Genomic DNA, 57,671 nt, shown 5'->3' on the forward strand with positions numbered 1-57,671 from the left:
TTGCGCATTTCGAGCGAGAGGGCCGCGCCGTCAATCACCCCCTCATAGGTGATGTTGTCATCGAGATAGGGCGCGATCATCGTGTCGAAATAGGCCTGATCTTCCATATAGCCGAAGAGCTTGAGCCCAATACCAGCCTGACGAGCTGCCTGAACGGCGTGATGCGGCCCCTTATTGGCGGTGATGCGTCCACTCCACAAAGCGTGATCTCCTGCCCCTGAAGAGAAGGGCCAGAGTGTCGGATCGATGCCGTTATGCACCACGGTGCTGTAGGGCGGTACGCCATCGGGCCACCAACAGAGATTCTGCCGGGCTGAGGTCACCGTCGCACGGTGGGTAGTACAAACCGTGTCTCGTACCACGCCATGGATCGCCTCAAAGGGGGGAACATGCAAAGATGTCAGGCAGGGCAGACCGGTCCGGCGCGCTTCCTGCAGGATGAAGCGATGCAGGGAGTTGTTGTGCACCACGTCGAACGCGCCGCTGAAAATGCGGTGACGGGCCGCGCCGAAATGTCGGTCAAGCAGCGGGTAGAGCCGCGGGTCCGGCGTCGCGTTTTCCCATGGATAATCCCGATCGTAGTGTACGGGCAGGATCGGGTCGATGGTGAAGCGTGCGTCACTGTCTCCCGCAGCGAAAAGCGTGACCTGGTGGCCACGTGCCTCCAGCCCCCGGGCCAGATGAAAGCTGTGCGCTTCCATCCCGCCCTTGAAGGGTTCTGCAATGGGATGCCTAGGATGTGCGACAAGCGCGATCCGCAGCCTGCGGCTCATTCTGCGGCCATGGTTATGGGGGCGACAGCAATAGGCTGGGCTTCTCTCTCACGCGCCTCCAGAATTCTGATGACCGAGGTCGTATTGGCATAGGGCTGGTGGCTCTGCTGTCCCGTCAGCGCCAGATCTCCGGCATCCGGTGCGCGCAGAATGCGGATGGGGCGACCCGGCGTATCATCGATCAGCCCCATGAGCCTGAAGGCATGCAGCCAGTGCCCCATCGTGCGGTAACCCCATTTGCGCTCGAAGAGCTCCGCATTGCGCACAACCGTTTCCAGATGATGCACGGGCGGCATGTGGTGGGCGTGATGCTGGTGGTAGACCCGCGCGCCATTGACCCAGGCGAGTTGTCCTCCACCCAGGGTATAACCTTTCGCGTAATCCGTGTCCTCGCCGCCATAGCCGGTAAAGGCTTCATCGAACCCACCGGAAAGATCGAAACGCTCATGTCGTATCGCGAAATTCAACGACCAGAAGCAGCGATAATCAGGGCAGGGCTCGACCCCATGCGCAGGTGGTCCGCGTCGATCGGAATGCCGCTCGCAGACCTGTTCGAATGCTTCGTAGCTCCATCCCGGAGAGGCGGTGTTCGCAGGGAGATACTGCACCTCTCCCATCAACAGCGCATCGTGCGTGTGCAAGGCGTCACGATATTCGCGCAGACACTCTGGTGCCGGGATACAATCGATATCCAGAAAGACCAGAAGCTCACCACACGCGACTTGCGCAGCCTTGTTGCGCGCCTCGGCCAAGCGTAACCGATCCGTCTTGATACGGATCTGCCGTACCGGAAAGGGCATTTCCGGGAGGGCCTCATACAGGTTGTCCTGCATGACGGCGATGATCATTTCATCAGGCAGAACAGTCTGGCGTGACAGGCCGAGCATCATATTGCCCAGATGGGCGGCGCGCCCTTTCGCGAGGGTCAGCACTGAAATTGTGGTCATGGCAGCAATATCTCCCGGGTGATGTCGGTGTGATCATTCCAGAAACGCGCAATCAGCCCCTCGATCCAGAGCGCTGTGCGTTCGGCGGGGCGATCGTCGATGGCGGCTCGTTGCAGGTCTGGGGCGTGGCGCGCGTAGGCTTCGGCCAGAGCCTGTGTCCATGCCATGCCCGAGGCGGGCAGATGGGGGCGTGTGACGGCCATCTGGGCGGCTTCCAGACATTCCGCCTTACGGTGCTGCTCATCGAAATAGCGCCATTCCGGTATGGCGAGCCAGGGCTTGCCCGCCGCCAGAATCTGCTGGCAGGTCGTGTTACCCGTGCTGGCGATGATGCAGTCGGCCGCTGCCACGTAATCGGCGGCATTGCCGACCCAGCCGTGATGCTGGAGGTTACCCGGCTCGGTGGCATGCCAGTCGCGCTGTATGGCTCCGATGGTGAGCCATAGCGCCTCTGGTCGATTACGTGCGCCCACCGTGATAGGAGCCTCGCTCATGCCGGTGCCTCCCCCACCAGACATCACGAGGATGACCTCGCGTTTGTCATCGATACCGAGGCGACGGCGTGCGATTTCCTTCTCAGGCAGGATATCCGCCTTGCCGAGCCCCCCTGCAAAGAAGATGCGGCGGCGCAGTTGGGCATCCCATTCGGGTTGAGCCAGCCGCTCGGAAAAAGGTGCCAGAAGGCCAATGGCGCCGTCATAGGCAGCCTGATGGCCCTCATCGCTGCGATCACCGTGCTGGAGCACCTTGATGTGGGGAACGCTGCAGAGGCGGCTGAGCTGAGCGATCTCGGCTGAGACATCGCAAATCATGAGCGCGGGATCGGCCTCAGCAAACCATGACACGATCTCACCCATGGCCTTGCGTATGCCCGGCCAGCCGAGGGGCGCGCAATGGAGGGTGCGCGGCGTGGGTATGTCAGCCAAAGCCGGGTTTTCCTGGCCTGTCGCTTCGAAAAGCGACGGGATGCGGGTCAGGGAAACATGCGCCGGCAATTCGCCGAAGAGGTCATCACGCGCGCAGAACAGCCTTACAGGGCGGGTTGTGGGCAGGGCATTGACGACGGCCATACAGCGCTCGGCATGACCACGCCCCTGATGATGAACGAAATAGCCGACAGGTCTGTTCACGGGCGGCCTCCAGGTGTTCCCGCGATATCGGCGAGGGCAAAGGGAAGGGGGGCAATGTCAGGCAGAAGATCGACACGCCCGGAGGGAAGAGCCGCATTGCGCGACGGATATGCGCCCTCCGTACGGCTCATGAGATCGCGATAGAAATCGATCGACCCGCGCGCGAACCCTTCCCATCCGAGACGGGCCTCGGCCTGGCGCGCGTTCTGCGCCAGGCTGGACCAAATGGCAGGCCCGTCGATAATGCGGTGCAGGGCACCTGCCAGCGCAGCTTCCGATTCAGGGGAGATCAGGATACCATGCCCCAGACTGCCAATGATATCGACGGGGCCACCCTGATTGGTGGCTATGACCGGCAGGCCGACACAGGCCGCCTCCAGCAGAGTCAGGCCGAAGGGCTCGTGACGTGCAGGATTAACGAAAACACCGTGGCTGCGGGCGGCGAGGCGATAAAGTCCCGCGACATCATCCGCTTCATGACGTCGAGGAAGCGCGAAACAATCAGCCAGGCCATATTCGGATCTGATCTCCCGCAGCGTGTCGATCACACGCGCTTCTTCCGAGCCCGCGATCAAGCCGCATTGCTGTCCGGCCAGGATCACCAGATTGGCTTTTCTCTGCAACTCCCGGTCTTGCGCATAGGTCCGGGCGAGAAAGGCGAGATTCTTCTTCTCAACCGGTCGGGCGATGGCAAGAATAAGCGGCCGCTCCGGAGCCTGAAGATGACCCTCTATGAATTCCATCCCGTGATCGGCGCTGCCGGAAGACAGTCTTGGAACCCCCGGTGCGATCACGCGAAGCTTTGCGCGACTTGCGCCAACGCCGTAGCGCGGGATCTGCCGGTTCGCTTCGTCACGCGTTGATACGATGATCCCGTCCGCTCGACGCATCGCCTCTTCTTCCCGAACGATGCGTGCCTTCAGGGCCGGACATTCGGCGGCACCACTCAAAAGCTTGTCCATGCCAAGCGCATGGGGCGTGTAAAGCAGGGGAATACTCTGGGCGCGCGCCAGAGCGAGCCCCGGTACGGCAGCGTCGGCAAAATGGGCATGAACAATATCGATGCGTCGATCCGCCCGGGTGGCGTGGTCCAGCAAGGCCTGGGTCAGGACGGGCAGTTCTGACAGCAGCCCGTCTTTTTCCAGATAGGGGGCGTTTGCAGAGCCGATGCGCAGGATCGACACGTTCTCGGCGACGCGCTCTATTTCCGTGTCATGGATGAGTCCAAGACGTTCATCTCGAAATCGTCTCGTTACGATAGTGACGTGATCGACTTCCGGGCAGCGCGCCTGCGCTTTTGCGGCTTCCAGCACGTAGGCGATATGCCCGCCTGTATCAGGGGTAAGACCATAGGTGACGGGGGGAGCGCGGAGGCAACCGCCAAGCGCAATATGGAGTATATGCACGCGTCACCTCACCTGTGGGGCGGTGTAACGTCTTCGCGAGAGATCGGGTTGCGGCGTGCAACGCACAGGAAAGGATTACGGGCAATATTGATGCCCAATGATGCCGGAAAAGCCCAAAGGGAGAATATGATCGCCCCGGATATGCGAAGCTGGGGAACTTCGGGAGAATTGCTTTTTCCTGCTTCGGTCAGGCGTGAGTTCCTTACCCCGCCTGACCCCAACCGGATTCAGTCCTGCCTGACCAGGACATCGAGGGGAACACGCCCATCCAGATAAGCGAGGGGCAAATCCCCCCCCTGATGGGTCACGCCCTCATGGAGCAGGCTTCTCCAGGCGCCCCGCGCCGGAATATGGGTTTTCGCCCATCCCTCATGGCGGGTGGAAAGCGCGGGCGCCGGTGAGAGCGCCATGGTCAGGCGGGGCGCTATTACCAGGCAAGCGCCCTCGGGGCTCTCGCGCTCGAAGGCGATAATATGGTCGGACAGGGGACCTGTCGGGGCCAGGGAAAGGTAACGACCGGTCTCGAACAGGTTGGGGTTGCGCAGGCGCAGATCGAGTACGGTCTCGATCAAAGCCTGCTTTACACGACCCGTTTTCCAGTCTGTGGCGCTGGCCGCGAAAGAGACGCCCTTCTGGTTCATGGCCTGATGACGCGTGTAATCGACAGGGCGTCTGTTATCCGGATCGACAAGACTGAAATCCCAGCATTCGCGCCCCTGATAAAGGTCGGGAACACCGGGGCTGGTCATACGCAGCACTGTCTGGGACAGGCTGTTGAGCGCTGCAGATGGGCCGATATGAGCGAGGAGCCTGGTGATCTGCGCACGGAAATCACCCGTGATGCAAAGCTTCGCAAAGGTCAGGCAGGCTTCTTCATACGCCTCTTCCGGGTGGCTCCAGCTTGTCCGCTCACCTGCTTCGCGCAGCGCCTTCGTCAGATAGGCGCTGACGCGCTCCGGGTAGGATTCCTGTTCTTCCTCAGCCAGAGGCCAGGAGGAGATCAGTGTCTGCAGGATGAAATACGCATCGGCGGGAACAGGAGAGAGCCCGTGGGAGGTTTTTTCAAGGAGATCCTGTGTTTGTTCCAGCCAGGAGGCGGCGATATCTGGCCACTTGGCTTCCGGCTCACTCAGCACCATCAGTCGCGTGCGGCCGTCTTCTCCACGTTTGTGATCATGGGTCGCTGTGGTGAGCAGCGCCAGGGGATGGTTCGCCTGTCGCTCACGGTTGGTCATATGGAAGGCGAGCGGTGAGGCGGCGAACCGATCGGGATTACATCCCACATCATTGCGCGAGAGCAGGCGGGCGTAACGATAAAAAGCCGTGTCTTCCCCAGCCTTTGCCGTGAGAGGCGCTGTCAGATGCTCGAAGCGCTCGAGGATATCCTGCCGCTCCGTTGTGTCGATACGCGCATCGGCCAAAAACTGGCAAAGCTGGTCGAGCAGCGCATGCTGGTACGAAGGAAGGAGATGCTGCGCAGCGAGACGTGCCCGGTCGATAGCGCGGAAATCCGCTCCGGAATCGCCTCCGTCAGCGAAGTAGCTGCGATAGACAGGAAAGACGATCAGAAGGGCACGCAGGACGGTCCCAAGGGCGTGGGGCGTGATATCGCGCTCTTGCTCAAACTGTTTCTGCAGAAGACTGACAAGCGTATCGAAATCCGCAACGAACGAGGTATCCAGTTTTTCGATGCGTGCAAGATGCTCGACATCCTCGAAATCAGCCATGCCCAGTTCAGACCAGAGCGCCGTCAGAGGGGCCTCGCCGGCAGGATGATGGAGCAGCAGATCCACCTGCTCAAGGAAGTCATAGCCCGTCGTGCCTGTTACAGGCCATTCGAGCGGCAGAATCTCGTTGTGCTGCAGTATCTTCTCGATGAAGAACGGGGCCTGATCCTGTAGCCCTTCCGGACGCTCGCGCCGCAGCCCGTCGAGCTTGGCACGCAAACGGGAACAATATTCCGCCGGGCGCGCGAGACCATCCACGTGATCGACGCGAAGCCCGTCGATGAGGCCCTCACGATACAGTTCGAATACGAGCTTGTGGGCGTCCTCAAAGACCTCCCGACGGTCCATGCGCAACGCCACGAGCGAGGTGACATCGAAGAATCGGCGCCAGTTAATCAGATCACCCGCAGCGCGCCACCAGGCGAGGCGGTAATGCTGGGCATCGAGCAGCGTACGCAATCTTGCGCGGCCCTTTTTCGTGTGATGGTCAACCAGTTCGTTGAGGCGCCCCAGAAGAGCCTTGCCGTCATCGGGTTTCTGGAAGCTTGCGTCCGCTTTTCTCGCGGCAGGGAGCCCGGCCTCCCCCATTATTTCGGTTGCACTTTCGGGCGACAGAGGAAAACGATGATCGCCATATAGAAGGTCGAGCGTTCCACCGCCTTGGGCATAACCAAGCGTAAGCCCCCCGGCATGGATGATATCAACCAGCGGGTCGCCCAGAAACGGAAGAAGGACCTTGTGATGCAGACTCGGGTCTGGGGGTGTCCAGTCGATATCGAAGTGCTGTGCATAGGCGCTGCGCTGTCCCAGACGCAGGACATCCATCCACCAGCCATTATCCGGCCCGACGCCCATATGGTTGGGTACAATATCCAGCAAAAGCCCCATACCTTCCTGGCGCAGGCGCGCGACCAGCCGCTTCAGACCGTCAATCCCGCCGCGGTCAGGATCGATGCGATGGCAGTCGATCGTGTCATAGCCATGCATCGACCCGGGTGTGGAAGCCAGAAGTGGCGAAGCATAGAGATGGCTGATACCGAGTTTGCGGAAATAGGGGATGAGTGGAATGGCGTGATCGAAAGTGAACTCGCGATGAAACTGCAGGCGCAGCGTGGCAGTCAGGGGAAGGCTTTTCATGATCATGACTCCAGACCGGCGACAAGGCTGCCAGGTGGGACTGTGTCTACTGCCCGTCTGGTGGCAGAGCTATAGAGAAGCTGGTCCGGTTCATTGATCCTGCAGGTTTCGTGATCGGACAGGTTGAGCGCTATCGAGAGAATGGTGCCATCATCGAGCTTCCAGCGCGCGAGTACCGATTTATCGCCGATTACCGTTGCGCCCAGACTATGGACATCGGCAAGCCGGGGCACGAGGTGGCGCTTGCGCAGGCCCAGAAGTGTGTGGGTCCGGTCGAGCCAGATACGCCCATCCAGCGTCGCCCGTTCCTCCCGGTCAGGGCGAGACCGATCGAAGGTTGAGAGCGCATTTGGATCCGGGATGCTTTTGCGCTTTTCCGGGTCTTGGAACGACGAAAATTTGGCGAATTCCTTGCGTCGTCCTTCACGGACAGCATCGGCCAGATCCCCCTGGAAGTCGCAGAAGAACAGGAATGGCGTACGGCATCCCCATTCCTCTCCCATGAAGAGCATGGGCACCATCGGGCTCAGGAGCAAAAGCGCATAAGCCGCATGGACGGCGTCGGGTGAGGCGAGTGAAATGAGGCGCTCCCCGAGCGCCCGGTTACCGGTCTGATCGTGGTTCTGCAGAAACAGGATGAATTTGGAGGCAGGGAGGTCGCCGCTCGGCATGCCACGCTTCTTGCCCGAATAAGGGTTCATCTCGCCCTGATAGGCAAAGCCCTCCTGCAGGACGCGAGCAAGGATTTCAGTCGGGTTATCAGCGAACATCTCATAATAGCCCTCCTTTTCTCCTGTCAGCATGACGTGCAGAACGTTATGGCCGTCATCATTCCACTGGGCCGTGAACCCATCGCGCAACAACCCGGCATCGTTGTTCTCGTTTTCCAGAATGAGATGGACCTGGCGGCCGGGCTCGACCACCTCCCGTACCTTGTCGCGCAGCTTGCCGAACCACGCGTGGTCGGTAATCGCCGAGGCCGCGTCGATGCGGACACCGTCGAAGCGGAACTCCAGCAACCAGTACAGGACGTTATCGATAAAGAAGGTCGCGACCTCTGGCTTGGCGAAGGCAATTCCTGTGCCCCAGCTTGAATTGTTCTCGTGATCGAAAAACGCTTCGGCATATTCATGCAGGAAATTCCCGTCAGGGCCGAAATGGTTGTAGACCACGTCGAGAATGACCATGAGCCCCTTTTCATGGGCTGAATCGATCAAGTGCTTGAGTGAGTCGGGCTCGCCATAGGCCGCCGTCGGGGCATAGGGCAGGACGCCATCATATCCCCAGTTTCGTGTGCCGCCAAAGCTGTTGACCGGCATGATCTCGATAGCAGTGATACCGAGCGCCTTAAGCTCATCCAGTCGGTCGCGGACACCGTCAAATCCGCCCATCAGGCCTGCATGGAGTTCATAAATGACGGCTTCCTGCCAGGGGCGTCCCGCCCAGCGCGTGCTGCGCCAGACATAGCCGCTCGGATCGGTCACGACGCTCGGGCCGTGAACGCCTTCTGGCTGAAACCGGCTTGCCGGGTCGGGAACGGCGAGGTCCCCGCGGATCCTGTAGCGATACCGTGCACCAGCAGGGCAGGAGGCTATGAGGCTGAAAACGCCCTCGGCATCGCGATCCATGGGCTGGGGAGCATCATTCTCGATTTCGAGTGACACGCTCTCGCAGGAAGGAGCCCAGAGCGAGAAACGCGTGGTTCCGTCACTCTGGGGGGTGGCACCGAATTGGGTCTCGTAAAGATATCCTTGCGGCATCGGTGCCTCCTGAAAAGGGAAGTTCAGCCCCGTCTGGGCATGAGATACATGACGGCGAGGGGTGGAAGCGTCAGAACGAGAGAATGTTCCATCCCATGCGCAGATTCTCGCGATGCCGTGATTGGCCCCTCATGAACGATGCCTGAACCACCGAAGAGATCCTGATCGGTATTGAGCCTTTCAACCCAGTCTCCACCCATCGGAACGCCGATGCGATAATCATGATGCACCACCGGCGTCATGTTGCAGACAACAAGGACAGGATCGGCATCAGGGGCCTGGCGCAGCCAGGCAAACACGGTGTTCTCGGTGTCGTCAGCGATGACCCAGCGAAAGCCGTCATGCTGAAAATCACGCGACGAGAGAGCGCGCTCGCTCTGATACAGGCCATTGAGCGCCCGCATCGTCTCGAAGACGCCGCGTCCGAGCTTGTCGTTCATCCGGTGCCAGGCAAGCTCGCGGTCATTGTGCCACTCTTCCCATTGGGCAAATTCGCCCCCCATGAAGAGGAGTTTCTTGCCGGGATAGGCCCACATGAGTGCGTAATAGGCGCGCAGATTGGCGTGTCTGCGCCAGTCATCGCCCGGCATGCGCGACAGGAGTGAGCCTTTGCCGTGCACCACCTCGTCATGCGAAAGGGGCAGGATGAAATGCTCGGTATACGCATAGATCATCCCGAAGGTGACGTCGGAACCGTGATACCGGCGCCAGAGTGGGTCCTGCTGCATATAGCGTAGCGTGTCATGCATCCATCCCATGTTCCACTTGTAGCGAAAGCCCAGCCCGCCAATCTCGGGCGGTGCCGTGACGCCTGGCCATGCAGTGGATTCCTCGGCGATGAGCATCGCATCATGACAGTAATCCCGCACAATCCCTGACAACTCACGCATGAAGTTGACGGCCTCGAGATTTTCACGCCCCCCATAGATGTTCGGGCACCACTCCCCATCCTTGCGGCTGTAATCGCGGTAGAGCATCGAAGCAACGGCATCCACGCGCAGTCCGTCCACGTGGAAATTGCGCAGCCAGTAGAGTGCGCTTCCAGTCAGGAAATTGCGTATTTCTGTCCTGCCGAAATTATAGATCAGGGTGTGCCAGTCCTGATGATAGCCTTCCTTCGGATCGGAATGCTCATAGAGATGTGTCCCATCGAACAGGGCGAGCCCATGCGCATCCGTTGGAAAATGCGCCGGTACCCAGTCAATGATGACCCCGATAGAGGCCTGATGGCATCGATCCACAAAGCGGGCGAATTCCGCAGGGGTACCGTGACGCGATGTCGGCGCGTACATGCTGAGGGGTTGATACCCCCAGGACCCGGAAAACGGATATTCGGTGATCGGCATGAGCTCAATATGGGTGAAGCCCAGATCCTTGATATAGGGAATCAGCCGATCGCCCAGATCGTTCCAGCTGATGTAGCCGGTCGGGGAATTGATCCGCTGCCACGAAGGCACATGCAATTCATAGATCGAGATCGGCGCTTCAAGTCCCTGACGGCTGGCGCGTTCGGCCATCCAGTCCTGATCTTCCCAGTGATGCTCCAGCGGGGGTGCAACGATGGAAGCGGTTGCAGGCGGTAACTCGGCGTAGCGCGCATAAGGATCGGCCTTGGCAGGCAGAACGGTGCCGTTCTGCGCCATGATCTCGAATTTGTAGCGCTCGCCCGAGCCGATACCGGGTACGAAAAGCTCCCAGATACCCGCGCTGTGGCGCAGGCGCATCGGATGACGGCGGCCGTCCCAGATGTTGAAATCTCCGATGACGGAAACCCGCAGGGCGTTGGGTGCCCAGACGCTGAAGCGCACACCTGCGACACCGTCGACTTCCGCAATATGCGCGCCCATGATCTGGTCGATATCGCGGTGATTACCCTCGGAAAACAGGTAGAGATCCAGATCGCCGATCAGCGTACCGAAGCTGTAAGGATCACGGGTTTCCTGCCACCCGTCAGCCCAGAGAATGCGCAGGCTATAGCGCGGGGCCTGAAGGCTGATCGTTGCCGCATAGATGCCGCGCTCGTCGATGCGCTCCATCTTCTTTTCAAGCGGTGGCTTGCCCTTTCGTTCGGCGACCAGGCGCACCTCGACCGCGTCAGGATAGAAAACGCGGACGATATTGCCCCGGCCTTCCCGGTGGCGGCCCAGATAGGAGAAAGGGTCGTGGCAGCGCCCCTCGACGATCGCGTCGATCAAGCCCTGCTCCTGAGGCTTGGGGGATTTCTCAGTCACCTGTGTCAGTGTGGTGTCGGTCATGGAATGGAGCGTCTCGCCTCGAAAAAGTCTACGTCAGAAAACGGAGCGTCAGGCATTGGTGCCGAAGCGGGGCAGGTCCGTCCGGCCAAGCCCTGGGTTGCGGGGACGGCTTTGCGGCATTCTGGCCGTACGGGTGAACGAGGTATTCGGGCTCAGAGGCATGCCCATGTCGCTCAGGCGCGGGGCGATATCGCTGTCCCCTACGATGCGTACGGGCGCGCGGCCCGTCATCTCGAGCAGCAGCCGGGCGTAATGCGCGGCTTTGCCATGCCAGGATACGTCATGCAGAGACCCGTTTCGCTGCAGGCGTGCCCAGACAGATTTCTGTCTGAACAGCTTCTTGCCGTGCTTGATGGCGCGATACAGTGCATCTGCCTGCGTCGGGGAGAACAGGATGCCATTGGCCACGCCCTCCTCGATGGCTGCGGCATTTGCATCGACAATCGTGTCGGTCAGACCGCCCACGCGGGCGGCGATCGGCACGGACCCATAGCGCAGAGCATGAAGCTGGGTCAGGCCACAAGGCTCGAAGCGCGACGGAATAAGGGAGGCGTCCACTGCGGAATGCAGGCGGTGACCCAGTGTCTCATCATAGCGAAGATGACAGACAAGATTTCGAGGATAGGCAAGTTGCAGGGCGCGGAAGGACTGCATGATGTCGGCATCGCCCACGCCAACAACGGCGAGCTGGATATTGGCCTGGAAAAGGCGTGGGGCGATCTCGGCAAGGATATCGACGCCCTTCTGCCGGGTCAGACGGCTGACAATCCCGAGAAGCATGGCATTGGGGTCCTGGGGTAAGCCGAACTCTGCCTGAAAGACGCGTTTGTTGGCGCGACGACCGGCGATATCACCAATGGCATAAGGGAAGATCACGGCGGGGTCGGTCAGCGAATTCCAGTCATGCAGATCGATGCCGTTCAAGATGCCATGCAGGGCGCCGGCTCGGGCGCTCAGCAGGCCCTCGAGCCCCATGCCGTTCTCTGCGGTCTGAATCTCTTCGGCATAGGTGGGTGACACGGTGATCAGGCGATCGGCGATCTGCAGCGCCGCTTTCATGTACCCGACCTTGCCATAGAACTCGACACCGTCGACGGCGAAAGCCCGCTCGGGCAGGCCGATGCGCGGCAGAAGTTCGCGCGGGAAAAGCCCCTGGAACGCCATGTTGTGAATCACATGAGCCACGGGCGGCGCGGGCAGTTCGTCATAGCGCAGATAGGCAGGAACGAGCCCGGCCTGCCAGTCATGGGTCATGACGGCATCAGGGCGCCAATTGGGCAGGCAGCCCTGAGCAATACAGGCTGCTACGCGCGAGAGCACGGCAAAACGGATGTCATTGTCCGGCCAGTCGCGGCCGTCCGGGCCGAGATAGGGGCCGCCGGGCCGATCGAAAAGCTCCGGCACATCGACAGCATAAAGATGATGGCCATGCGCCGTCCCCTCCCATACCGTGGCGCGATACCCCAACATGTCATGAAACACATAGGCCTCGGTCTTCTGGACCAAGGCGCTCATGACCGAGCGATAGCCGGGCAGAATCGTTCGGGTCCGTACGCCATGATGACGCAACGCGACGGGCAGCGAGGCTGCCACGTCCCCGAGTCCTCCGGTCTTCACGAAGGGGAACATCTCTGCCGAAACGGAAAGGAGCTGCAGATCTGTCGGAATCGCAACGATCTGGTCTGTCGGCATGGCGAGCCTCATCTTTAGGCATTTGCGGAAGAATTCGCAGGAAAAACGTATGTTAATACTTGTGGAACGCGGGGGAGCTAAAATCGTTATCCGCTCGCGTTTATGTTATCAACTCTAATCCATCCCGGAGCGTTAGGCCTCACGTTGTCCCGGCTCGATCTGTGAAAAGCCTGGCGCAACGGGTCAGGATGGAAAGAAAATCATGAGTGATTCCTTTGCAAAACGCCTGAAGGAAGGGAGCCCCGCCGAACGCGGTGCCGTTTATGACGGCAAGGGCGTGAACTTCGCCGTGTTCTCGGCCAATGCCGAGGCGGTGGATGTCTGTCTGTTCGACCAGAATGGCGAGCGCGAGACGGACCGGATCAGGCTCCCGGAATATACGGACCAGGTTTTTCACGGCTGGATCCCGGATCTGCGTCCCGGCCAGCTTTACGGGCTGCGCGTCCATGGACCTTACGAGCCCGATGAAGGACATCGCTTCAATCCCAACAAGCTGCTTCTCGATCCCTATGCTCGCGAGCATTTCGGAGAGATCGAATGGAATCCGGCCCTGTTCGGCTACCAGCTCGGTCATGCCGACAAGGATCTGAGCTTTGATGAGCGCGACAGTGCACGGTACATCCCCAAATGCGTGATCACTGATCCGGCGGCCCAGCATCTGCGCCCGCTCGGAACGCGTTGGTCCGACACGGTGGTGTACGAGACCCATGTCCGAGGCTACACGCTCAACCATCCTCGTGTTCCGCGTCGCCTGCGCGGGACCTATGCCGGTCTGGCCAATCGCCATGTGATCGAGCATCTGAAATCGGTCGGGGTCACGGCCATCGAGTTGCTGCCGATTCAGAGCTTCGTAGCGGACGAATATCTGGTCGATAAGGGGCTTACGAACTACTGGGGCTACAACACCATCGGCTTCTTTGCGCCTGACACCCGCTATGCCGCCGATCAGGACGATGCGATCTCGGAGGTCCGACGCATGATCGCGGCCTATCATGAGGCCGGGATCGAAGTAATCATGGACGTTGTCTATAATCACACGGCAGAAGGCAACGAACTCGGCCCGACCCTGTCATTCAAGGGGTTGGACAACGCATCCTATTATCGCCTGATGCCGGACAACAAGAGATTCTACATAAACGATACGGGAACAGGTAATACCTTCAATCTCACCAAGCTTGCTCCAATACAATTCGTTGTCGATAGTTTGCGTTACTGGGCAAATGAGATCGGCGTTGACGGATTCCGCTTCGATCTCGGAACAATTCTGGCCCGTGAACTTGATGGCTTCGACAGTGAGTCCGGGTTCCTGCGCATCTGCCGTCAGGATCCAACGCTGACCCATCTGAAGATGATCGCCGAGCCCTGGGATGTCGGTCCGGGCGGGTATCAGGTGGGGCATTTCCCACCGGGCTGGGCGGAATGGAATGACAAGTTCCGCGATACAGTGCGTGATTTCTGGCGCGGCGAGGCCAAGGCCGACGTTTTGGCACCGCGTCTGCTCGGCAGTCCGGACATGTTCAACCATTCCGGTCGTCAGGCCTGGGCAAGCGTGAACTTCATCACGGCCCATGACGGATTCACCCTGCTCGATTGTGTGTCCTATAATGAGAAACACAATGAGGCGAATGGCGAAGACGGCAAGGATGGGACCTCGGATAACCGCTCCTATAATTATGGCGCGGAAGGGCCCACCGAAGACGCCGAGATCAATGCCATACGCTGGCGGCAGTGCCGTAACATGCTGGCGACCCTGATCTTTTCCCAAGGCACACCCATGATCCTTGCGGGGGATGAGTTCGGGCGCACGCAAGGGGGCAACAACAACGCCTATTGTCAGAATAACGACATCTCCTGGGTCAACTGGAGCATTTCCGAGGAGGGCGCGCGCCTTTCCAAATTTACCTCACGCCTGCTCGAATTGCGTCGTCGCTTTCCCATCCTGCGTCGTTCACGCTTCCTGACCGAGGCGTATAACCCCGATCTCGATGTGAAGGAGCTTACCTGGGTCAGCGCATCGGGAAGCGAGATGCACCAGGATGAGTGGTCACTGGCGCAATGTTTCGGGCTGATGCTCGATGGCCGTGCGCAGATGAGTGGCATCATGCGGCGCGGTGGCGATGCAACGCTTCTGATCATCCTCAATAGCTGGCACGATGTCGTCGAGTTCGCCCTGCCCAAGGCGGAAGGCGAGGACTGGAAGCTCCTGCTCGATACGAACCGCCCGGATGACGGTGCCGCTCTGGAGGATGAGCATTTTGCCCAGGAGCAGATCTATACGGTCACGGGTCGATCTGTGCTCTTGTTCGAGCTGATCACGAAGCCTGAGGGCGACTGAACCTGACGAAGGCAGGCGGTGCCCCGATAGTCGCCTGCCTCTTCATCAGACGGGCATGTCCCGGTTATTGGCGATGGCCTCCATCGAGAGATAGGAGGTCACCGTATCCAGTTCGACCTTGCTGATCAGGGTCTGGTAGATGCCATCAAAGGCATTCATGTCCTTGGCCACAATCTTGAGCATGTAATCGTAATCCCCGGCCAAGCGGTGGAAATCGACGATATGGGGGATGGAGAGTACGGCCTCCCGAAACTGGCTGAGCCAGTCATGGGAATGGAAACGCGTACGCACCATCACGAATACGGTGACCCCGAGCCCGACAGCCTCTTGCGAGAGGCGTATCGTCTCGCCCTCGATCACCCCGGCCGCGCGCAGGGCATGGAGCCGACGCCAGCAGGCATTTTGCGAAAGCCCGACCTTCTCGGCCAGATCACGTTGCGAGAGCGCGGCATTCTGTTGGAGGGCGCGCAGGAGTGCCTTATCAATATGATCCATGAAAACCACAAAAACAGATCATTTGATAGAAAGATAGCACTAATCGCGGTGTAGATAGGGAAGGTTTTCCCGGTTTGATCGCTCTATCGTGGCTTATCCCCTTTAGGAGCTGCCCCGATGTTCGACCCCGATACCTGTCTCGATGAATTTGCCCGCTCGCTCGGTGGCGCCGGCGGTATCGAGGCGCTGCGCAAAGGGGTGATTGGTGAGGGGGTGGCGGTCCCGGGACCCTTTGGTGATCATCCATTGGTTTATGCCGATTATGTGGCGTCCGGACGCGCTCTGCTCCAGGTCGAGAACTTCATGCTGACCCAGGTGCTGCCCTATTACGCCAACAGCCACACCCAGGCATCCTATTGCGGGCGTATGATGACGCGCCTGCGCGCCTCGGCCCGCGCCCAGATCGCCCGGCTGTGCAAGGCTCCCGCAGGATATAGCGTTGTCTTCACCGGATCGGGCGCTACGGCGGGGATCAATCGTCTCGTCAGCCTCATGGGCGTCGCCCAGAGCGTGGCGGAGGGACGCACCCCGCTCGTGATCATCGGCCCTTACGAGCATCATTCCAATATTCTGCCCTGGCGCGAAAGCGGCGCCGAGATCATCGAGATCGCGGAAGGTCCGCTGGGCGGTCCCGATCTGGCGATGCTGGAAGCCGTGCTTTCCGAGGCAGGTGCAGACAGGCTGGTCGTCGGGGCTTTTTCAGCCGCCTCGAATGTCACGGGAATCCTCACTGATGTGGATGCGGTCACGCGCCTTCTGAATGCCCACGGCGCGCGCTCGGTGTGGGACTATGCCGGGGGTGGCCCGTATCTGGCGATCGACATGGCAGCGGGCACACCTGCCCAGAAGGATGCGGTCGTGATCTCGTCCCACAAGTTCATCGGCGGGCCTGGTGCTTCTGGGGTTATGATCGTGCGTGATGAGGCCGTGGCGATCGCGCGACCCAGCCTGCCAGGCGGTGGTACGGTCCGCTTCGTCTCGCCCTGGGGGCATGATTACTCCGACCGCGTGAGCGACCGTGAGGAGGCGGGGACGCCCAATGTCGTGGGCGATATCCGTGCCGCACTCGCGTTCCTCGTGAAGGAGGCGATCGGGCAGGATGTCATGGATGCACGTCATGCGGCTCTGCGCGAGCGCGCCTATGCGGCCTGGAGCAACGTGCCGGAAATCGACCTGATCGGCGCATCCCCCGCGATACCCGCTCTCCCCATTTTCTCCATGCGTATCAAGGATTCCCAGCGCGGCGGGCACATCCACCAGCAGCTTTTCACCAGGCTTTTGTCGGACTGCTACGGCATCCAGGCGCGTGGCGGCTGTGCTTGCGCCGGACCTTATGCCCATCGATTGCTTTCCATCGACGCCCCGGCTTCGGATATTTTGCGGCGCGCAATCCTCTCCGGGCATGAAATCGACAAGCCGGGCTGGACCCGGCTTAATTTCAGCGTGTTGATGAATGATGAGAAGGTTGATCGCGTGATCGATGCGGTTGCCACTCTGGCACGTCAGCCCTACCCGATGGCGGATTTCTATCGCTGCGATGAGCAGACGGCGCGCTTCGAGGCGCTTTCCGCCTGAGCCCTTGTGCCAAAGGGAGGGCGCAGGCCTGCAGGCCAGGCTTGCGCCTCAGGCGTCTTCTTCGGTCTCGTTCTGCGCGATCTGAAAGGCACCAGCATTGAGCTTGGATGCGGCGAGATGTCCAAGCGATACGGCGCCAACGCAGAGCACGGCTGAAAGCAGGATATTGGCCAGTGCACGTCCCAGCGCGTCGGCGCGCAGCAGGTCTAGGGTCTGAAGGCTGAAGGACGAGAAAGTCGTATACCCGCCACAGATACCAACCATCACGAACAGGCGCATGTTTTCCGAAACCGGAAAGCGGCCATGGGCGAGCGTCAGCGTGCCGAAAAAGCCGATCACGAAGGACCCTAGCGTGTTGATGGCGAGGATCGTCCCCCAAGGCATGGCGCGGCTATAAGGGGCTGTCGCAACCGACATCAGGTAGCGGCCAAGCGTGCCGATAGCGCCGCCGAGCATGACGAGTAGACAGGTGGTGAAAGACATCGGGTCAAGATACTCCGGTCAGGGGCGTCTGTAGGGCCTTACCACAGGCCGTAGGCTCTGTTCAGGCCTGCAACAGGCTCAAAGTGCGGTCTGACGCGGCATCACTTTCTTCAGGCGGTAGAGCCCCAGCGTCTCGATGCTTGCTCCGGTCCCCGTCGCCTCCAGCTTCAGGAAAGTCAGAGGATTGGCCGGAAAGAGAAGGGCGGTCCCGACAGAGAGGCCGCCATTGGCGAAAACCTCGAGCGTACAGGCATCGAGTACGAGCCTGATATCGAAATGCCGGTCGTCGGGATTGAGAGGGGTCGAGAATTGTCCGGTGAAGAAAGGCTGCTTGAAGCCATTCAGATCAGCCCGGTCAATCCAGAGTTGACCGCTGAACGCATCGAAGCCGATGGTCAGGCTCTCCCCCATGTCATTGCCGAATACGATCACGAAGCGCCCGGTGCGTCCTTTGTCACCCAGGGGGAGATTGGGGGGCATCTGATCGACCGTCGCGCTCAGGGTCAACTCGAGCGCGACACCCAGCGGCAGTTGGACAGATGCGCTCGCCCCGGCGGCCAGTCTCCTGCAGGTAAAGGAAACCGGGGCCTCGCGCAGGGTTTCGAGCCCGCGCGGCGCTTGGGCGAGGCGCAGCCACCCTGAGGAGTCATGTCGGAGCGTCATGAGGCGCGGCAGGGTCATGCAGCCGCGCCAGCTCTGTGTCGGGAGTTCCTGGCAATATTGCCAATTGCCCAACCAAGCGACGGAGACAGCCTGAGTGCCCGGCATGTTCTCATAGACCTGCAGGGCATAGGCGTCCTTTGCAAAATCGGTCAGGCCAATCACCGTATCGTCCGGGGTGAAATGGCTGCCATCGAAGCTGCCCACGAAATATTGGGTGATGCTGCCGCCGGTTGGACCGCCCGGATTGACCGAGATGAACAGCACCCAGCGCGACCCACCACCCTCGACCGGGATCTCGATCAGGTTCGGGCATTCGTAATCGACCCCGAACAGACCCGATGGGCCGAAATCGCTCAGATGCACCCAGTGCTGCAAGTCGATCGAGGCGTAGAACGCGATCTGGTGCAGCCGTGCCTTGGCTACCACCATGACCCATTGCCCCGTGGGGATATGGAAGAAAACCTTGGGGTCACGAAAGGAATTGCTCCCGATATCCAGCACCGGGTTATGCGGAATATCCCTGAAGCTCTGGCCGTCATCCTCACTGATGGCGAGAAACTGCGTCTGTTTTTTCGGGGTCGCTCGCGTATAGAGCGCGACGAGTCCGCTCTTGCCCTCGGGGAACAGGCCCGAACTGTTGCGCACATCCAGTACGGCGCATCCCGTGAACGCCTCTCCGTCCTTCGTCTCGTTCAGCGCGATTGGCTGATCCTGCCACACGAGCAGATCCGGGCTTGTGGCATGGCCCCAATGCACATGGCCAGCATAGGGAGAAAACGGATCGAACTGATAATAGAGGTGGAAAACGCCGTTATCGAAAATGAGCCCGTTCGGGTCGTTCATGAAGCCGCTCTCGGGCGAGAAATGAACGGTGGGGCGATAAAAAGCATCGCTTTGCGTGCGGATGACCGGATGGGCCGTAGCTCCCGGCTGGTCGGCCGGTGAGGGATGAGATGCGTTGGGCTCGGCCTTGCGTTCTCCTTCAGGTGCTTTGGGGGGCGCTACAGGGCCGGGGGCGCCCTGCGCCAGCGTGGCTCCCATCAACCCACCTCCGGTTGCAGCGAGAGAGAGAAGCGCCTTGCGACGGCTCAGTCCTGACAGGACGGTGCATTCGGTCATGGGAGTCCTCTGGTCGGATACGGCAGGCGGTCGGCGTAGAGCCTTGAGCATAGGCTAGAGCGACCGTGACACCAAACCCTGTAGGGGCTGTCGGGCAATACGGGAGCCAGCCCTGACCTGACCGATAACGATATGTAACGAATCTTGCGTCAATAGTTTGATACACATATCGTTATCGAAATGACAAGGCCGCCGGCTTGGATCGTTTGACCTCATCTGCGGAAGGAACCTCATCATGCTTCGTGCAAACAGGGAGGGGCGTTGCGCGGTGTCACTCTTCGGGCTGGTCCGTGTCACTTTCCGGCCGAGAACGACCATGACCGGATTAGGGTTGGCTGGTCTGACAGTGACGGGCCTAACGGTTATCGGGCTGGCACCCAACGGGGTGGAGGTAAGCGGACTGGCGTTTGCGTCCGAGGCCCCCGCCCCAGTCCCACACATAACGGTGACACGGCGACATCGGGCCGGGCGCCCAGGGCCGATGCGTCAACAGGGTCCTCTTGGCGTGAGGCGGCATTCGGGCACGACCACACGAAGCGGCCGTTCCCAAATCGTGGATTCACCTGAGTCAATGGTGATTTCGGCGCATCGTATTGCCTCGCACGGGGCGACAGAAATGGTGACGCGACAGACCATGGATCATTTCACAGCCGGGACAAGCCCGATGCAGATTCTGGCCCTGACGACACCGGGGGCCAATTTCGCCTCTGACGATGCGTTCGGGCTCGATACGCTGGCAAACACGCTTTATATCCGCGGCTTCAACCAGTCTCAGCTCGGCGTCTCCATGGACGGTATCCCAATGGGTGGGCAGGGCTTCCATAACTGGAACGGGCTGGGCGTAGACCAGATGGCGATCCAGGAAAACATCAGTTCCATGACGCTCACACAGGGGGCCGGAGCGGTGGAAATGCCCTCAGCCCAGACGCTGGGCGGCGCGATTACCTTCACGACCGACGACCCGCAGGACAAGGCAGGAGGCCGTATCAGCCAGACATTCGGCAGCTTCGACCTGTTTCGAACCTTCGCTCGTGCCGATAGCGGTATTCTCAATTCGACGGGAACGAAGTTCTACGCTTCCTATGCCCGCACGGCACAGGATCTGTGGAAAGGCTTTGGCGACCAGCAGGAGCACCAGGCCAATTTCAAGCTGGTACAGCCCGTGGGCAGCCATGGAAAGATCACCGCGATCTTCGATTATTCGAATTTCGACCAGTATAATTTTATGAGCCTCACCAAGAATATGTGGCGATTGCTTGGGCGTAACACAACTTATCTCAAGCCCGATTACGCCAAGGCGAAGGAATACGCCTATTATGCGCAAAATGGTGGCATCCCACCGGGCCTACCTGCCGGGATCACCAATGACGAGGTCGGCGATTTCGCCTATGACGGAACGCAGGAGCAGCGGAATTATCTCTCGGCCCTGCGTGGAGATTTCGACCTTGCCTCGAATGTCACCTCCCATAGCGTGGCTTACGGTCATATCTCCAATGGCGTCTATCAGGGGACCAATCCGTTCCTGATCTCGCCTTCCTCGGGCACATTGATGGCCGATGAGGCAGGGCATCCCGATGTGCGCCGTCTCGGCCTGACGCAGAGTTTCGATATCAAGTTGCGTCGTCATACGATCCAGACCGGGCTGTGGTACGAAAATGACCGCTTCAATTACCCGATGCGCCTTTACGAGGATGGCGCAGATGCAGCCCATAATTCGAAAAGCGACTACTATGCCTATCAGGCAACGACCTGGTTTGCCGATTCCTTTAATACCAACACGTTCCAGTTCTATATTCAGGATGTCTGGCACCTGATGCGGGACATGACCCTCACAGGCGGGTTCAAATCGCTCACGCAAACCACCCATGGCGGGACGAGCTTCGATCAGACTGCTGCGCTGGCGGAAAGCTGGGGCACATATTACAGTCATCCGGCCTCAGGTAGTCTGACGGCCTCCAACGCCTTCCTGCCGCATTTCAACTGGGACTGGCATTTCGGCGGCCATCACGAACTGTACTGGGACATCGCCGAGAACATGCGCGCCTATGATTTCGGCACGCAATCGGGATCGGGCAATCCCTGGGGCGGGCTCGGTTCGTCGAGCAATTCGGCGCAGTCTGTTTTCGATGCCAGCAAGGCCACGCTCAAGCCCGAGCGAACTTGGAATTATGTGGTGGGGTATCGCTTCAATTCCGAATTTTTCAGCGGAAGTGCCGATTTCTATCACACTGATTATATCAATCGTCTTGCCGCAATTACCAGCGGGCCAACCAACAACATCTATGCGGCCTTTCTGAATGTCGGGCACGAAACCATGAATGGCGCAGACGTTCTGGGAGCCATCAGGCCAGTCAAAGGTCTAGAAATCACCAATAGTTTCAGCTGGAATAACGCGACCTACGAGGATTCCGCGTTTCCCTATAACGGTACGACCATCAGCATCAAGGGGAAGCATCAGGTCTATTACCCGAAGTTCATGTACAAGGCCAATCTAACCTATACATGGCATCATGCGAGTTTCAATTTCAATACGACCTACACGAGCCGCCGGGCCATGACCTATACCAATGACGAATACATCCCGTCATATTGGACTTCCAACCTGAATGCGAGTTATGATTTCGGCAGGATCCTGTTCGCCCATGAAATGAAACTGTCTCTCGGCGTCACCAATCTGTTCAACAGTGATTATATCGGTGGTGTCTATGGGGCGGCCTCGGTTTCGGGAGATGATAACGCCAATCTTTTCGTCGCTGCGCCCCGGGAGTTTTTCGGAACCATCGCCGCTCAATTCTGAGGCGTCGAGCCTCGACCAGGCCCGGAACATCCGCCCTCACCCTTCGGGGCCTGGGCGGAAGCCAGAATGGTACGAGCGTGGAGGGGAAGCATCGCTGATCGGGGAGAGCGCTCATACAGCATGCCCCGATCACGGAGTGGTGTTCTCAACACGCAAGAAATCATCAGTTTTTGTTAAGAACCGATCTATTTGATGAGATAGCCTCGTTATATCTAACAGATCTGTCACGTTCCCGCATTCTGGGATTGTGGCGGCCTTGGGAGGAATGACGAGATGGCGCAGGCACTGGTTCTGGAAGAGCGTGGCAAACTGTCCTTGCGGGAGATCGCGCTGGATGACACGCTCGGACCTGATGATGTGCGTATCGCTATCCATACCGTCGGCATCTGCGGCAGCGATGTGCATTACTATATCCATGGCGCGATCGGCCCCTTTGTGGTGCGCGAGCCCATGGTGCTGGGGCATGAGGCGTCAGGGGTGATCACGGCCATTGGCGATCGCGTGACGACGCTGAAAATCGGCGATCGCGTCTGTATGGAGCCCGGCATCCCAGACACGCTCTCTCGCGCTGCGCGTCTCGGGTGCTACAATATCGATCCTGCCGTACGCTTCTGGGCGACGCCACCCGTGCATGGCTGCCTGACGCCATCTGTGGTGCATCCTGCCGCCTATACGTTCAGATTGCCCGAGAATGTGAGCTTCGCCGAAGGGGCCATGGTCGAGCCTCTGGCTGTGGGCGTCCATGCCTGCGTCAAGGCGAAGATCCAGCCGGGGGATATCTGTCTCGTCACCGGGGCTGGTCCTATCGGCATCATGACAGCGCTCTCCGCCCTAGCTTCCGGCGCGAGCCAGGTCTTTATCAGCGATTTTTCTGCCCCCAAACTCGCGATAGCCGGGCGCTATGCCAATATCGTGCCGATCAATCTGGCCGAGACGAAGCCTGCGGAGCGTATCGCCGCCCAATGCGGTGAGGGCTGGGGCGTGGATGTCACCTTCGAGGCAAGCGGGTTCGAAAGCGCCTATCGTGACGCGCTGGACTGCACACGCCCCGGGGGGCGTCTGGTTCTGGTCGGTATGCCGCCCGGGAAGATCGCCTTGGATATCGTCGCGGCGCAGGCCAAGGAACTGAGCATCGAGACGATCTTTCGCTATGCCCATGTCTATGATCGCGCCATCGCGCTCATTGCCTCGGGGAGCATCGACCTCAAGCCCCTGATCTCGGGCAGCTTCCCGCTGAGCGAGGGTATCGCGGCCTTCGAGCGCGCCGCGGAAGGGCGGCCGGAAGACGTCAAACTCCAGATCACGCTCTGACTCCCTGCACAGACGAGGCACGTCTCATGTCGTTTCTCAATGGCATCCCTACCGCTCACACCCCCTCGGGTCAGAATGGCCGAGGCGCGCAGAGCCCGGCTATTCTCGAGCTGATACCAGAGCAGAAGACTGGCAGCTTCCGCTGGCACCAGCATGATTATCCGGCAGCTATTGCCTGCTGGAATTACCATCCGGAATATGAGCTGCATCTGATCACGCAGGGTGCAGGCCGGGCGATGATTGGCGACCATATCGGCCCGTTTGCGGTGGGTCAGCTTGTACTCGTCGGGCCGGACCTGCCCCATGCGTGGTTCAGCCCCCTTTCCGAGGGGGAGGTTCTCCGGGGGCGTGATGTGGTGCTCCAGTTCAGTCAGGGCTGGATCGAGGGATTGATCGCGCTTTGCCCGGAGTTGTCCGGGCTGACGCGCATGCTGGCTGAGTCGGTCCACGGACTCGAATTTACAGGGGGGCAGGCTCTGGCCCATGCCGAGGCGCTTGTCGCGCTCGGAGCGCAAAGCCCCGGGCAGAAACTCGCCTCCTGCGTCTCCCTGCTGTCCGCGCTGTCGCAATCGCCCTGGCGGCGTCTTTCCACCGGGCGCGATCGCAGTTTGCCGGGGGGAGCCGGGGTTTCCGGCGCGGCGCGCATCAACCGTCTGGTGCGTCAGCTCCTGACGACCGATCCCGCCACGATCCGGCATGAGACAATCGCCTCCTCCATCGGCATGACGCCCTCGGGATTCTCGCGCCAGTTCCGCGCGGTGACAGGGGAGACGTTCATGAGCTTCGTGCAGAAGCTGCGTATCGGCCATGCCTGCCATCTGCTCGCCACGACCCCCATGGCGGTGACCGATATCTGTCGTGAAGCAGGGTTCAGCAATCTCTCGAATTTCAATCGCGTGTTCCTGAGTTTGCGTGGCTGCACGCCGCGTCAGTTCCGCCAGCAATCGCACCAGATCACCGCGCCTCACTTCATGGTGCGTCCCCGTACCCTCGGCGCTTCAGAGCGTCGCCTGCAGGAGGCATGAGCCTGTCATGACCGATCTCTCCACCCGTTTCTCGCTTCAAGGCAAGATTGCCGTCGTCACCGGGGCCTCGCGCGGGCTTGGCGTCACTATCTGCGAGACGCTGAGCGCCGCAGGGGCCGATATCGTCGCCATCGCGCGCGATGAGGCGCTTCTCGACGAGACGCGCGCCCTCGTCACCGCGCAGGGCCGGACCTGCCTCGCCATTGCCGCCGATCTGCTCGATGCCCGAGCCGCAGAGCAGGCTGCCGCACGCATACGCAGCGCAATCGGCACGCCGACGATCCTCGTCAATAATGCGGGGATGAGCATACCGAAATCGCTCACCGAGCAGAGCGTTGAGGAATGGGATTCCATCCTCAATCTCAACCTGCGGGCGCCCTGGCTCATGGCGCGGGCGCTGGTGCCGGGCATGATCGATGCCGGGGGCGGCAAGATCATCAATATCAGCTCCATGGCCAGCAGCGTGGCGCTGACCGATCACGGCCCCTATGTGGCCTCCAAGGCTGGGTTGAACGGCCTGACCAAGGTGATGACCGCCGAATGGGCGCCGCATAACATCCAGTCCAATGCCGTCTGCCCCACTGTGGTCTGGACGCCCATGGGCGAGCGCGTCTGGGGTGTGGGTGACAAGCTTCAGCGCTTTCTCGAGAAAATTCCCGCAGGTCGCGTCGCCACGCCTCAGGAAGTGGCCGACCTGGTGCTCTATCTCGCTACCCCTGCCTCGGGGATGATCAACGGGCAGGAGATCTTTGTCGATGGCGGCTATACCGCCATCTGACCCGACAGGACCGGGCGCTCCGACCGGTTGAGCCGGGTCGGGACGTCGCATCACCAGAGCCCATGCCCCGCATGACAGGGCATGGAAAACTGCACCGGGCAGGGAATGCCCTATTTCGATGCGAGTTCAAAATGAACAAGTTTCTCAAGACGCTTCTCGCCACAACCCTCATCACCGGGTCTGCGCTCTCTCTGGCCTCCGGCAAGGCTTGCGCCGCCGAGCCGCTCAAGATCGGCGTGTCCTTTCAGGAGATGAACAACCCCTATTTCGTGACCATGAAGGACGCGCTGCAGGATGCGGCCAAATCCATCGGGGCCACGCTGATCATCAGCGATGCCCATCACGATGTGTCCAAACAGGTCAGCGATATCGAGGATATGGTGCAGCAGGGCGTGCAGATTGTCCTCATCAATCCGACCGATTCAGCGGGTGTCGCCTCCATCGTGAAAACCGTGCATGACAAGAATATCCCCATCGTCTCGGTCGATGCCCAGGCCAATGGTCCTATCGACGCCTTTGTGGGATCGAAAAATTACGATGCCGGGTTCAAGGCCTGCACCTATCTGGGCCAGACCATCACCAAGGGCGATGTCGGCATCATAGACGGTATTCCCGTGGTGCCGATCCTGGAGCGCGTGAAAGGATGCAAGGCCGCTCTGGCGAAGTTCCCGGGCATCAAGATTGTGAGCACGCAAAACGGCAAGCAGGAGCGCGATCAGGCCCTGACGGTGGCCGAGAACATGCTGCAGGCCAATCCTGACATGAAGGGCATTTTCAGCGTCAACGATAACGGCTCGCTGGGCGTGTTGTCCGCCATCGATTCAAGCGGGCATGACGTCAAGCTCGTGAGCGTGGATGGTGCGCCCGAGGCGATCAAGGCCATTGCCAAGTCGGGCTCGCATTTCATCGGCACGGCCGCGCAATTCCCGCGCCAGCAAATCCGCCTCGCCCTGGCCATGGCGCTGGCGAAATACTGGGGGGCGGTACCGCCTGCCACGGTGCCGGTGGATGTGGAGCTGGTCGACGCCAAGGGAGCCAAGACCTTCAGCTGGTAAGAGCGGCGCTGTGTCGCGCCACTTCCTATCCCCGATCCTGAACACCTATTCCTGAACACGTATTCCGGGGCGGCAAGGCATCATGACGGAAATCCAGTCTTCTTCTGCCCTGCCGCTCCTGAAGCTGCAGGGCATCACCAAGAGCTTTCCCGGCGTCAAAGCGCTCAAGGGCGTGTCGCTCGAACTCATGCGCGGTGAGATCCATGCGCTTCTGGGTGAAAACGGCGCCGGGAAATCGACCATCATCAAGATCATCGGCGGTATCCTGCGCCAGGATGAGGGCGAGATGCGGCTCAATGGCGAAACATGCCATTTCACGAGCTATCGCGACGCCATCGCACGGGGCATCGGCATCGTGTTTCAGGAATTCAGCCTGGTGCCCGATCTCGACGCGGTCGATAATATCTTTCTGGGGCGCGAAAGGCGCAATGCCCTCGGGCTGAGCCGCCGCACGGCCATGGCGCGTCAGGCGGCGGGGCTGTTCGAGCGCATCGGCGTGCAGATCGACGTGACCGTCCCGGTTGGGCGGCTGAGCGTTGCCGAGCAGCAATTCGTGGAAATTGCCAAGGCGCTCTCGCTCGATGTGCGTATTCTGATTCTGGACGAGCCGACAGCGCCTCTGACGCCCAATGAGGCAGCGCTGCTCTTTCGTGTCATGCGGCAGCTGCGCGATGAGGGTATCGGGATCATTTTCGTCTCGCATCATCTCGAGGAGATCTTCGAGATCTGCGACCGCATCACCATTCTGCGGGATGGGGCGAATGTCGGCCTGACCCCGGTTGCGTCCTGCACCATGGATCATCTGGTCGAGATGATGGTGGGGCGACGTATCGAAAACAGTTTCCCGCCCAAGGCCGATACGGCCGAGCGCAGTGTGTTGCTGACGGCACGTCATCTGCGCAGCCGAAGTGATGCCGCCACGAGCGATTTCGACCTCCACGCAGGCGAAATTCTCGGTTTTGCAGGGCTGGTGGGCTCGGGCCGTACAGAGACTGCTCTTGCCCTGATCGGGGCGCTGCCCTGTCCGGGCAAGAACGTCACCATGCACGGGCGTGATGTCGCCTTGTCCGATCCGGCAGCGGCGCTTAAGGCGGGGATCGGCCTTCTGCCCGAAAATCGCAAGACGGAAGGGCTGATCCTGCCATTCAGCATCCGCGACAATATCTCGATCAATAATCTTGCCCAGTATACGCGGCGCACAGGGCTGATCGACCGGCGCAAGGAGCATGAGAAAACCGCCTCTCTCATGCGCGCCCTGCAGGTCAAGGCTCCGGATGACGAGACGGCAACCGTCACGCTCAGCGGCGGCAACCAGCAGAAGGTGGTCATTGCGCGCTGGCTCAATCGCCGTTGCCCGATCCTGATCTTCGATGAACCGACGCGTGGGATCGATGTCGGGGCCAAAGCGGAAATCTATCGTCTGATGCGGGACCTGACCGGGGAGGGCTATGCGATCATCATGATCTCGTCAGAGCTGCCCGAAATCGTCGGGATGTGTGACCGCGTCGCTGTTTTTTATCGTGGCGCCATCTCGACCATTCTCGAAGGAGACGCGCTGAACGCCGAGGAGATCATGCGTCATGCCACATCAAGCGGTACGAAACCCGTCGGACCGGGATATGCCTCTCATCAGCCCACCGGAGCAGGAGCGTCGCTCCATGCGTGACTCCGTCATGGCGCTGTCACGGCGCTCGACCGCGTTTCTGCCGGCCATGGGGCTTATCGTGGTCGTCATCGGCATGATGTTTCTCAACAGCCGGTTCCTGTCGCTGGGCAATCTGGAGAATATCGGCCGCCAGGTCTCGATCAACGCCATTATCTCGGTTGGCATGACATTCGCGATCCTGACCGGCGGCATCGATCTCTCAGTCGGCGCCACCATGGCGCTTACCGGTACGCTCACCGCCGGGCTGCTTGCCAGCGGAGTTTCTGGCGTTGTGGCCATCGTGGCGGGGATCGGGGCGGGCATGGTGTTCGGGCTCGGCAACGGGCTGTGCATTGCCGGTCTGCGTATGCCCCCCATTATTGTGACGCTCGCCTCGATGAGCATCGCGCGCGGGCTGGGGCTGATCTACACTAATGGCTATCCGGTGACCGGCCTGCCCGACTGGTTCGGCTTTCTGGGGCGTGGCACCATTCTGGGGGTGCAGACTCCCATCGTGATTATGGCGCTCACTTTCGCAGTGGCCTATGTGATGCTCGAGAAAATGCCGATCGGGCGGTATATCTTCGCCATTGGCGGCAATGAAGACGCCGTGCGCCTCTCGGGTATCGATGCGCGTCGCTACAAGGTCATCGTGTATCTCGTCAGCGGCGTGACAGCAGCGATTGCCGGCATCCTGCTCAGCTCGCGCCTGATGAGCGGCCAGCCCAATGCCGGTATGGGGTTCGAGCTCGATGCCATCGCCGCCGTGGTGCTGGGCGGGACGGCGATTTCAGGTGGGCGCGGATCGATCATCGGCACGCTTATCGGTGCGCTGCTTCTGGGCGTGCTCAATAACGGGCTCAATCTGATGAATATCTCGCCCTATGTGCAGAATGTCATCAAGGGCGCGATTATCCTGCTCGCCATTTTCATAAGCCGCCAGACTCGCCCCGGTGCACGCTAGACGCGGCGAGAATGGTTTGCGTCTATCCCCATGCGGGGAAAGGATCGGGCAGACCGGTATGGGCGCTGGGATCGAACACGCTATCCGTGCCCGGTGCCACCAGGCAGCTATCGAGGCGCAGACGTAGGGCCGCCTCGTTCAGCCCCGCGCCGATAAAGACGAGTTCCTGTCTACGATCGCCATAGGTCTCGTCCCAATAGCCGTTGAGCGTGTCGCGCCACGCGGCATCCTCGGGCCAATCCTCCCACGGGATGCTCGCCCACCAACGCCCCGCCGCCTGATTGCGGGCCAGCGCGCCCGCGATACTCAGTTCTCCTACCCAGTCCGGCCGTGACGCCAGCCAGAAATACCCCTTGGCACGCACAAGGCCGGGCCATGATTCCTCGATGAAACGGGCGAAGGCGAGGGGTTCGAACGGGCGTCGCGCCCTGTAGACAAAGCTTCTGACGCCATACTCCTCGGTCTCTGGCGCATGGCTCTCAGGGTGGTAGAGTTCCTGCGCCCAGCGGGCATGACGATGGGCGCGATCAAAGTCGAAGAGGCCGGTATTGAGCAATCGCGCCGGATCGACGCGGCTCTCCGTCGTCGCGATCAGCACAGCGTCAGCGTTCAGGGCGCGGATGATGCGTCTTGCCGTCTGTTTCTGGCTCTCGGTCGCCGCATCGATCTTGTTGAGCAGGATCACGTCTGCAAACTCGATCTGATCGGTCAGTAGATCGACAAGGGCACGGCCATCATCCTCCCCGGCTGTTTCCCCCCGGTCACGCAGAAAATCGGTGGAGGAAAAATCAGCCAGCAAATTGGCGGCATCGACCAGAGTCACCATGGTATCCAGACGCGCGACATCGCTCAGACTGCGCCCGTCCTCGTCGCGAAATTCGAAGGTCGCAGCGATGGGGAGCGGCTCCGCGATACCCGTGGACTCGATCAGCAGGTAATCGAAACTTTGCATCGCAGCAAGGCGACCGATCTCGGTGAGCAGATCGTCGCGCAAGGTGCAGCAGATACAGCCATTGGTCATCTCGACCAGCGTTTCCTGCGTCTGGCTCAACGCCCCGCCCCCGGACCGGATCAGGGCGGCATCGATATTCACCTCGCTCATGTCATTCACGATCACCGCAATACGCAACCCGTCGCGGTTGTTCAGCAGGTGATTCATAAGCGTGGTTTTGCCCGCCCCCAGAAACCCGGACAGGATGGTCACGGGAAGGCGGGGATCACCTCGACCTGTGTTGTTCGGCAGCACTGCAGGAGCGGACCCATCGACTATGGGGGGCAGGGAAGAGGACATCTTGATCTCGGCTCTGAACATGTTATGTTATAACATAACGTAATGAGAGTTCCGACCGTGATCAAGTCCTGCCCGACCCGTCGCATTCTGGCCTTTCGCAGGCAGCCCCTCGATATCACCCTGCCTGTTGGCGATATGACAATCCTGCCGCTCGGGTTGACGCCAGTCGTCCGCAGCGAGGCGCAGCACTACCTTTCACAACGCCCAAGCCTGCTCGTCCTGAGGGGGGATCTCGCCGCTCTCGCTGCGGGGATACATGCCTGTCTGGGCGCGCAAACCCCGGCTCTGGCTGAGGATGTCCTGTCTCTCGCGCGGCTTTATGCCGATACCATCCGTCGTGATGTGCTGCGTATCCGGCTCGAGCAGGTGGTGACGGATAGCTGCCGCAAGTTCCACGTGGATCATCTCGCGCTTCGGCTGTTGCGCAGCTATGTCGGCCCCGGACTCCAATGGACACGCGATGGTGGTGAGGAGGTGCATGACACGCCCCCCGAGGCGCTGGTCATTCTGGCGGGCACCGCACATCCGGAATGGTCTGAGCTTTGTACAGTACGTCACCGCTCGCCGCCCTTGAGCGCGGCGCAAAGACGCGCAGGCGGTCGACTCCTGCTGACCATAGACGAAACTGATCTCGGACCTGACGATCTTGGTACGGAGGACGGCACAGGAAACCCGCTTTCGCCCGAGCAGAGAGCCCTTTGGGATCTGGCCAATTGGGGGGATGGGCGTGTTCGCCATTGAAAGCTGGCCGGATCATGAGGGCATCGGGCTCGATGGTTACGCCGCTGGGCTGACGCCCATGGGGGCGACGCTTACCGCCGAGAGAGCGCACGGCCGCGATGCCGAACCGGGCCGTTTCTTTAGCGAGCGCGCGAACGGCCCCCATGTGCGTGCCGGCGGGCTGGAAGATACGCTCGCCCATCTGCCAAGGCAGGATCTGGATATGGTCATCTGGGCGCGTACCCCGCCCGGAAGCTGGGCCGACGCCATGCGGTGTTTCTCGTCCCCCGGACCAACGCTGCGGCTGAAGGGCACGATAGAGACCGTGTCGCAGGCCATACGGGACCTGCCTCAGGCGCGCGCCTATCCGGATTTTCTGCTGGAAGATGTCGTGCAATCCGCATCTCTGGCCGCCGCACTCTCAGGGTCCAACCGCCTCAGCCTGAGCCTCGCTTGTGGCGCCGAGGTCGATGTACCGGAATCCGGAGGGCGCATGTCCTTGCTCTGCGCCTATGGCCATGACGCTGTCGGCTGGGAGTCCGGCCCGGCGTTGAGCGGGGGGCAGAGCACAGGCTTTGCGCCCTTCAGCCTCGCTTTCATTCCCGGGAGGGAGGAAACGCGCCTGCGTCTGTCGGTGGACCATCCGCGATGCGGCCCCGTGCTCTTTCTGCGTGTCGAGTAGAGGCACTGGGCATAGGGTCAGAGGGTGATCTTGCCCTGGCGATGGAGCGTCTGGATACGATCCGCCGTGCGGAGCGCGATAGCGGTAATGGTCAGGGAGGGGTTCACCCCGCCCGTTGTGGGGAAGATCGAGCCGTCGCAGATCCAGAGATTGGGCACGTCCCAGCTTCGGCAATCGGCATTGACGACCGAGTTCTCCGCCGAGAACCCCATGCGTGCCGTCCCGGCCAGATGGTTGGTGTCGTTTTCCTGACGCCAGATATCCTGCGCCCCCACGAGCTCCAGCGACCGCTGCATCTCGCCCAGCGCATGCTGGATCATCGTCTTGTCATTGTCCTGCCAGCCATAGGTAATACGCGTGATGGGCAGGCCGTACTGGTCTTTTTCCTCGGCCAGGGTGACGCGGTTCTCCATGCTGGGCAGCATTTCCCCGACCATCTTGAGGCCGACCTGATGGTTGTAATCCATCATCTTCTGACGCAGTGCCTCGCCCCACAGCCCGCGCGAGGAGGAAACCGCAGCGGACCATTCGAGTGGCAGCGGTCCCTGGGCCATCCAGCAATACCCGCCGAAGAAATCCTTCTTGTCTTCATAATTCCAGTGCTCGGTAATGGTGAGCGAGGGCGGTCCCTTGTTCCAGCGCACCATCTCCTTCATCCGGCCATAGACGGCCTGATTGGACTGCACCATGAGATTGCGCCCCAGATAGCCCGAGCGATTACCCAGCCCGTCGGGAAAGCGGTCTGTGGCCGAATTCAGCAGCAGGCGGGGTGTCTCGATGGCATAACCCGCCACGATGACCTGCTTCGCACGCTGGAAGTGCCACTGCCCCTCGCGATGGTAATGCACCCCTGTCGCCAGCCCCTCGGCATTGGTTTCGATGCGCCCCACCATGGCGAGATCGCGTATCTCGGCCCCCGCTTTCAGTGCGCGGGGGATATAGGTCACGAGTTGGCTCTGCTTGGCATTGGTCGAGCATCCCACGCGGCAGAAACCGCGATAGACGCAGGAAGGGGAATCCCCCCTCGGTGCCGAGACCGTGGCGAGCGGGGTTTCGGACCATTGATACCCCATGGCTTCGGCACCGCGCGCCAGCCACTCCGCAGCTCCGCCGATCTCATGCGCCCGATAGGGATAGCGGGGGCGTTTGGGTCCCCATGGGTAGGAAATCGGTCCGGCAATGGCGAGATCGCGCTCGGCTTTGTCGTAGTAGCGCCACATCTCGCGCCAATCGAGCGGCCAGTCCACGGCATAGCCGAGCTTGGTGCGCGACTGAAACCATTCGGGCCTAAAGCGCAGCGAAACCATGGCGAAATGCACGGTCGAGCCCCCGACCGCCTTGCCGCTGTTATTGCTGCCCATCTTGATGGGGTTGGCACCGTCGATCAGCCGTTCGTCGGTCCAGTAAAGCTGGCTCTGGCTGGTTTCGTCCGAGGCGAAATCCTCGAGCGGCCTGAAATAGGCTCCGGCATCGAACCCGATCACCGAATAGCCCATCTCGGCCAGACGGGCGATCAGCGGGCCGCCACCCGCGCCGGTCCCGATGACGACAAAATCAACAGCCTCGTTCTGGCTGTACTCGCGCATGGGCACCCAGGCACCCTTGCGAAACACATCGGGGGCACGGCCATTCAGCGCGCGAGGCGTGTGCAAGGGATCATCGAACATTGCGGTTTTCCTTGCGCGTCTTCTCAACCGTTTCCGGTGTGACCTCTATCGCTTCCCATGGGTCGCGCCGGTCATTCTGCATACGCACATACCCACGCGGGCTGGCAGGACCGCCAAAGCCGATCTCGCTCCAGGCGGTAGGATGGGCGTAATAGGCGCCAAGAATATCGGTTAGCACATGACCATTGAAGAAAAGCTGCATCTGCTCGGCGCTCCACCCCGCATGGCCGAGCCTGCCCGCACCGGCCTCGATCATCAGGGCTTCCTGCCCGGAGGGCGTGAGGGCATGGAAGCTCTGATCGTGGCGCGCCATCGCTTCAGCCTCGAAAACGGCGAGGCCATTCTTCCAGGTCTCGCGCTGCGGAGGCAGGGCGGCATCACGAAAGCCGGGGCGTGTATCGCTGAGCAGTTTCTGGTCCACATAGGCGGCGAGCGGCACAGGCGGACGATAGGTCGGTTGCGGCATGACCCGATCGCACAGCGCGCTCAATGTGCGCCATTCCAGCGCATTCAGAAATCGTGCCTCACGCGGCACCGCGAGACGCGCGTCGATCACGCGCCGCGTGGCGTCGTTCCAGGAGGGGGTGAGGCGCTTGTCGAGCACGTCATAGCCCGGATAACGCTCATCGAGGGGGTTCGGAAGGGTGTCAGACATCGCTGTCATCCTCCATGAGGTCGAGCGCTGCCAGACCGGCCAGCGCCAGACCCGTAAAGGCGGGGGGTGCGGGGATGGGCGGCCCGTTGAGCAGGTTCTGCTGGATATTGCGCCAGCCATCCATGTCACGGCCTACGCCGATGGCATGAAAGACCGTGCCCGACACGCCCATGATGGCGGTGGCACGCAGCCACCAGCGGGTCAGGCGCCGGTCTGTATGGGCTGCGCCCAGTGAGGCATTGGTGAGCGCCGCCGCCGCGGCGGGTGGCATGGTCACCGGGAGTGCCATGAAGGGATCGTGAAAGCTGCCGCGAAAATGGAGCAACCCGGCTTCCGCAGTCGTGCCGACCATGCCCGCGCCTGAAACAGCCCCGATCACGCGCCCGGCAGGCAGGCCGAAGAGGCGTGGCGTCCGCCCAATGGGCGTATCGCGTACGCGTTCTGAAAAGAAGCCGAGCAGCCCAGAGAGCCCGATTGCCATGGGCGCCCCTAACGGCGCGCCATAGAACAGGTTCTGCCAGATAAATCGCCCCGGCTTCTGGATCACGTTCCATACATGAAAGCCCGTGCCGATCAGCCCCACGACACCGGTCAACAGGTAGACACCGTCGCGCATTCTGTGTGCAGCCGGGCTCTTGTCGAACGTGCCATGGGCCGAGACCGCAAGTGCCAGAGCCGAGGTGACGATGGGGGTGTACATCGCACGGTTTTCGAAATCGCCCCGATAATGTTCGACCGCAGAGTCGAACAGGACACTGGCGGCCAGAGTCCCGGCTGACCTGTTGAGACGTCGTGCGGCGAGTGTCGCTTTTTCGGGGGAGGGGGGGGGCTCGCTGGCGCGTGGCAGCGTGGCGGGGTGTCGTGCCATGCGGCCGCCGCGTGTTGCGGCGGCGAAACAGGCTGCGGTGAGCGCGCCGGTCAGGCCAAGAGCCCAACCGGCCGCGCCACGCGGACCTTTATACCGCGCCACTCAGGATTTCTTTGTGGGCAGGAAGGTCGCCAGCATTTCCTTGGCGGAGCCACGGATCACGTCAAGCAGTTCGGGCTCGGTGGGCAGGGAAGTGAGGAAGGCCTTGGCTTGTTGCAGGGTGATATGCGGAGGGAGCGGGGGGACATCAGGGTCGGTGCGGGCTTCGAGAATGACCGGGCGATCCGCGCTCAGCGCCTCGTCCCAGGCACCGGCGATCTGATCGGGGTGATCCACAAGAATGCCCTTGAGCTCCAGAAGCTCGGCATATTTGTGATAGGGGAAATCCGGAATGGACTGGGTGGCCGTCGTCTTGCCTTCACCGAGCTGGACGCGTTCCTCCCATGTGACCTGATTGAGGTCCCGGTTATTGAGCACGAGAACGATCAGGCGCGGATTTTCCCACTGCTTCCAGTATTTGGAAATCGTGATCATCACGTTCAGGCCGTTCATCTGCATCGCCCCATCGCCCATACAGGCGATGACGGTGCGTTCCGGGAAGGCCATCTTGGCGGCAACGGCATAGGGCGTGCCCGCCCCAAGTGAGGCCAGACCGCCGGAAAGAGATGCCTTCATGCCGCGACGGATTTTCAGGTCACGGGCAAACCAGTTGGCAACCGAGCCGGAATCGGCGGTGATGATGGCATTCTCGGGCAGACGCGGCGACATTTCCCAGAAGACACGCTGCGGATTGATCGGATTGGCATCCGTCATGGCGCGTGCCTCGAGCACTTTCCACCACGTGGCGACTTCCTTCTCGATCCTCTCGCGCCAGCTTCGTTCGGTCTTGCGCTGCAGAAGCGGGATCAGCGCACGCAGGGTGGCGACGCTATCGCCCTGCAGGCAGATTTCCATAGGGTAGCGCAGAGACAAATTCGCTGGGTTGATATCGATCTGCACGCCACGTGCCTGGCCCGGATCGGGCAGAAATTCGCTATAGGGATAGGCCGATCCGACCATCAGGAAGGTGTCGCATTCCTTCATCAGATCCCAGGACGGTTTGGTGCCAAGAAGCCCGAGCGATCCCGTGACATAAGGGAGTTCGTCAGGGACGGCGGCCTTGCCGAGCAGCGCCTTGGCAATGCCCGCACCAAGCAGCTCCGCAATCTCGATCAGTTCATCCGTGGCGTCCAGCGCACCGGCCCCAGCGAGAATGGCGACTTTCTTGCCTGAGTTGAGGAGGGCGGCAGCGTCCTGTAGCCCCCGCATGTCGGGCACCTTGGACGTAACGGTCTCGCCAATGCCGGTATGGGTATAGCCGTGGGCGACAGGGCCGTCCTTGTAGGGGAGTTCCTGCAGGTCATTGGGCACGATCACGATAGTGGGTGCCCGTTTGTCACGGGCGATGCGTACGGCGCGATCGATCGCATGGCGCATCTGCGACGGCTCGGTGACGGTCACGATATATTCCGAGCCGACATCCTTGCAGAGCGACTGGAGATCGACTTCCTGCTGGTAATTCGACCCCATGCAGGTGCGGGCCTGCTGGCCCATGATCGCGACCACGCCCACATGATCGAGCTTGGCGTCATAGAGTCCGTTCAGCAGATGGATAGCGCCGGGACCGGAGGTGGCGAAACACAACCCGACCTGACCCGTGAATTTCGCATGGGCTGAGGCCATGAAGGCGGCCATTTCCTCGTGGCGTACCTGAACATATTCCACACGCCCCGCGTCGATCTCGCGCTGCAGCGCTACATCGATGCCACCAGCGCCGTCACCAGGATATCCATAGGCGCGCTTGAGGCCCCATTCCTGGAGGCGTTTCCACATGAATTCACTGACATTCATGGACATGGCATCGATGCTCCGGCGTTTGGCTGTGTGGCGGAGCAACGTCGCGTCAAGTGCGAATGTTCATCTACACAGTTTGTAAAATTATTTTATATTCATGAACCGAAACGACCATTGCGAGGTTTTTCCGCGTGTTAGGCGGCGGGAAAGCGATATCCGGTGAGGATCGATCATCCTCACATTAACGTGACGTCAGATCCAGCCGCCGAACGGGCAACGCTTGCCGTTTTGACTGAACGAGAACGGGCCAGCCCCGGCACCCCATGCGACCAGAGCGGAGTTTGACCATGTCCATGACGGCGAAAAGACGCCTCCACGATATCTATCAGCTCACCGATTTCGAGAAGGCGGTGAAGCGTTATCTGCCCAAGGCCGTCTATGAATATGTCCGCAACGGGGCGGGCTCCGAACTCAGCCTGAGACGCAACAGGGCCATTTTCCAACGTTATCTGTGGCGGCCCTATCGCCTGCGCGATGTCTCCTCGCTCAGTACGAAGATTACGCTATTCGGTGAGGAATACGACCAGCCCTTCGGCTTCGCGCCCACGGGTGGCGCCGCCATGACGCGCTATGATGCCGATCGCATCGAGGCGGCGGCGGCACGGCGACACAACCTGTTCTACGCGCTCTCGGCCAACTCGCTTACCCCGCTGGAAGAGATTATCCGCATCAACCCACGCGCGTGGTTTGCGGCCTATCTGCCGAGCGATCTCGAGATCATCGATGGCATGATCGACCGTGTGCAGAACGCAGGTTATCCCGTCCTGCTCATTACCTGCGACGTGCCCGTCCCGGCGCAACGCATTGCCGAGACACGCGCCGGGTACTCCATGCCCATCCGGCCCAATCTGCGCGCCACTCTGGGGGGCATGACTCATCCCGGCTGGACCTTCGGCACATTGGGACGAACCATCCTGCGCGACAAAAATCCGAAGATCGTCAATATCCGTCCTCAGGGCGGGCCGGGGCTCTTCTCGAACGAGATCGCCGCTGTGGGCGGGTCGCCCCATTTTACCTGGGATCATATCCGCCATATCCGCGCGCGCTGGAAAGGCAAGCTCATCCTCAAGGGCATCCTGCGTCCTGAAGATGCAGAAGAAGCGGCGCGTATCGGTGCGGATGGGATCGGTATTTCGGATCACGGTGCGCGTCTTCTGGACTCCACGGTTGCGCCTCTCGAGGTGCTTGAAGAAATCAAGAAGGCTGCGGGGTCGATGAGTGTGGTGATCGATAGCGGATTCCGCTGCGGGGGCGATGTGCTGAAGGCCATGGCGCTCGGCGCGGATGCGGTCATGCTGGGCCGTCCGTTCCTCCAGGCCTGTGCGCTGGCCGGCGGGGCAGGGCTGGACAAGGCCGTGTCCATTCTCAAGACAGAACTCTCTCGCGACCTCGCGCTTTTAGGGGTCACGGATCTCGGCGCGCTCGATATCGCGATGCTGAAGGATCTGGGCGACATGGCATTTGTCGAGCGCGCACCCGAACGGACCTGAGAAAACGCGCGGAAACTTCGTTCAGGGACCGGGGTTGAGAGGGCTGCCAAATTCCTCCCTCTCCGTCGGACGCGCCCTTATGAAGCCTCCTTTGCAATACTCTGAGTCGCTTGAAACTCCGCGTCCGGAAGAACGAAATGTGCAAAGAGCACTGCTCAGGGTTTTCGCGCGGATCGTCAGGGCGACGCATCGCGATCTGGGACATGCGTCGCGTGGTGTTCACGCGAAGAGCCATGCGCTGCTCGCGGGCACGCTGACCATCCCCGACAATCTGCCACCCGAACTGGCGCAGGGGCTTTTTGCGCAAGGCGCACGCTACCGCGTGACGGCGCGACTCTCGGCCATTCCGGGCGATCCGTTGCGTGATGCAGTATCCGGACCGCGCGGTTTCGCGCTCAAGATCCACGATGTGCCGGGCACGCTCCTCCCTGATAATCAGGGGGTCGCGGTTCAGGACTTCCTGTTTGCCAATGGTACGGTTTTCGGTGCGCCCGACGCCGGAGGCTTCCTGAAAAACCTGCGCGTTCTGGCGCTGACCACGGACAGGGCAGAGGGGGCAAAGGCGGCCTTGTCACGTGTGCTGCGTGCCATACAGAAAATGCTTGTTCGCCTCGGCAGAAGGAGCGCCGCGCTCGATGCGCTTGGCGGGTTCATTCCGACCCATCCTCTGGGGGACAGGTTCCACTCCCAGGTGCCGCTCCGTTACGGCGACCATGTCGCGAAGCTCGATCTGGTGCCGGAATCAGAGAGTTTCAAACGGCTCACGGGCACGCTCATCGCGATCGATCATGAGCCGACGGCCATCAGGCGCGCCGTTGCGGTGGATATGGCTCGAGAAGGCGGGCGTATGAGCCTGCGCGCTCAGCTCTGCCACGATCTGCACGACCATCCGATCGAGACTGCGGCAACGGAGTGGAATGAGGCGACGAGCCCGTTTCACGTCGTGGCGAGCCTCGAATTTCCGCCCCAGGCGAGCTGGAGCGAGGAGAACTCGCGCCAGATCGACGACAGGCTCAGTTTTTCGCCCTGGCATGGTCTGGCGGCCCACAGGCCCCTGGGGAACATCATGCGCGCGCGCCGCGTGGCCTATCCGTTTTCGGCAGGGTTGCGGAGCAAGCTGAATGGCTGCCCGATGCGCTTCCTCCCTCTCTCGGAAGAAAAACGCGGAGCAGAGGGCGCAGCTTCTTCCTGAAGGCAGCGAGCCGACTGGCCTGTTCTCGCCAGAGGCTCCGTACTCTCGCCCGACGGAAGGTTCCGGGAAAACCGGTTTGAGACAGTCTGGATGTCTGCGGATCACAGCTCTGGGGAGGGCGGGTCGCTCTTTGTCATAAAACAGGCGGCCCAATGGGGTAGAGGCTCGGTTATAGCAGCGCGCACCACAGCTTGTTTCAGAGTCCTGTCGATTTATGCGTGCGCGTTCTCTCGTTCTTTCGCTGCTGCTTGGCAGCACGGCTTTTCCTGTTTCTGCCATGGCGGCGGGCCAGTCAGATGATATTGCGGCACTGAGACGCGAAATGCTCGAGATGCGCGCGCAGATGCAGGGTCAGATCAGCGATCTGAGGCGCGAACTCGTCAAGGAGCGCACCATGAGGCGCAAGTTCGAGCTGGCTCAAGCCAAACCGGTCCAGGCCATATCAGCGCGGGCCAAATCCGCCCGATCCGGCATTGCCCAAGGCGAAAACGCCGCGCCGGGTGGGAAAGTCCTGCGAGCGCTGCCTGCGTCGGGCGCTTCTGCGGCCACGGCGCTGGCAAGCAACAGCGCAATGCAGCAATCCTCGGCTTCGCCTTCCGGCACGGTCCCACCCGGCGCGCGCCCCGTTCCTGCCTCCGCAGAAACGTCCATGGTGCAGGGCAAGGCGGCTGTCGGGGATGCACCGGTGCAGCTTGCTTCGTCTCCGATCATACGGCGCGCGGGGCGGCCTTCCAATCCTCAGGTCGCTTACGACACGCACCTCATTCCGCCGCCCGATCATGGTCTGAACATGTCATTTGCCGATTTCCGTCGCGCGACCCGTTCGGCGGAAACCGTCGATATCGGGGGCATACGGATCGGCTTTCCGGCAGGTCGACCGACCATCGCATCGAGTGACGGGCTCTATGCCTTCTCGGTCGGGCTCGTCATGCATTTCGATATCGGGGGTTTTCCCTCATCGGGCGGTGCGGCGCAGGGTCAGACGGGCCGCTTCCCGAAAATGAACGAGAATGCGCGACGCCTGCGTCTGCCCCTGACATGGCGCTATGGCAATCTGCTCGCCAATCTCACGCCCGAATGGGGGCGCACGGTCGACGGCACAGCAGGGCTCTATGAAGCCAATATCGTCTATAGCGGCGTTCACAACTCCCAATTCACCTTTGGGTATTATCAGCCGCGTGTGACCATGCAGGACTCTGAATCCTCGAACGGGTTCATTCTCATGGAGCGCGCCTCGATTTCTGAAGTGGTGCGCCAGATTGCGGCCGGTGATGCCCGCATGAGTCTGGGTGGACGTACCCATCAGAACCGCTGGTATCTGGGCGCCTATCTGACCGGCCAGACTTATGGTGATCGGACGACCGACCCGACGATTTCCGACAGCCATATCGGTGGTCTGTTGCGTGTAGCCGGGCGTCCGATTGCTACCAAGCTGGTGGATCTGCATCTCGGGGTGTCCAGCACAGCCTCATTCAAGCGTAATCAGACCTCCCAAGGGCGTGTTCTGGCCCTGACGGACCGACCGGAAACACGCCTGACCAATGAGCGTCTCGTCTCGACCGGGACGATTACGGACATCGGGAAGGTCTGGGCTGCGGGGCCGGAAATCGCGTTGCGCTACGACAAGGCACTCATCCAGGCGGAATATTACCATATCGGCGTCACACGCGACGACGATGCACGACGCAAGGGCCCCGCGCCCAATCTCGGGTTCGACGGCTATTACGTTGCGGGCAGCTATACGCTTTTCGGTCAGACGCGACGCTACAGCCCCAAGGATGCGGCGTTTTCTGCCCCTGCGCCCAAGGAAGATTTTGACCTCTGGAACAACCAGTGGGGTGCGCTTGAGCTGGTCGGCCGCTGGAGCGTGATGGACTTCAACAGCAATATTTTCAAGGATCAGCCCGCATCGGTTACCGGGGGTGTGCGCGGTGGGGTGCAGACCGTGTGGTCAGGCGGGCTCAACTGGTATCTCAACCGTCATTACCGCATTCAGCTTCAATACAGCCATATCGACGCCACGCGCGCGCAGACGGTCGGCACCGTCAACAACAAGGGCCGGTCGATCAATTCCATCGGGAGTCGCATTCAGGCGGCTTTCTGAGGAAGCTCTCTCCCGGAAAGAGAGAGAAGTCCATGAACTGCCGAGTAGGCTCTTGGTCTCGGGGCGGAGGGGGCGTTCTCCAACCCGGGAGTTCCACCGGGATACAGAGCAGATCTTGTGCCCCGCCTGATCGCCCTCCCGTCATTCGGGAGAGGAGGCGGGGGGTATCTGCTCGCAGCGTTGCCCGATCCCAGGGCCATGCGCCAGCCCGGATGGGCCGGCCCGTCGGCCTGTCCCGTCGGTTCAGCCCGCCGATTCAGCGGCGATACGATCTGCCAGCTTCTCGAAAAGCTGACGCAGCAGGGCGGCCTTCTCCTGATCGGTTGCAACGCTGCCCTGTACGCTTTCCATGCTGCGTCCCTGTCGGACAGGACGCGTTTCGTCGCGGGGCAGGCGTGTCCAGCTTGCCAGAACCACAGCCTTGCCATCGCTCGTCATATCCAGACGCTCCATGGTGATGCTGAGCCGTGAGTCGGGCGTCTCAACCGGCGCATAGGCGGTCACCATTGCCTGCGGCCAGTCCTGGGACAGACGTGCGACAATCAGGTCGGTCGCCGACTGGGAGAGGCGGCTGGCCCAGCGACCATTGCTGCTGCGCAGAAGACGACTATCGTCGCGTACAAGAATATCTTGGGTGTCGAGATAATCCGGCATGACCACGCGCGGAACATAGACCACAGCTGCATTGCGCGGTGGTGTCGCGACTGGCCCCGCGACGGGCGCGAGCGTGTAGAACTGGACCGGTGCGGAAGCACAGGCAGAAAGCAGCCCCAGAGCGACCGCAGGAAAAAGATGGTGCAGTCTCATTGGCGGCGTCCTGTCAGGAGAAGTTGCGGGTTGCGCTCGACGTCATTGGCGAAGCCGCGCAAGGCGGCAGCTGCCGAGGCGATGTCACGCAGGGCGGAATCCAGATTGGCGCGATCTATCGAGCGCGGGGAGGTCATGCTTTGCAGATTGGCCAGCGTCTTGTTGGCCGTCTCCATGGTGCTGCGGCTGTTCTGAAGCAGCAGATGCAGTTCCTGCCCGCGGGCGGAGAGCTGTTCGGTCCCGGTGCTGGCAAGGCGGTCGACGCTTTGCAGCGTATGGAGCAGTTGCGGCTGGAGCGTGGTGATCATCTGGTGCGCCGCATCCACTGTTTCACGGCTGTGGTCAGATGTGGCCTGAACGCTGTCGGCCAGGGCGGGCAGGCGCTGATCGAGCGTTTCGGCCAGATGGTGGACGATCGCGAGCGTGGCCGAGGCATCGTCGCTGAGTTTGCGCAGGGGGAGATGGGTCAGGGTATTCGTAATGGCCTGTATGGAGGATTGGCGCGTCGGAATCTCGGTCACATCCGTCAGTTCGGGATGGAGCACGGCCGGGGTGCCGGGGGAGATATCGAGATCGATCTGCGAGGTGCCGGTCACGAAGCTCTTGAGATTCATCTCGCCCCGAAGGCCATGATCGACCAGATCATGCAGGCTGGGCAGATGACCGTGTTTCTCACCAGCTACGAGGATATCGTCGCGTCTGAGTGTCACATAGACGGGGATATAGGCTTCGCGTGTTTTGGGATCATACTCGATCGCGATTCGATCGACCGCGCCCACCTGAACACCCCGGAAATTGACCGGCGCTCCCACGGATAGCCCGTTGGTTGACCCCCGGAAAATCAGGACAGCCCGATCCATGTGGGTGAAAGGGTGAAAATTACCGAAAAAGACGAAGGCGCTGATCATGAGCGCCAGGCCTCCGAGAACGAACGCACCGACGAGGGCCTGTCTGTTCATGATGCGCTTCCTTCTTCATTGCGTTGCCTGTTCATGAAGGCATGAACCTGCGGGTCTGTACTATTGTCGCGCAGATGACGCGGTGATCCGTGGGCGATAGGACGCTTCGTCAGCGCGTCGAGAAAAATTCCATCATCGGCAATCGTGAACAGGCTCGGCAGTTCGTGGCTCACGATCACGATGGTGGCGCCAAGCCCGTCGCGCAAATTCAGGATCAGATCATCCAGCCGCGCAGAGGTGATGGGGTCGAGTCCGGCAGAGGGTTCATCGAAGAACAGGATATCGGGGTCAAGTGCGAGAGCGCGTGCCAGTCCGGCGCGTTTGCGCATGCCGCCACTGATTTCGGCCGGGGTCAGATCGATGGCGTCCTGAAGGCCGACGAGCGCCAGCTTGAGTTCGACCAGACGTCTGATGGCCCGTGCATCGAGCCTTGTGAACATCTGTAGTGGGAGGGCAACGTTCTCGCCCACCGTCATGGAGCTCCACAGCGCGCCGCTCTGGAACAGGACGCCGAAGCGATGATTGATTTCTGTTCGCTGGGCATCGGAGCCTGCCCAGTAATCTTGCGTGCCGACGCGGAAGCTGCCGGATTTTGGGCGAAGCAGACCGATCATGCTCTTGAGCAGCGTCGATTTGCCGCAGCCGGAGCCACCCATCACGGCATAGATGCTGCCCCGTCGTACTGAGAGATCGATATCGGACTGGATGATTTTCGGACCAAAGCCGAGCGTCACCCCCTGCATGGTCATGATTGGATCGTCACTCATGGATCAGATCCCCACGCTATTGGCGATAACGGCGAAGATGGCATCGAGCGCGATTACGCCGACAATGCCGATCACCACGGCATGGGTGGCCGCAATACCGACATCGGCTGCGGAGCGCCCGGCCTTGAGGCCGATACGGCAGCTCGTGAGCCCGATGAACGCGCCGAAAACGATGCTCTTGATGAAGCCGAAAAAGAACTGGCTGATGCCGAATGCGATCACGGTCTGATGGAAATAACCGAGGCTCGTTATGTCGAGCATCGAAATGGCAACGACATAACCGCCCAGCATGCCGATCAGACAGCCGTAAAGATACAGAAACGGCATGGTGACGACGAGAGAAAGCACGGCAGGGAGGATGAGGTAAGAAGACACGGATATGCCGAAAACCTTCAGCGCATCGATTTCCTCATTGCCCTGCATGGTCGAGATGCGCGCGGCATACGCGCCACCGGTGCGTCCGGCCATGATGATGGCGGTCATGACGGCCGCCATCTCACGCACCGTCGCAATCCCCACGAGGCTCGCCACATAGATGCCTGCGGCGAATTTCTGGAGCTGAACCGCGCCGACGAAGGCGAGAATGGCCCCGACAAGAAAATTGACCACGCCTACGATCAGAAGGGCGGAAGGGCCCGCATTGAACAGATCGCTCAGCAGGTCGCTGCTGCGTAGCCCCCCCTTGCGAAACAAGGAGCGATATCCGGCAAGGGTCGTCCGTCCTGCCAGACCGGCGACAATCCCGATCTCGGCCAGAACCGCTTCGGCCCGGATCCCGATCTTCTCCAGGAACGGTGTTCTGGTTCTGCGTGTAGGGACGACCGGTGCGGTCTGCTCAGGCAGCAGATCGAGCAATCGCTGCATGGGATGCGGAAGCGTTGCCATGTCGAAGCGTACTCCCGCCGCATCGCAGCCTCGACGGACATCCCAGAGAAAGGCGACGAGCCCGGTATCCCAATCGGTGATGCCCGATGTGTCGCAGCTTATCGTGGTCGCCCCCGCTGCCGAAAGCCCCTCGTCCGAGAAGGTCGGGAGGGCAGCATCGTGACTGCGCCATGAGCCGGTCAGCACGAGGCAGAGGGTCTTTTCCTGCAACACGGTCTGATACTGCGCTGCCCCGTTCAGGGCCTTGCCGCTCGACGGTGTCCTGCCAGCGGGGGAAGGAGCCTCCGTCAGGACCATGGAAAACTCGCGGGATTCAGTGCCATCATGCTGCAGCATTCTGATGGCTCGAGCCGCTGCTTGCAAGAACGCGGCACCCTTCGGGATCGGGTGCGGGGCAAGTTGTGATCATATCACGCCAAGATGTGATCGACGCGATAATCGGCGCCTTAGTGATCTCCTGGTGGAAAGCTGCGGGCAGGAGGCGAGGGATTCCGGGAGACGCTCACGCGCCCTGTGTGTCCGTTCCCGGCGCCCCCGTGCTCGGTGTCTTCATGTTCGAGGCCTGGATGCCTAGCGCCGCAGCGTCGTCTGGAGGCTGCGCTCCTAACGTTCCTCCATATAGAACTCGACCGGCACGGTCAGGGTGAGCGTAGCGCCGGTGATCGTATCGGGCGGGCTGGGCAGTGGCTCGGCGCGGCGCACAAGCGCCAGGGTTTCCTCATCCAGAAGCGCATAGCCGGTCGGGCGGACGAGCACCGCTGAGAGCACATGGCCTTTGCGATCCATGGTGAAGCGCAGCATCACGGTGCCTTCCTGATGCTCCGCCTGCGCCTTGGCCGGATAGCGTTTGAAACGCTCCAGCCGTGCCAGCAGGGTGCCTTGCCAGCTCGCTTTCGCTGCCGAAGCCTCGCGTGTTGATGGTTCGCCCTTCGCGTTTGTGGCCGAAACGGTCGAAGGTGGAGCATCCGAGGGGGGCGGTGCCGTATTCGCCGTGGACTGGGTCGATACGGGCGGCGGAAGATGCTTGGGCACAGGTGGCGAGGGCGTGACCTTGCGGCGCACAGGCTCAACCTTGATCTTTTTCGGAACCGGCACGGGGGGCAGTGGCGCGGGCGAGGGCGGGGCCATCACCTCGGGCGGCTTTTCGGGCGCAGGAGGCTCCGGCGTGGCGATCTGGGGCGGTCCGGGCGGCTTTTGCTCCGGCGGGCTTGGTACACTGGCGGGTTCAGGGGCGAGATCGATCGCAATGGCCGCGGGAGGCGGCGCGTAGGGCGGGGGCGTGGCGGGGCGCAGTTGCGCCACCGCCCAGAGCGCGAGCCCGGTTGCCACGACGATCGCCGCTGCGGAGCATCCGCCAAGACGGCGCTGGCGCTGGGCCTCGATCTGCTGGTGACGCTGGTAGACCGCTCGGAAGGAGAGGGACCCTTCCGACAGGGAAGGGCCGGGTGGCGCGGCGGGCAGGGGCGTGCGGAAATCCCTTGCGGTCACGGCGCGTCGCCCTCCTCCTGCCCCTGCAGGTTGACGAGTGCCACCTTGAGGAACCCCGCCTTGCGCAGGAGATCCATCGATTTCATCAGCGTCTCGTAATCCACTGTCTTGTCAGCGCGCAGAAAGATACGCTCGTCCTTATGCCCGTTGGTGAGCGTCATCAGCTTCGCGGGCAGCGCATCATTGCTGATGTCTTCCTCGCCCAGAGCAAGGCTGTGATCAGCCTTGACGGTCACGAAGATCGGATTGGCCGGGCGTGGCGCTGGTTTCTCGGTCGATGAGGGCAAATCGACAGGAACGTTTACCGTGCTCAGCGGCGCCGTGACCATGAAGATCACGAGCAGCACCAGCATGACGTCGATGAGCGGCGTTACATTCAGCTCATGGGCATCGAGTGCCGTATCATCGGCATGGCGCATGCGCAGCGCCATGGTCAGCGTCCCGCCTGCTCGGCGCGTGGTGTGGCGAAGCGGAGTACCTGTCCGCCCCCACCCTGAACATGCAGTCGGCTGAGATCGCGGGAGACGAGGCGCAGGATGAGTGCCGTCAGGTCCCCGACCTGCGCCTTACAGCCAAGGCACTGACGCGACAGGAAATTATAGATCACTACGGCGGGAATGGCGGCCACGAGCCCGAGCGCCGTGGCAAGCAGGGCTTCGGCAATGCCGGGGGCCACGACGGCCAGGCTGGTCGCCTTGGTTGCGGCAATGCCGGTGAAGGAGGTCATGATCCCCCAGACCGTCCCGAACAGTCCGATAAAAGGTGCGGTTGCACCGATCGTGGCCAGAATGCCCGTCCCCCTCATGAGGCGGCGGCCTTCCGCAGCTTCGAGGCGCTCGAGATGGAGCATGATGCGCTCCTTGAGCCCCTCTCGGTCTTCCAGCACGTCGGCCGAGCGCGTCCATTCATTTGAGGCGGCCAGAAGCAATGCCCTCACGATGCCGATATCGGGGCAGAGATCATGCGAGGCGGATAGGGTCGGCGCCTCTTCCAGCGTCAGTTCGGCCCGCGCGAGAGCGCGCCGGACACGCATCACCTCGACCACCTTGGCGACGAAAACCGCCCAGCTGATGACGCAGGCGATGATGAGGAGCATCATGACGCAGCGCACGACAGGGCCTGCCCCCAGGAACATTTCCCATGGGGTGAAGGGAAGGGAGGCGAGATCGCCAGTGGGCGCAGCCATGGGGCTCTCCTGATTTCGTGAGGGCTTCCGCCCCTGGGGCGTGACCTGTTCTTGTTACGGGGTGTAACCGTGGGCTTGAGATGTGTTAATCAGATTCATTCTCAATTACAAGAACTCGATTGCACAGGAGAGCGCGCATGCTGGTTCACATTCCCAATGTCCTGACGCCGGAAGAGCTGCGTCACTGCCGTGAAACCTTGGAACGCGCGGCGTGGCTGGACGGCAAGGTGACCGCCGGGCAGCAATCGGCGAAGGCCAAGCATAATCTGCAGGTTCCACAGGATTCGGAAACCTCGCGCGCGCTTGGCGAGATCGTGCTGAGGGCACTTGGGCGCAATCCCGTTTTCAATAGTGCCGCCTTGCCGTTGCGTGTGTTTCCGCCCCTCTTCAACCGCTATGATGTCGGGATGAAATTCGGCGCGCATGTGGATAATGCCATACGGCCTATCCCCGATAGCGGCTTTCGTATCCGGACCGATGTATCTTCCACCCTCTTCATCACCGGGCCGGAGGAGTATGATGGGGGCGAGTTGGTCATCCAGGATACCTATGGCGAGCAGCGCGTGAAGCTGCCTGCCGGTGATATGGTGGTCTATCCTTCGACCAGTCTGCACAGCGTGAGCGAAGTGACGCGCGGTTCGCGCTGGGCGTCGTTTTTCTGGAGTCAGTCCATGGTGCGCGATGATACCAGACGCGCCCTGCTTTACGATTTCGACAGATCGATCATCGAGACCCGCAAATCCCTGCCCGATGATCATCCTGGCGTGCTCGGGTTGACCTCCACCTATCACAATCTGCTGCGGCAATGGGCCGAACTCTGAGCCGTATGCTGACCGAGGCGCCGAAGCCGGTTCTGTGCACCCTGCCGCCAGGCGCGTAAGGAACGCCGGGCCGGTTCTGCCAGCAGGTATGGAGGATGCCACCTGGAATGGTCGCTGGCCTATCCTCCCGAGACGCGGTTAGAACCTTCTGATGGTCAATGGATCACGGAAGGACCGGTCAGATCGCCCGTATTGCGTATTGTAACTCTGTTTTCTTCTTCCTTATCATTACGAAAACGAATCGTATTGGTCGGAGGGAAGCGGCATGAGGCGTATCGGGCCCATCACGGCATATGGACCTCTGATCATCGCAGCCCTCGTCATGAAAGGGGGCACTGCGCTTGCTACTGTGCCCCCCGGTGTTTCTGGAGGGAGGTCTGACACTCAGGGCCCATCGCATTCCACGCGCGCGTCGTCCTCTACGGTGCATCCTATGCGGGTAACTCCTCCCGGGCCGCGCCCAGCAAGCGATCGGAAAGCGGCCTCGGCAGTTCGTCAGCCGGGTCTGGAACAGATCACCGTCACCTCCGAGCATCGACGGGAAAACCCGCAGAAGATTGCCACGTCGCTGAGTGTGATCAGCGGTAGGGAGCTGGCTGCGCGCAATGTAAATTCGGTGTTCGATCTGCAATATCTGACGCCCTCCTTGCAGGTGACGCCGCAATTCGGCTCCGGCCAGCCCGATTTCGAGATACGCGGCGTGGGTCATCAGGACTACGGTTCATCGAATGTGTCGCCGGTGGGCGTGACGATGGATGGGGTCGCGATACCCGTGCCCTGGGCCAGTAACGGCCTGATGTTCGATGTTGCCCGTGTCGAGGTGCTGCGCGGCCCTCAGGGTACGCTCTACGGGCGCAACACTACGGGCGGTGCGATCAATTACGTGTTCAATCAGCCGACCGATCATCTGGCCGCCGGGGCCGACGTGCAGATCGGCTCCTTCAGTGCTCAGAAATACGATTTCTTCCTTTCGGGGCCGGTCGCCGCTCATGTGCGTATGCGCCTCGCGGGTGAGAGCCAGCAGGGCGGCGCCTGGCAATATGACGGGGCAGGCGCCCATCTGGGCGCCACTGATCGCACGGCTCTGCGCTGGTTGACCGACATGCAGGTGACCGACAGGCTCAAGGCGGCGCTCGATATGCATGGCAGCATCGACCGGTCCGATGGGGCGGGGCTGCATCTCTTTGCGCCGCAGACAACCCAGGCGGTCTATCGTCCGGGGGCACCGGTTTTCCCGCAGGATCATGAGCGCGATATCACGCGTTGGGGAACATCGACCAGCTTCGCGCGCCTGATAGGTATTTCACCCGGCGACAAGCCCTATCATCATATCGATACGGGCGGGGCAAGCTTCAAACTCGATCAGAGCCTGTCCTTCGCGACGCTCAGTAACCTCGCGAGTTATGACGTGTCCTCGCGCCGGGAATATGACAATTTCGACGCCTCTGCTCTTGCTCTGGCCGATGTCGCGTTCAACAGCCGCGCCAATGTGTTTCAGGACGAGCTGCGTCTGGTCTCTACCCCCGGCAAGCGCCTCGACTGGGTCGCTGGTCTTTATTACGGCAATGAGTATCTGGCCGATCAGTATTATTCCGGTTTTACCGATGCCACGGGCCTTGATCGTGGCGTCTTTTACAGCACCAAGGTCAACACGATCAGCGGGTTCGGTCAGGGCACCCTCAAGCTATTGCCCCGATTGCGTCTGGTGGGCGGCGTGCGTGTCGAGCATGAATCACGCGATCTGCATGATTATCGGGCGTTCACCTATGATCTTGCTGGCAATGTGCTCAATCCCGGTAATCGGGTGGCGCGGCGCACGCTGGATTACACCCTTCCGTCATGGAAAGTGGCGCTTCATTATGATCTGGCGCCTCATGACTTGCTGTATGTTTCCGTCTCGCGTGGGATCAACTCGGGTGGCTACACGACCTATAATACGACCAATGCCCAGGCTTCCTCGAATCCTTATCAGCCCGAGAAGCTTCTGGCCTATGAGATCGGCAACAAGCTCGATATTCCTGCCGCCCATCTGCGCCTGAATGTCTCGGCCTTCTATTACGACTATCACGACCAGCAGGTGCTCTCTGCGGCGGTCAATAGTCAGACCGGTCTGATCGGGGCTATCGCCAATGCGCCGCGCTCCCATCTGGCGGGTGGTGAATTCGAGGCTGATTGGTCCCCGCTCAAGGGGCTCATGCTCACCCAGTCCGGCGGGTGGGCTGTCGGCCAGTTCGACAGGTTTGACGCCGTCTATGCTGCGACGCGGGTCAATGGTGTCTTTGTGCCGGTCACGCAGAACAAGAAAGGTGTCTCGCTCCCCGCCCCGAAGCTCACCTTCAATGGCTCGGCGGTCTATCGCTGGCGCATGGGAGGCTATGAGGCGAGTCTGGGGCTCAATTACAGCCTGCGTTCGACCTATCGCTCTCTTTTCGGGTCCCTCTACGATGTGGCAGGCTACACGCTCTGGGGGGCAACGGCGTCCTTTGCGCCGCATGAGGGATGGTGGAGCCTGAGCGCGTTCGGCAATAATATCCTCGACAAGAAATATGACGTGACGCGCAATTTCTTCCTGACAGGAGATAACATCGGCCTGTCTGGCATGCCCGGTGTCTATGGTCTGCGTTTCGGAGCGCATTACTGATGCATGATCTCTCCATAGGCGCGCTGCGCGCAGGGTTCTCCGCGGGTGGTTTCACGCCGCGCGATGCGATCGAGGCCGTTCTGACCCGTATCGCGGCGTGGCAGGCGGCGACTCCCCCTTTGGGCGGGCTTTGGCATCTTGAGCCCGAGATGGCGAGGCAGGAGGCCGATCTCGCCACTAAGCGCTGGCGTGACAACAGGCCTATGGGGGCGCTCGACGGGATTCCCGCGACGGTCAAGGAACTGATCGCGACCCAGGGCGTGGCTGTGCCTCAGGGCTCAGCGGCCACGACGCTCGTCCCGGCGAGAGCCGACTCACCGGTCGCGGCACGCCTGCGCGAGGCAGGCGCGCTGATTTTCGCGCGTACCACAGTGCCGGATATCGGGATGTTGTCGTCGGGCGTATCCAGTTTTCATGAGCTGACACGCAATCCGTGGAATCTGGCAGCCAATCCCGGCGGATCGAGCGCGGGCGCTGCTGCGGCAGCCGCTGCTGGATATGGGCCCGTCCATATCGGCACGGATATTGGTGGGTCGGTGCGTTTGCCCGCCGCCTGGACCGGGCTCGTCGGGTTCAAGCCAAGCCAGGGGCGTATTCCCATCGATCCCTATTATCTCGGGCGGTGCGCAGGGCCGATGGCGCGTTGTGTAGAGGATGCGGCCGAGATCATGGCGGTGATCACCCGGCCCGACCGACGCGATGCGACAAGCCTGCTCTATCAGGCGATCGACTGGGCGCAGCCGATCACGAGCGTGGCCGGATTACGGATCGGCGTGATGATGGAGGCTGGATGCGGCATGGCGCTGGAAGCTCCGGTGGCGGAGGCCGTGGAACGGGCTGCGAGGCTTTTTGAAGCGCATGGGGCGCGTCTTGTACCGGTGGGGCCCATTCTCGACCGTTCGCTGCTCGACGGTTGCGATGTGTTCTGGCGTGCGCGCGCCTGGGGGGAGTTGAGCCGTCTTTCCCCCGAAGCGCGGGCGCGGGTTCTTCCCGCCATCCTCGCCTGGGCACGAACCGGGGCGGACGTCAGTGGTGTGGAAGCCGTGCGGGGCATGAGCGGCAGTTTCACCCTGCGGCAGAGAGGGGCAGCCCTGTTCGACGGGCTCGACGCAGTGATTTCGCCCGTGACGCCCAACGTCTCCTTTCCGGCGGAATGGTCTTCGCCGCTTGATGATCCGGCAAACAGACCTTTCGAGCATATTGCCTATACCCTGCCCTGGAATTTTACCGAACAACCCGCCATCTGCCTGAATGCCGGGTTCGGCCCGGGCTTCGACGGCCGGACCATGCCGATAGGGGTTCAGATCGTGACCGATCGCTTCGAGGATCTGAAGGCGATGCAGCTTGCGCGCTGGTTCGAGCGTCATGGGGATGCCGCAGTCACCTCCTGGCCGGAACCGGGCAGGTGAGAGGGAGGATCAAGCGCCGCAGTATGCCCCTGATCATAGGACTGCTCCTGCCTTTCCTGCTCGTGCTCGGGCCTGTTCCCTTTCTCTATGGGGCTTCCTGGCGGCTGGAGGGCATCCCAATGGCGGTGATCTGGCTCTTCGTCTGCATCCCCCTTATTGCGTTCTGCCTCCTGATCGCGTCGCGTCTGACGGATGAGGACGCATGATTGCACTTGGTTTCGGGCTCGTCCTGTTCGCGGCACTCTGTCTCGCCCTGTTTTCGCGTCGGGGGCATCATGAGGCCGATCCGCGCGCCTTCTTTGCTGCCCATGGGCAGTTTGGCGTTGTGCTGTTCTTTCTGCTCTCGGTGGGGGAGACCTATTCGATCGGCTCGTTGCTCGGTTTCCCCGGGGGCATTGCTGCAACGGGGTCGATCGATATCGTGCTGTGGTTCGTGGGGTATATCCTGCTTGCCTTCCCGGTCGGGTTTTTTCTCTATCCGGCGCTCTGGCGGGCGGGACGACGCAGCGGTGCCATCACCCTCCCCGATCTGGTAGGGGCCCATTACCGGAGCCGCATCGCGGAGTGGCTGACCGGCCTTGTCCTGGTCATGCTGATGCTGCCCATGGGTACAATGCAGTTCGTTGGGCTCGCTGGCGTGCTGTCGCGTCTGGGGCTCGGCTTTTCGCCACTAGTCCTTGCGGGCTCCGCGGCGTTCATGGCGTTCCTGTTTGTCGCTATTGCGGGATTACGGGCAGCGGCGCTGATTTCCGTACTCAAGGACACGCTCGTGCTTCTGGCCATTCTTCTGGTGGCAGGGCTCACGCTCTGGCATTTTTCCGCCGAGCAGAGCCGAGGACTCGCAGAAAGTCTATCTTCCGGTGGGGAATCAGCCAGTTCGGCCTGCGCCATGATCATGAGCACGATCATCGTGCAGGCCGTAGGGTTCTGCGTCGCCCCACAGGCCGTGGCCGCCATTTTCTCGGCGCGTAGCCCCGCCGTGATCCGTCGGGCGCAAGTCTGGATGCCGCTTTATATGGCGCTGTTTCCATTGCTTTTCGTGGTGGCGGCCTACGGGATGACCCATGCCGGGTTGGGCGGTACGCCGGATCAGATCTTCCTGGCCGTGACCAGCCGCAGCCTGCCTGGTTGGGTGGCGGGCATTGTCTATGGTGCGGTGGCCCTCACGGCTCTGGTCTGGCTTGGGTCCGTCTGTCTCAGCCTTGCGGCCATCGTCACACGCAATATCGTGCCCCATGTACCGCCGGCACAGCAGAAACGGGTGGGATTGCTGGTTATTGCCAGCTATCTGGTCTTCGCTGTTGCGACGGCCGCCATGCATCCGGTGCTGCTCGTCTCCCTCAACAAGCTCTTTTATGTCGGGCTGGTCCAGATGCTGCCCGGCGTGCTGGCCTGCGTGGCAGGCTGGCGCGTTGCGCCGCTTTTCTATCTTGGGGGGCTGGGGGCGGGGCTGGCCACTGGCTTCGGCCTCGCAGCCAGTCAGGCGAGTCTCGGCGGCCTCAATCCGAGTGTGCCGGCCCTGGCTGTCAATGCTGTTGTCATGGCCCTGGGCTGGGGTTTCAGTCGCAGGATGCTGCGCTGAAATCGGATCTTGCCCCCTGATGAGGTCTTCCAGAGGGCGCTCGCAGCTGTGTTAAATCATGTCTGTGCTTCATGTGACGTGCACCATAACATTGTGACATGAAACTGAGCAGTCTCCTAAGCGTCCCGGCAAGATAGCGCAGAGAGGGGTGGCTATCGGCAACCCATTGCAAATGCGAGATATTTTACGCGATGGAAGGAAGCCGGGAAGCCGATTGGCCATTTGGGAGCATTTCGATCCTACATATTGGGTAACGAATATCACTCTCGTTAGTGTGATTTCGTTCATAATGGCTGTTACGGTTATGGTTCTTGGGCACACAGGGTGTTTTCCCGGCACGCAGTATGGGGCCCATTATGGATCATTCAATCGTTCACGCAGCGCATACCGGTCATGGTGATGGCGCTTCGTCCCAGTCTCCCGCAGCACGGCCCAAGCTGGACCGCATTTTCAACGATCCCGATGGCGTGGTCGAAGACGGCGTGCGCGGTGCGCTTCTCGCTCATCCGGATATCATCGTCGAGACGGCCAACCCGCGTGTCGTCAAGCGCGCCAAGACCACGGGCCGCCGCAAGGTCGGCGTGATCACGGGCGGCGGTTCGGGTCACGAGCCCGCCTTCCTCGGCTATGTCGGCACGGGCCTTCTCGACTCCGTCGCCATTGGCGAGATATTCTCCTCCCCGACGGCTGTGAGCTTTCTCGACGCCATGAAGGAAGCCGATACCGGCGCCGGCGTGGCCTGTCTCTTCGGCAATTATGCCGGTGACACGATGAATGTCCGCATGGCAGCCCGTGACGCGCAGCAGGCAGGCATCAAGGTCGAGACGGTGGTCGCTACCGACGATGTCGCATCGGCCCCGGCCAGCGAAGCGGAGCGTCGTCGTGGCGTGGCTGGCGAGATCCTGATGTGGAAGGCCGCAGGCGCCCGCGCCGAAGAAGGCGCTTCGCTGGATGAGGTGATCGCCGTGGCCCGCAAGGCCATCGCCAATACCCGCTCCATCGGTGTCGGCCTCACGCCCTGCACCATCGTTGCCAACGGCCACCCGAATTTCTCGATCGAACTCGGCACCATGGAAGTCGGCATCGGCCATCATGGCGAGCCCGGCGTGTCCGTTCAGGAACTCGGCCGCTCGCGCGACATCGCCAAGCTGATGCTCGAGCACATCCTGCCCGACCTGCCTTTCACGAAGGGCGACCGCGTGACGGTGCTGCTTTCGGGTCTGGGCGCCACGCCGATCATCGAACTCTACGTGCTCTATGCCGATGTGGCCGATCTCCTGAAGGAGAAGGGCATCGAGGTGGCGCATCGCTTCGTTGGCAATCTCTTCACCTCGCTTGAGATGAAGGGCGCCACCCTGACGATCATGAAGACCGATGAAGAGCTGGACCGCCTGATGGCTGCGCCCGCCGAGTCCATTGGCCTGGTGCGTGTCGGTGCCGGTGCGGCACAGGTTCAGGCCGCTGAAGCTCCCACGGCCACGGCCGAACCGGTCGAGGCGCTGGTCAAGACCGCGACGGGCGAGAAATACGTGCCCAAGAGCGGTATTCCCGTGGCCGAAACCACGAAGGTCATCCCGGCCCTGGTCGATGCCATTGTCAAGGCACGCGACTGGCTGAGCGAGATCGACGGCAAGATCGGCGATGGCGATCACGGCATTAACATGGCCAAGGGCTTTGCCCGCTGCGGTGACGCCCTGGGTGCCAACCCGCCGGTCATGGAAAAGGGCCTCGATGCCCTGTCCGACTCCCTGATGGCCGGTATCGGCGGCTCGATGGGCCCGCTCTACGGTCGTTTCTTCGAAGGCATGGCGATCCCACTGCGCAATGTCGAGTTCCTCGACGGCAAGCTTTTCGCCCAGATGCTCGACGGGGCGCTGGCCGGGATCAACAGCCTTGGCAATGCCCGCGTGGGTGACAAGACCCTTGTCGATACGCTGCAGCCTTCGGTTGAAGCCTTCCACAAGGCGCTGGATGACGGCAAGTCGTTCGAGCAGGCCCTGATCGCGATGTCGGAAGCGGCAGAACGCGGTCGTGACTCCACGGTCGATCTGGTGGCTCGTATCGGCCGCGCCAGCCGACTGGGCGAGCGGTCACGCGGCGTGCTCGATGCCGGTGCGACCTCCTGCTGCCTGATCCTGCAGACCATTGCAAAAGAACTTGAGGTCCCGGCGCGCAACCACAACGCCTGATCTGCCTCAATCCAGAAAGACAAGACCATGAACAAGATCGTCACACCTGATCTGGGCGCCCTGCAGAAAGAAGCAGCCAGCGTCGCTCTGCCGGAAAAAATGATGGCCGTCGTCGCCTACGAGCCCGGCGATTATCGCTGGGAAGAGGTGGATGTGCCCCGCGCCGGTCCCGATGACATCATCATCGAAGTCGAGACCGTCGGTATCTGCGCCGGTGACATCAAGTGCTTCCTCGGCGCGCCTTCCTTCTGGGGCGACAAGGAACAGCCCCGCTACGTCAAGCCGCCGATGATCCCGGGTCACGAGTTCATCGGGCGCGCTGTCGAGATCGGCGAGAACCTGCGCGGCCAGTACAAGATCGGTGACCGCCTGATCAGCGAGCAGATCGTCCCCTGCGACGATTGCCGTTACTGCAAGGGCGGGCAGTACTGGATGTGCGAACGTCACGACCTGTACGGCTTCCAGAACAACACGAACGGCGCCATGGCGAAGTATATGCGCTTCCCCAAGACGTCGCGCACCCACCGCGTTCCGGAAGACATGCCCGCCGAGGCTGCTGCACTGATCGAGCCCTATGCCTGCTCCGTTCACGCCGTGAACCGTGCGAACATCCAGCTCGATGACGTGGTGGTTCTGGCCGGTGCCGGTACGCTGGGTCTGGGCATGGTAGGCGCTGCCCGCCTGAAGAACCCGAGCAAGCTGATCGTGCTCGACACGAAGCAGGACCGTCTGGATCTGGCCAAGAAGTTCGGCGCGGATATCGTGATGAACCCGCTGGAAGAAGACGTGGTGGCCAAGGTCAAGGAACTGACCGGTGGCTATGGCTGCGATGTGTATATCGAAGCAACCGGCCATCCCTCCAGCGTTCGTCAGGGCCTGCACATGATCCGCAAGCTCGGCCGCTTCGTCGAGTTCAGCGTGTTCGGCGATGAAGTGACCTGCGACTGGTCGATCATCTCCGATCGCAAGGAGCTGGACGTGCTCGGTGCCCATCTGGGTCCGTATTGCTACCCCTTCACCATCGCCGCCATTGCCGATGGTCGTCTGCCGGTCGAAGGCGTGGTGACCCATTCCCTGCCACTGGATCAGTGGAAGGAAGGCTTCGACCTGATGAAGAAGGGCGACAAGTCCATTAAGACGGTCCTTGTTCCGTAAGGTCGGTTATCTCCGAGACGACCCTGTCTCTGCTTCGGAAGGCGGCTCCCCATGGAGCCGCCTTTCGTCGTTTCAGAGGGTGAGCGTTCCCGCGATACGGGGCGTGACGGTGCCACCCACCCAGATCGTGTCGTCTTCTTTCCGGATA

The 57,671-nt window shown here is 61.2% G+C and carries 45 protein-coding genes (2 of these 45 cut by a window edge); 21 read left to right on the top strand and 24 right to left on the bottom strand.

Annotation, left to right across the window (positions count from 1 at the left end; genetic code table 11):
• The 8 genes from C0V97_RS14135 to glgA form a co-directional block, all read right to left on the bottom strand.
• Nucleotides 1-773, bottom strand: partial view of a glycosyltransferase gene (locus C0V97_RS14135; RefSeq protein ID WP_199751887.1) — the 5' portion only. It extends 331 nt beyond the left edge of the window; only the first 773 of its 1,104 coding nucleotides appear in the window; its start codon is at nucleotides 771-773; its stop codon lies off the left edge, out of view.
• The gene (locus tag C0V97_RS14140; protein ID WP_127103213.1) at nucleotides 770-1,720 is read right to left on the bottom strand and encodes a glycosyltransferase family 2 protein; all 951 of its coding nucleotides are present in this window, start codon (nucleotides 1,718-1,720) and stop codon (nucleotides 770-772) included. Before C0V97_RS14140 ends, C0V97_RS14135 begins: the two co-directional genes overlap by 4 nt.
• Nucleotides 1,717-2,850, bottom strand: a complete 1,134-nt coding sequence (locus C0V97_RS14145) for a hypothetical protein (RefSeq protein WP_127103214.1) — start codon at nucleotides 2,848-2,850, stop codon at nucleotides 1,717-1,719. Before C0V97_RS14145 ends, C0V97_RS14140 begins: the two co-directional genes overlap by 4 nt.
• Complete coding sequence (locus C0V97_RS14150; protein ID WP_127103215.1) at nucleotides 2,847-4,256, bottom strand: glycosyltransferase; 1,410 nt, start codon at nucleotides 4,254-4,256, stop codon at nucleotides 2,847-2,849. Before C0V97_RS14150 ends, C0V97_RS14145 begins: the two co-directional genes overlap by 4 nt.
• A gap of 227 nt (nucleotides 4,257-4,483) precedes the next feature.
• The gene (gene treY, locus C0V97_RS14155) at nucleotides 4,484-7,120 is read right to left on the bottom strand and encodes a malto-oligosyltrehalose synthase (RefSeq protein WP_158625432.1); all 2,637 of its coding nucleotides are present in this window, start codon (nucleotides 7,118-7,120) and stop codon (nucleotides 4,484-4,486) included.
• Between the two features lie 2 nt (nucleotides 7,121-7,122).
• Nucleotides 7,123-8,880 (bottom strand): malto-oligosyltrehalose trehalohydrolase, encoded by a 1,758-nt coding sequence (gene treZ / locus C0V97_RS14160; protein WP_127103217.1) that lies wholly within the window; start codon nucleotides 8,878-8,880, stop codon nucleotides 7,123-7,125.
• A gap of 23 nt (nucleotides 8,881-8,903) precedes the next feature.
• Nucleotides 8,904-11,135, bottom strand: coding sequence for a 1,4-alpha-glucan branching protein GlgB (gene glgB / locus C0V97_RS14165; RefSeq protein WP_127103218.1), 2,232 nt, complete (start codon nucleotides 11,133-11,135; stop codon nucleotides 8,904-8,906).
• A gap of 48 nt (nucleotides 11,136-11,183) precedes the next feature.
• A complete protein-coding gene (gene glgA, locus C0V97_RS14170; RefSeq protein WP_127103219.1) occupies nucleotides 11,184-12,827 on the bottom strand; it encodes a glycogen synthase GlgA in 1,644 nt (547 codons plus the stop codon).
• A gap of 202 nt (nucleotides 12,828-13,029) precedes the next feature.
• On the opposite strand from glgA, the gene glgX reads away from it, so the two are divergent.
• Entirely contained in the window at nucleotides 13,030-15,162 is a 2,133-nt protein-coding gene (gene glgX / locus C0V97_RS14175; RefSeq protein ID WP_127103220.1) for a glycogen debranching protein GlgX, read from the top strand.
• Nucleotides 15,163-15,207: 45 nt separating this feature from the next.
• Here glgX and C0V97_RS14180 read toward each other — a convergent pair whose 3' ends face one another.
• Complete coding sequence (locus tag C0V97_RS14180; RefSeq protein ID WP_127103221.1) at nucleotides 15,208-15,657, bottom strand: Lrp/AsnC family transcriptional regulator; 450 nt, start codon at nucleotides 15,655-15,657, stop codon at nucleotides 15,208-15,210.
• Nucleotides 15,658-15,774: 117 nt separating this feature from the next.
• On the opposite strand from C0V97_RS14180, the gene C0V97_RS14185 reads away from it, so the two are divergent.
• Nucleotides 15,775-17,232: an aminotransferase class V-fold PLP-dependent enzyme gene (locus C0V97_RS14185; RefSeq protein WP_127103222.1), complete on the top strand. Its 1,458-nt coding sequence runs from the start codon at nucleotides 15,775-15,777 to the stop codon at nucleotides 17,230-17,232.
• A gap of 48 nt (nucleotides 17,233-17,280) precedes the next feature.
• On the opposite strand, the gene crcB is transcribed toward C0V97_RS14185, so the two are convergent.
• On the bottom strand, nucleotides 17,281-17,715 hold the full coding sequence (gene crcB / locus C0V97_RS14190; protein WP_127103223.1) for a fluoride efflux transporter CrcB: 435 nt from the start codon (nucleotides 17,713-17,715) through the stop codon (nucleotides 17,281-17,283).
• 78 nt (nucleotides 17,716-17,793) lie between these two features.
• On the bottom strand, nucleotides 17,794-19,497 hold the full coding sequence (locus C0V97_RS14195) for a glycoside hydrolase family 32 protein (RefSeq protein WP_127103224.1): 1,704 nt from the start codon (nucleotides 19,495-19,497) through the stop codon (nucleotides 17,794-17,796).
• Nucleotides 19,498-20,068: 571 nt separating this feature from the next.
• Between C0V97_RS14195 and C0V97_RS14200 the strand changes: the two genes are divergently transcribed.
• From C0V97_RS14200 to C0V97_RS14230, 7 genes are all read left to right on the top strand, one after another.
• Nucleotides 20,069-22,294, top strand: coding sequence for a TonB-dependent receptor domain-containing protein (locus tag C0V97_RS14200; protein WP_233582184.1), 2,226 nt, complete (start codon nucleotides 20,069-20,071; stop codon nucleotides 22,292-22,294).
• 273 nt (nucleotides 22,295-22,567) lie between these two features.
• Nucleotides 22,568-23,605, top strand: coding sequence for an NAD(P)-dependent alcohol dehydrogenase (locus C0V97_RS14205; RefSeq protein WP_127103225.1), 1,038 nt, complete (start codon nucleotides 22,568-22,570; stop codon nucleotides 23,603-23,605).
• A gap of 26 nt (nucleotides 23,606-23,631) precedes the next feature.
• A complete protein-coding gene (locus C0V97_RS14210; RefSeq protein ID WP_127103226.1) occupies nucleotides 23,632-24,630 on the top strand; it encodes an AraC family transcriptional regulator in 999 nt (332 codons plus the stop codon).
• A 7-nt stretch (nucleotides 24,631-24,637) separates the two neighbouring features.
• Nucleotides 24,638-25,408, top strand: a complete 771-nt coding sequence (locus tag C0V97_RS14215) for an SDR family NAD(P)-dependent oxidoreductase (protein ID WP_127103227.1) — start codon at nucleotides 24,638-24,640, stop codon at nucleotides 25,406-25,408.
• Nucleotides 25,409-25,539: 131 nt separating this feature from the next.
• Nucleotides 25,540-26,463, top strand: coding sequence for an ABC transporter substrate-binding protein (locus tag C0V97_RS14220; protein ID WP_127103228.1), 924 nt, complete (start codon nucleotides 25,540-25,542; stop codon nucleotides 26,461-26,463).
• 82 nt (nucleotides 26,464-26,545) lie between these two features.
• Nucleotides 26,546-28,129, top strand: a complete 1,584-nt coding sequence (locus C0V97_RS14225; RefSeq protein ID WP_127103229.1) for a sugar ABC transporter ATP-binding protein — start codon at nucleotides 26,546-26,548, stop codon at nucleotides 28,127-28,129.
• On the top strand, nucleotides 28,122-29,072 hold the full coding sequence (locus tag C0V97_RS14230) for an ABC transporter permease (protein WP_127103230.1): 951 nt from the start codon (nucleotides 28,122-28,124) through the stop codon (nucleotides 29,070-29,072). Before C0V97_RS14225 ends, C0V97_RS14230 begins: the two co-directional genes overlap by 8 nt.
• Nucleotides 29,073-29,094: 22 nt before the next feature.
• On the opposite strand, the gene C0V97_RS14235 is transcribed toward C0V97_RS14230, so the two are convergent.
• A complete protein-coding gene (locus C0V97_RS14235; protein ID WP_233582192.1) occupies nucleotides 29,095-30,231 on the bottom strand; it encodes a GTP-binding protein in 1,137 nt (378 codons plus the stop codon).
• Nucleotides 30,232-30,405: 174 nt separating this feature from the next.
• On the opposite strand from C0V97_RS14235, the gene C0V97_RS14240 reads away from it, so the two are divergent.
• Nucleotides 30,406-31,104, top strand: a complete 699-nt coding sequence (locus tag C0V97_RS14240) for a DUF1826 domain-containing protein (RefSeq protein WP_199751890.1) — start codon at nucleotides 30,406-30,408, stop codon at nucleotides 31,102-31,104.
• A complete protein-coding gene (locus C0V97_RS14245; protein ID WP_127103232.1) occupies nucleotides 31,091-31,765 on the top strand; it encodes a hypothetical protein in 675 nt (224 codons plus the stop codon). Before C0V97_RS14240 ends, C0V97_RS14245 begins: the two co-directional genes overlap by 14 nt.
• 17 nt (nucleotides 31,766-31,782) lie before the next feature.
• On the opposite strand, the gene C0V97_RS14250 is transcribed toward C0V97_RS14245, so the two are convergent.
• From C0V97_RS14250 to C0V97_RS14265, 4 genes are read right to left on the bottom strand one after another with little or no spacing between them, the layout of a single operon-like run.
• Complete coding sequence (locus tag C0V97_RS14250) at nucleotides 31,783-33,432, bottom strand: GMC family oxidoreductase (RefSeq protein ID WP_127103233.1); 1,650 nt, start codon at nucleotides 33,430-33,432, stop codon at nucleotides 31,783-31,785.
• Entirely contained in the window at nucleotides 33,422-34,087 is a 666-nt protein-coding gene (locus C0V97_RS14255; protein ID WP_127103234.1) for a gluconate 2-dehydrogenase subunit 3 family protein, read from the bottom strand. The genes C0V97_RS14250 and C0V97_RS14255 overlap by 11 nt, the downstream gene beginning before the upstream one ends.
• On the bottom strand, nucleotides 34,080-35,057 hold the full coding sequence (locus C0V97_RS14260; RefSeq protein ID WP_233582185.1) for a hypothetical protein: 978 nt from the start codon (nucleotides 35,055-35,057) through the stop codon (nucleotides 34,080-34,082). Before C0V97_RS14260 ends, C0V97_RS14255 begins: the two co-directional genes overlap by 8 nt.
• Nucleotides 35,058-36,845 carry a thiamine pyrophosphate-requiring protein gene (locus C0V97_RS14265; RefSeq protein WP_127103270.1) on the bottom strand — a complete coding sequence of 596 codons (1,788 nt, stop codon included), beginning with the start codon at nucleotides 36,843-36,845 and terminating at the stop codon, nucleotides 35,058-35,060.
• 290 nt (nucleotides 36,846-37,135) lie between these two features.
• Between C0V97_RS14265 and C0V97_RS14270 the strand changes: the two genes are divergently transcribed.
• The 3 genes from C0V97_RS14270 to C0V97_RS14280 all read left to right on the top strand — a co-directional run bounded on the left by C0V97_RS14270 (nucleotide 37,136) and on the right by C0V97_RS14280 (nucleotide 41,634).
• Complete coding sequence (locus tag C0V97_RS14270) at nucleotides 37,136-38,338, top strand: alpha-hydroxy acid oxidase (protein WP_158625433.1); 1,203 nt, start codon at nucleotides 37,136-37,138, stop codon at nucleotides 38,336-38,338.
• A gap of 139 nt (nucleotides 38,339-38,477) precedes the next feature.
• A complete protein-coding gene (locus tag C0V97_RS14275; RefSeq protein ID WP_199751893.1) occupies nucleotides 38,478-39,530 on the top strand; it encodes a catalase family protein in 1,053 nt (350 codons plus the stop codon).
• A 214-nt stretch (nucleotides 39,531-39,744) separates the two neighbouring features.
• A complete protein-coding gene (locus tag C0V97_RS14280; RefSeq protein WP_127103237.1) occupies nucleotides 39,745-41,634 on the top strand; it encodes a porin in 1,890 nt (629 codons plus the stop codon).
• Between the two features lie 243 nt (nucleotides 41,635-41,877).
• On the opposite strand, the gene C0V97_RS14285 is transcribed toward C0V97_RS14280, so the two are convergent.
• The 7 genes from C0V97_RS14285 to exbB form a co-directional block, all read right to left on the bottom strand.
• Entirely contained in the window at nucleotides 41,878-42,441 is a 564-nt protein-coding gene (locus C0V97_RS14285) for a membrane integrity-associated transporter subunit PqiC (RefSeq protein ID WP_127103238.1), read from the bottom strand.
• Nucleotides 42,438-43,400 carry an MlaD family protein gene (locus C0V97_RS14290; RefSeq protein ID WP_127103239.1) on the bottom strand — a complete coding sequence of 321 codons (963 nt, stop codon included), beginning with the start codon at nucleotides 43,398-43,400 and terminating at the stop codon, nucleotides 42,438-42,440. The genes C0V97_RS14285 and C0V97_RS14290 overlap by 4 nt, the downstream gene beginning before the upstream one ends.
• Nucleotides 43,397-44,167 (bottom strand): ABC transporter ATP-binding protein, encoded by a 771-nt coding sequence (locus tag C0V97_RS14295; RefSeq protein WP_127103240.1) that lies wholly within the window; start codon nucleotides 44,165-44,167, stop codon nucleotides 43,397-43,399. The genes C0V97_RS14290 and C0V97_RS14295 overlap by 4 nt, the downstream gene beginning before the upstream one ends.
• 3 nt (nucleotides 44,168-44,170) lie before the next feature.
• The gene (locus tag C0V97_RS14300; protein ID WP_127103271.1) at nucleotides 44,171-45,349 is read right to left on the bottom strand and encodes an ABC transporter permease; all 1,179 of its coding nucleotides are present in this window, start codon (nucleotides 45,347-45,349) and stop codon (nucleotides 44,171-44,173) included.
• A gap of 306 nt (nucleotides 45,350-45,655) precedes the next feature.
• Nucleotides 45,656-46,540 carry an energy transducer TonB gene (locus C0V97_RS14305; RefSeq protein ID WP_233582187.1) on the bottom strand — a complete coding sequence of 295 codons (885 nt, stop codon included), beginning with the start codon at nucleotides 46,538-46,540 and terminating at the stop codon, nucleotides 45,656-45,658.
• Nucleotides 46,537-46,971 (bottom strand): TonB system transport protein ExbD, encoded by a 435-nt coding sequence (exbD, locus tag C0V97_RS14310; RefSeq protein WP_127103241.1) that lies wholly within the window; start codon nucleotides 46,969-46,971, stop codon nucleotides 46,537-46,539. Before exbD ends, C0V97_RS14305 begins: the two co-directional genes overlap by 4 nt.
• A 2-nt stretch (nucleotides 46,972-46,973) precedes the next feature.
• Complete coding sequence (gene exbB / locus C0V97_RS14315) at nucleotides 46,974-47,726, bottom strand: tonB-system energizer ExbB (protein ID WP_127103242.1); 753 nt, start codon at nucleotides 47,724-47,726, stop codon at nucleotides 46,974-46,976.
• A gap of 137 nt (nucleotides 47,727-47,863) precedes the next feature.
• Between exbB and C0V97_RS14320 the strand changes: the two genes are divergently transcribed.
• From C0V97_RS14320 to C0V97_RS14350, 7 genes are all read left to right on the top strand, one after another.
• Nucleotides 47,864-48,547 (top strand): Fe2+-dependent dioxygenase, encoded by a 684-nt coding sequence (locus tag C0V97_RS14320; RefSeq protein ID WP_127103243.1) that lies wholly within the window; start codon nucleotides 47,864-47,866, stop codon nucleotides 48,545-48,547.
• A gap of 433 nt (nucleotides 48,548-48,980) precedes the next feature.
• The gene (locus tag C0V97_RS14325) at nucleotides 48,981-51,188 is read left to right on the top strand and encodes a TonB-dependent receptor (RefSeq protein ID WP_158625434.1); all 2,208 of its coding nucleotides are present in this window, start codon (nucleotides 48,981-48,983) and stop codon (nucleotides 51,186-51,188) included.
• Nucleotides 51,188-52,597: an amidase gene (locus C0V97_RS14330; RefSeq protein ID WP_127103245.1), complete on the top strand. Its 1,410-nt coding sequence runs from the start codon at nucleotides 51,188-51,190 to the stop codon at nucleotides 52,595-52,597. The genes C0V97_RS14325 and C0V97_RS14330 overlap by 1 nt, the downstream gene beginning before the upstream one ends.
• Before the next feature lie 23 nt (nucleotides 52,598-52,620).
• Nucleotides 52,621-52,803, top strand: coding sequence for a hypothetical protein (locus C0V97_RS14335; protein WP_127103246.1), 183 nt, complete (start codon nucleotides 52,621-52,623; stop codon nucleotides 52,801-52,803).
• Entirely contained in the window at nucleotides 52,800-54,179 is a 1,380-nt protein-coding gene (locus C0V97_RS14340; protein ID WP_127103247.1) for a sodium:solute symporter family transporter, read from the top strand. Before C0V97_RS14335 ends, C0V97_RS14340 begins: the two co-directional genes overlap by 4 nt.
• A 356-nt stretch (nucleotides 54,180-54,535) precedes the next feature.
• Nucleotides 54,536-56,368: a dihydroxyacetone kinase subunit DhaL gene (gene dhaL, locus C0V97_RS14345; RefSeq protein WP_127103248.1), complete on the top strand. Its 1,833-nt coding sequence runs from the start codon at nucleotides 54,536-54,538 to the stop codon at nucleotides 56,366-56,368.
• Between the two features lie 27 nt (nucleotides 56,369-56,395).
• Nucleotides 56,396-57,523: a zinc-binding dehydrogenase gene (locus tag C0V97_RS14350; RefSeq protein WP_127103249.1), complete on the top strand. Its 1,128-nt coding sequence runs from the start codon at nucleotides 56,396-56,398 to the stop codon at nucleotides 57,521-57,523.
• 72 nt (nucleotides 57,524-57,595) lie between these two features.
• Here C0V97_RS14350 and C0V97_RS14355 read toward each other — a convergent pair whose 3' ends face one another.
• Nucleotides 57,596-57,671 carry the end of a PhzF family phenazine biosynthesis protein gene (locus C0V97_RS14355; protein WP_127103250.1) on the bottom strand. The gene runs 767 nt beyond the window's last position, so the window shows 76 of its 843 coding nt (coding positions 768-843); the start codon falls outside the window, past its right edge; it ends in the stop codon at nucleotides 57,596-57,598.

The organism is Asaia sp. W19 (assembly GCF_003994335.1).
In the GTDB taxonomy this organism is placed as follows: Bacteria; Pseudomonadota; Alphaproteobacteria; order Acetobacterales; family Acetobacteraceae; genus Asaia.

Excerpts from the sequence above, each read along its gene's own strand:
- C0V97_RS14140 (WP_127103213.1), bottom strand. The coding sequence starts at position 1,720 with ATGACCACAATTTCAGTGCTGACCCTCGCGAAAGGGCGCGCCGCCCAT.
- treY (WP_158625432.1), bottom strand. The coding sequence starts at position 7,120 with ATGAAAAGCCTTCCCCTGACTGCCACGCTGCGCCTGCAGTTTCATCGC.
- treZ (WP_127103217.1), bottom strand. The coding sequence starts at position 8,880 with ATGCCGCAAGGATATCTTTACGAGACCCAATTCGGTGCCACCCCCCAG.
- glgB (WP_127103218.1), bottom strand. The coding sequence starts at position 11,135 with ATGACCGACACCACACTGACACAGGTGACTGAGAAATCCCCCAAGCCT.
- glgA (WP_127103219.1), bottom strand. The coding sequence starts at position 12,827 with ATGCCGACAGACCAGATCGTTGCGATTCCGACAGATCTGCAGCTCCTT.
- glgX (WP_127103220.1), top strand. The coding sequence starts at position 13,030 with ATGAGTGATTCCTTTGCAAAACGCCTGAAGGAAGGGAGCCCCGCCGAA.
- C0V97_RS14180 (WP_127103221.1), bottom strand. The coding sequence starts at position 15,657 with ATGGATCATATTGATAAGGCACTCCTGCGCGCCCTCCAACAGAATGCC.
- C0V97_RS14185 (WP_127103222.1), top strand. The coding sequence starts at position 15,775 with ATGTTCGACCCCGATACCTGTCTCGATGAATTTGCCCGCTCGCTCGGT.
- crcB (WP_127103223.1), bottom strand. The coding sequence starts at position 17,715 with ATGTCTTTCACCACCTGTCTACTCGTCATGCTCGGCGGCGCTATCGGC.
- C0V97_RS14195 (WP_127103224.1), bottom strand. The coding sequence starts at position 19,497 with ATGACCGAATGCACCGTCCTGTCAGGACTGAGCCGTCGCAAGGCGCTT.
- C0V97_RS14200 (WP_233582184.1), top strand. The coding sequence starts at position 20,069 with ATGGTGATTTCGGCGCATCGTATTGCCTCGCACGGGGCGACAGAAATG.
- C0V97_RS14205 (WP_127103225.1), top strand. The coding sequence starts at position 22,568 with ATGGCGCAGGCACTGGTTCTGGAAGAGCGTGGCAAACTGTCCTTGCGG.
- C0V97_RS14210 (WP_127103226.1), top strand. The coding sequence starts at position 23,632 with ATGTCGTTTCTCAATGGCATCCCTACCGCTCACACCCCCTCGGGTCAG.
- C0V97_RS14215 (WP_127103227.1), top strand. The coding sequence starts at position 24,638 with ATGACCGATCTCTCCACCCGTTTCTCGCTTCAAGGCAAGATTGCCGTC.
- C0V97_RS14220 (WP_127103228.1), top strand. The coding sequence starts at position 25,540 with ATGAACAAGTTTCTCAAGACGCTTCTCGCCACAACCCTCATCACCGGG.
- C0V97_RS14225 (WP_127103229.1), top strand. The coding sequence starts at position 26,546 with ATGACGGAAATCCAGTCTTCTTCTGCCCTGCCGCTCCTGAAGCTGCAG.
- C0V97_RS14230 (WP_127103230.1), top strand. The coding sequence starts at position 28,122 with ATGCGTGACTCCGTCATGGCGCTGTCACGGCGCTCGACCGCGTTTCTG.
- C0V97_RS14235 (WP_233582192.1), bottom strand. The coding sequence starts at position 30,231 with ATGAATCACCTGCTGAACAACCGCGACGGGTTGCGTATTGCGGTGATC.
- C0V97_RS14240 (WP_199751890.1), top strand. The coding sequence starts at position 30,406 with ATGAGAGTTCCGACCGTGATCAAGTCCTGCCCGACCCGTCGCATTCTG.
- C0V97_RS14250 (WP_127103233.1), bottom strand. The coding sequence starts at position 33,432 with ATGTTCGATGATCCCTTGCACACGCCTCGCGCGCTGAATGGCCGTGCC.
- C0V97_RS14255 (WP_127103234.1), bottom strand. The coding sequence starts at position 34,087 with ATGTCTGACACCCTTCCGAACCCCCTCGATGAGCGTTATCCGGGCTAT.
- C0V97_RS14265 (WP_127103270.1), bottom strand. The coding sequence starts at position 36,845 with ATGAATGTCAGTGAATTCATGTGGAAACGCCTCCAGGAATGGGGCCTC.
- C0V97_RS14270 (WP_158625433.1), top strand. The coding sequence starts at position 37,136 with ATGTCCATGACGGCGAAAAGACGCCTCCACGATATCTATCAGCTCACC.
- C0V97_RS14280 (WP_127103237.1), top strand. The coding sequence starts at position 39,745 with ATGCGTGCGCGTTCTCTCGTTCTTTCGCTGCTGCTTGGCAGCACGGCT.
- C0V97_RS14285 (WP_127103238.1), bottom strand. The coding sequence starts at position 42,441 with ATGAGACTGCACCATCTTTTTCCTGCGGTCGCTCTGGGGCTGCTTTCT.
- C0V97_RS14290 (WP_127103239.1), bottom strand. The coding sequence starts at position 43,400 with ATGAACAGACAGGCCCTCGTCGGTGCGTTCGTTCTCGGAGGCCTGGCG.
- C0V97_RS14295 (WP_127103240.1), bottom strand. The coding sequence starts at position 44,167 with ATGAGTGACGATCCAATCATGACCATGCAGGGGGTGACGCTCGGCTTT.
- C0V97_RS14300 (WP_127103271.1), bottom strand. The coding sequence starts at position 45,349 with ATGGTCCTGACGGAGGCTCCTTCCCCCGCTGGCAGGACACCGTCGAGC.
- exbD (WP_127103241.1), bottom strand. The coding sequence starts at position 46,971 with ATGGCGCTGCGCATGCGCCATGCCGATGATACGGCACTCGATGCCCAT.
- exbB (WP_127103242.1), bottom strand. The coding sequence starts at position 47,726 with ATGGCTGCGCCCACTGGCGATCTCGCCTCCCTTCCCTTCACCCCATGG.
- C0V97_RS14320 (WP_127103243.1), top strand. The coding sequence starts at position 47,864 with ATGCTGGTTCACATTCCCAATGTCCTGACGCCGGAAGAGCTGCGTCAC.
- C0V97_RS14325 (WP_158625434.1), top strand. The coding sequence starts at position 48,981 with ATGCGGGTAACTCCTCCCGGGCCGCGCCCAGCAAGCGATCGGAAAGCG.
- C0V97_RS14330 (WP_127103245.1), top strand. The coding sequence starts at position 51,188 with ATGCATGATCTCTCCATAGGCGCGCTGCGCGCAGGGTTCTCCGCGGGT.
- C0V97_RS14335 (WP_127103246.1), top strand. The coding sequence starts at position 52,621 with ATGCCCCTGATCATAGGACTGCTCCTGCCTTTCCTGCTCGTGCTCGGG.
- C0V97_RS14340 (WP_127103247.1), top strand. The coding sequence starts at position 52,800 with ATGATTGCACTTGGTTTCGGGCTCGTCCTGTTCGCGGCACTCTGTCTC.
- dhaL (WP_127103248.1), top strand. The coding sequence starts at position 54,536 with ATGGATCATTCAATCGTTCACGCAGCGCATACCGGTCATGGTGATGGC.
- C0V97_RS14350 (WP_127103249.1), top strand. The coding sequence starts at position 56,396 with ATGAACAAGATCGTCACACCTGATCTGGGCGCCCTGCAGAAAGAAGCA.